At 38.0% G+C, this 57,671-nt stretch carries 41 protein-coding genes and 1 other RNA gene (1 of these 42 running past the window's edge); 21 read left to right on the top strand and 21 right to left on the bottom strand.

Going from position 1 to position 57,671, the window contains the following annotated elements; genetic code table 11:
* From M23134_RS09670 to M23134_RS09660, 3 genes are all read right to left on the bottom strand, one after another.
* A protein-coding gene (locus tag M23134_RS09670) for a peptidylprolyl isomerase (protein WP_004155487.1) crosses the window boundary here: on the bottom strand, window positions 1-707 show its 5' end (the start). Its footprint begins 1,627 nt before the window's first position; only the first 707 of its 2,334 coding nucleotides appear in the window; the start codon lies at window positions 705-707; the stop codon falls past the left edge of the window.
* A gap of 197 nt (window positions 708-904) precedes the next feature.
* Window positions 905-1,324 carry an ATP-binding protein gene (locus M23134_RS09665; RefSeq protein ID WP_004155485.1) on the bottom strand — a complete coding sequence of 140 codons (420 nt, stop codon included), beginning with the start codon at window positions 1,322-1,324 and terminating at the stop codon, window positions 905-907.
* Window positions 1,325-1,605: 281 nt separating this feature from the next.
* A complete protein-coding gene (locus tag M23134_RS09660) occupies window positions 1,606-1,938 on the bottom strand; it encodes an STAS domain-containing protein (RefSeq protein ID WP_004155482.1) in 333 nt (110 codons plus the stop codon).
* A 429-nt stretch (window positions 1,939-2,367) separates the two neighbouring features.
* Here M23134_RS09660 and M23134_RS09655 point away from each other — a divergent pair, with 429 nt between their 5' ends.
* The 3 genes from M23134_RS09655 (at window position 2,368) to M23134_RS09645 (ending at window position 4,651) form a co-directional block, all read left to right on the top strand.
* Window positions 2,368-2,757: a TraR/DksA family transcriptional regulator gene (locus tag M23134_RS09655; RefSeq protein ID WP_004155477.1), complete on the top strand. Its 390-nt coding sequence runs from the start codon at window positions 2,368-2,370 to the stop codon at window positions 2,755-2,757.
* Window positions 2,758-3,339 carry an SMC-Scp complex subunit ScpB gene (gene scpB, locus M23134_RS09650; RefSeq protein ID WP_004155476.1) on the top strand — a complete coding sequence of 194 codons (582 nt, stop codon included), beginning with the start codon at window positions 2,758-2,760 and terminating at the stop codon, window positions 3,337-3,339.
* Between the two features lie 136 nt (window positions 3,340-3,475).
* Complete coding sequence (locus tag M23134_RS09645) at window positions 3,476-4,651, top strand: pseudouridine synthase (protein ID WP_004155473.1); 1,176 nt, start codon at window positions 3,476-3,478, stop codon at window positions 4,649-4,651.
* A 90-nt stretch (window positions 4,652-4,741) separates the two neighbouring features.
* Here M23134_RS09645 and fabD read toward each other — a convergent pair whose 3' ends face one another.
* From fabD to M23134_RS37800, 5 genes are all read right to left on the bottom strand, one after another.
* Complete coding sequence (gene fabD / locus M23134_RS09640) at window positions 4,742-5,614, bottom strand: ACP S-malonyltransferase (protein WP_045113346.1); 873 nt, start codon at window positions 5,612-5,614, stop codon at window positions 4,742-4,744.
* 114 nt (window positions 5,615-5,728) lie between these two features.
* Window positions 5,729-6,214 (bottom strand): c-type cytochrome, encoded by a 486-nt coding sequence (locus M23134_RS40475; protein WP_004155469.1) that lies wholly within the window; start codon window positions 6,212-6,214, stop codon window positions 5,729-5,731.
* Between the two features lie 11 nt (window positions 6,215-6,225).
* Window positions 6,226-6,756 (bottom strand): c-type cytochrome, encoded by a 531-nt coding sequence (locus M23134_RS40470; RefSeq protein WP_082226539.1) that lies wholly within the window; start codon window positions 6,754-6,756, stop codon window positions 6,226-6,228.
* An 86-nt stretch (window positions 6,757-6,842) separates the two neighbouring features.
* Window positions 6,843-7,301, bottom strand: a complete 459-nt coding sequence (locus tag M23134_RS09625; RefSeq protein WP_157558419.1) for a hypothetical protein — start codon at window positions 7,299-7,301, stop codon at window positions 6,843-6,845.
* Window positions 7,302-7,669: 368 nt separating this feature from the next.
* A complete protein-coding gene (locus M23134_RS37800; RefSeq protein WP_085986335.1) occupies window positions 7,670-8,152 on the bottom strand; it encodes a c-type cytochrome in 483 nt (160 codons plus the stop codon).
* A 767-nt stretch (window positions 8,153-8,919) separates the two neighbouring features.
* On the opposite strand from M23134_RS37800, the gene M23134_RS09615 reads away from it, so the two are divergent.
* The 3 genes from M23134_RS09615 (at window position 8,920) to M23134_RS09605 (ending at window position 14,952) form a co-directional block, all read left to right on the top strand.
* Window positions 8,920-10,902: an OmpA family protein gene (locus M23134_RS09615; RefSeq protein ID WP_004155444.1), complete on the top strand. Its 1,983-nt coding sequence runs from the start codon at window positions 8,920-8,922 to the stop codon at window positions 10,900-10,902.
* A gap of 134 nt (window positions 10,903-11,036) precedes the next feature.
* Window positions 11,037-12,245 carry an AIR synthase related protein gene (locus M23134_RS09610; protein ID WP_004155442.1) on the top strand — a complete coding sequence of 403 codons (1,209 nt, stop codon included), beginning with the start codon at window positions 11,037-11,039 and terminating at the stop codon, window positions 12,243-12,245.
* Between the two features lie 199 nt (window positions 12,246-12,444).
* Complete coding sequence (locus M23134_RS09605; protein WP_157558418.1) at window positions 12,445-14,952, top strand: DUF5686 family protein; 2,508 nt, start codon at window positions 12,445-12,447, stop codon at window positions 14,950-14,952.
* Between the two features lie 59 nt (window positions 14,953-15,011).
* Here M23134_RS09605 and M23134_RS09600 read toward each other — a convergent pair whose 3' ends face one another.
* Window positions 15,012-20,078: a hypothetical protein gene (locus M23134_RS09600; RefSeq protein ID WP_004155439.1), complete on the bottom strand. Its 5,067-nt coding sequence runs from the start codon at window positions 20,076-20,078 to the stop codon at window positions 15,012-15,014.
* Between the two features lie 326 nt (window positions 20,079-20,404).
* On the opposite strand from M23134_RS09600, the gene rnpB reads away from it, so the two are divergent.
* The 3 genes from rnpB to M23134_RS09590 all read left to right on the top strand — a co-directional run bounded on the left by rnpB (window position 20,405) and on the right by M23134_RS09590 (window position 23,965).
* An RNA gene (gene rnpB / locus M23134_RS37875) (RNase P RNA component class A) lies at window positions 20,405-20,809 on the top strand.
* A 245-nt stretch (window positions 20,810-21,054) separates the two neighbouring features.
* A complete protein-coding gene (locus M23134_RS09595) occupies window positions 21,055-22,236 on the top strand; it encodes a sigma-54-dependent transcriptional regulator (protein WP_004155437.1) in 1,182 nt (393 codons plus the stop codon).
* A gap of 847 nt (window positions 22,237-23,083) precedes the next feature.
* Window positions 23,084-23,965, top strand: coding sequence for a class I SAM-dependent methyltransferase (locus tag M23134_RS09590; RefSeq protein ID WP_004155435.1), 882 nt, complete (start codon window positions 23,084-23,086; stop codon window positions 23,963-23,965).
* A 62-nt stretch (window positions 23,966-24,027) separates the two neighbouring features.
* Here the strand turns inward: M23134_RS09590 and M23134_RS09585 are convergent, their stop codons facing one another.
* A complete protein-coding gene (locus tag M23134_RS09585) occupies window positions 24,028-26,178 on the bottom strand; it encodes a 7TM diverse intracellular signaling domain-containing protein (RefSeq protein WP_004155433.1) in 2,151 nt (716 codons plus the stop codon).
* 397 nt (window positions 26,179-26,575) lie between these two features.
* Here M23134_RS09585 and M23134_RS09580 point away from each other — a divergent pair, with 397 nt between their 5' ends.
* Complete coding sequence (locus tag M23134_RS09580) at window positions 26,576-27,424, top strand: SGNH/GDSL hydrolase family protein (RefSeq protein WP_004155431.1); 849 nt, start codon at window positions 26,576-26,578, stop codon at window positions 27,422-27,424.
* Window positions 27,425-27,587: 163 nt separating this feature from the next.
* On the top strand, window positions 27,588-29,144 hold the full coding sequence (guaA, locus tag M23134_RS09575) for a glutamine-hydrolyzing GMP synthase (protein WP_004155430.1): 1,557 nt from the start codon (window positions 27,588-27,590) through the stop codon (window positions 29,142-29,144).
* 629 nt (window positions 29,145-29,773) lie between these two features.
* Here guaA and M23134_RS37795 read toward each other — a convergent pair.
* Window positions 29,774-32,017: an alkaline phosphatase D family protein gene (locus M23134_RS37795; RefSeq protein ID WP_004155429.1), complete on the bottom strand. Its 2,244-nt coding sequence runs from the start codon at window positions 32,015-32,017 to the stop codon at window positions 29,774-29,776.
* A 519-nt stretch (window positions 32,018-32,536) separates the two neighbouring features.
* Window positions 32,537-33,964 (bottom strand): pyruvate kinase, encoded by a 1,428-nt coding sequence (gene pyk / locus M23134_RS09565; protein WP_004155427.1) that lies wholly within the window; start codon window positions 33,962-33,964, stop codon window positions 32,537-32,539.
* A gap of 431 nt (window positions 33,965-34,395) precedes the next feature.
* Here pyk and M23134_RS09560 point away from each other — a divergent pair, with 431 nt between their 5' ends.
* The 3 genes from M23134_RS09560 to rnc are packed head-to-tail and all read left to right on the top strand — an operon-like array spanning window position 34,396 to window position 36,648.
* Window positions 34,396-34,632 (top strand): acyl carrier protein, encoded by a 237-nt coding sequence (locus M23134_RS09560; protein WP_004155426.1) that lies wholly within the window; start codon window positions 34,396-34,398, stop codon window positions 34,630-34,632.
* Between the two features lie 16 nt (window positions 34,633-34,648).
* Entirely contained in the window at window positions 34,649-35,902 is a 1,254-nt protein-coding gene (gene fabF / locus M23134_RS09555) for a beta-ketoacyl-ACP synthase II (RefSeq protein ID WP_004155424.1), read from the top strand.
* Window positions 35,902-36,648: a ribonuclease III gene (rnc, locus tag M23134_RS09550; protein ID WP_004155422.1), complete on the top strand. Its 747-nt coding sequence runs from the start codon at window positions 35,902-35,904 to the stop codon at window positions 36,646-36,648. Before fabF ends, rnc begins: the two co-directional genes overlap by 1 nt.
* Window positions 36,649-36,735: 87 nt before the next feature.
* Here rnc and M23134_RS09545 read toward each other — a convergent pair whose 3' ends face one another.
* A complete protein-coding gene (locus M23134_RS09545) occupies window positions 36,736-38,406 on the bottom strand; it encodes a S8 family peptidase (RefSeq protein WP_004155420.1) in 1,671 nt (556 codons plus the stop codon).
* Between the two features lie 349 nt (window positions 38,407-38,755).
* Between M23134_RS09545 and M23134_RS09540 the strand changes: the two genes are divergently transcribed.
* Window positions 38,756-39,844, top strand: a complete 1,089-nt coding sequence (locus tag M23134_RS09540) for a serum paraoxonase/arylesterase 2 (RefSeq protein WP_004155418.1) — start codon at window positions 38,756-38,758, stop codon at window positions 39,842-39,844.
* Window positions 39,845-39,889: 45 nt separating this feature from the next.
* Here M23134_RS09540 and M23134_RS09535 read toward each other — a convergent pair whose 3' ends face one another.
* A complete protein-coding gene (locus tag M23134_RS09535; RefSeq protein ID WP_004155415.1) occupies window positions 39,890-41,350 on the bottom strand; it encodes an aminopeptidase P N-terminal domain-containing protein in 1,461 nt (486 codons plus the stop codon).
* 691 nt (window positions 41,351-42,041) lie between these two features.
* On the opposite strand from M23134_RS09535, the gene M23134_RS09525 reads away from it, so the two are divergent.
* Window positions 42,042-42,419 (top strand): DUF1987 domain-containing protein, encoded by a 378-nt coding sequence (locus M23134_RS09525; protein WP_004155412.1) that lies wholly within the window; start codon window positions 42,042-42,044, stop codon window positions 42,417-42,419.
* Between the two features lie 90 nt (window positions 42,420-42,509).
* Here M23134_RS09525 and hemL read toward each other — a convergent pair whose 3' ends face one another.
* On the bottom strand, window positions 42,510-43,802 hold the full coding sequence (gene hemL / locus M23134_RS09520) for a glutamate-1-semialdehyde 2,1-aminomutase (protein WP_004155411.1): 1,293 nt from the start codon (window positions 43,800-43,802) through the stop codon (window positions 42,510-42,512).
* Window positions 43,803-43,986: 184 nt separating this feature from the next.
* Between hemL and M23134_RS09515 the strand changes: the two genes are divergently transcribed.
* Window positions 43,987-44,889 (top strand): leucine-rich repeat domain-containing protein, encoded by a 903-nt coding sequence (locus tag M23134_RS09515; RefSeq protein WP_157558416.1) that lies wholly within the window; start codon window positions 43,987-43,989, stop codon window positions 44,887-44,889.
* Between the two features lie 71 nt (window positions 44,890-44,960).
* On the opposite strand, the gene M23134_RS09510 is transcribed toward M23134_RS09515, so the two are convergent.
* Window positions 44,961-46,655 (bottom strand): ABC transporter substrate-binding protein, encoded by a 1,695-nt coding sequence (locus M23134_RS09510; protein ID WP_004155402.1) that lies wholly within the window; start codon window positions 46,653-46,655, stop codon window positions 44,961-44,963.
* Between the two features lie 218 nt (window positions 46,656-46,873).
* Between M23134_RS09510 and M23134_RS09505 the strand changes: the two genes are divergently transcribed.
* A complete protein-coding gene (locus tag M23134_RS09505) occupies window positions 46,874-47,230 on the top strand; it encodes a hypothetical protein (protein WP_004155399.1) in 357 nt (118 codons plus the stop codon).
* Window positions 47,231-47,237: 7 nt separating this feature from the next.
* On the opposite strand, the gene M23134_RS09500 is transcribed toward M23134_RS09505, so the two are convergent.
* From M23134_RS09500 to prfA, 3 genes are all read right to left on the bottom strand, one after another.
* Window positions 47,238-48,239 carry an aldo/keto reductase gene (locus tag M23134_RS09500; protein WP_004155398.1) on the bottom strand — a complete coding sequence of 334 codons (1,002 nt, stop codon included), beginning with the start codon at window positions 48,237-48,239 and terminating at the stop codon, window positions 47,238-47,240.
* 152 nt (window positions 48,240-48,391) lie between these two features.
* The gene (locus tag M23134_RS09495; protein ID WP_004155396.1) at window positions 48,392-49,345 is read right to left on the bottom strand and encodes an isoaspartyl peptidase/L-asparaginase family protein; all 954 of its coding nucleotides are present in this window, start codon (window positions 49,343-49,345) and stop codon (window positions 48,392-48,394) included.
* A gap of 679 nt (window positions 49,346-50,024) precedes the next feature.
* Window positions 50,025-51,095, bottom strand: coding sequence for a peptide chain release factor 1 (prfA, locus tag M23134_RS09490; RefSeq protein WP_004155391.1), 1,071 nt, complete (start codon window positions 51,093-51,095; stop codon window positions 50,025-50,027).
* Between the two features lie 486 nt (window positions 51,096-51,581).
* Here prfA and M23134_RS09485 point away from each other — a divergent pair, with 486 nt between their 5' ends.
* The 3 genes from M23134_RS09485 to M23134_RS09475 all read left to right on the top strand — a co-directional run bounded on the left by M23134_RS09485 (window position 51,582) and on the right by M23134_RS09475 (window position 54,855).
* On the top strand, window positions 51,582-52,124 hold the full coding sequence (locus tag M23134_RS09485) for a YfiR family protein (protein WP_004155389.1): 543 nt from the start codon (window positions 51,582-51,584) through the stop codon (window positions 52,122-52,124).
* Window positions 52,125-52,267: 143 nt separating this feature from the next.
* Window positions 52,268-54,238, top strand: a complete 1,971-nt coding sequence (locus M23134_RS09480; RefSeq protein WP_004155388.1) for a GAF domain-containing protein — start codon at window positions 52,268-52,270, stop codon at window positions 54,236-54,238.
* On the top strand, window positions 54,235-54,855 hold the full coding sequence (locus M23134_RS09475) for a hypothetical protein (RefSeq protein ID WP_004155386.1): 621 nt from the start codon (window positions 54,235-54,237) through the stop codon (window positions 54,853-54,855). The genes M23134_RS09480 and M23134_RS09475 overlap by 4 nt, the downstream gene beginning before the upstream one ends.
* Window positions 54,856-54,934: 79 nt before the next feature.
* On the opposite strand, the gene M23134_RS09470 is transcribed toward M23134_RS09475, so the two are convergent.
* Window positions 54,935-56,242 (bottom strand): ABC transporter permease, encoded by a 1,308-nt coding sequence (locus M23134_RS09470; protein ID WP_002695820.1) that lies wholly within the window; start codon window positions 56,240-56,242, stop codon window positions 54,935-54,937.
* A gap of 40 nt (window positions 56,243-56,282) precedes the next feature.
* On the bottom strand, window positions 56,283-57,197 hold the full coding sequence (locus M23134_RS09465; RefSeq protein ID WP_002695819.1) for an ABC transporter ATP-binding protein: 915 nt from the start codon (window positions 57,195-57,197) through the stop codon (window positions 56,283-56,285).
* Between the last annotated feature and the right edge of the window lie 474 nt (window positions 57,198-57,671).

Genomic DNA, 57,671 nt, shown 5'->3' with positions numbered 1-57,671 from the left:
CGCCTGTCGGTTACTTTTAGAAAATGGTAACCAAATTTGGTACGCAATAAATCTGAAATAGACCCCACCTGTGTTTGATAAGAAGCATTCTCAAATGGGTAGACCATCTGTAATGCAGTAAAATAACCTATATTACCACCTTGTTTGGCAGAGGGGCTTTGTGAGTGAGTGCTTGCTACTTGTTCAAAGCTTTTGCCATTGAGCACGGTTTTACGCAACTCCAAAATTTTGTTGTAAGCAACGACGGTATCTTGTGGCTCGGCTTCCTTATCTACTTTTACCAAAATATGAGAGACTCTTACCTCTTCTTTTAAACGATCATAGGCTTCTCTTACCAACTCCTCTACTTTGGCTTTATCAGTAAGGTAAGGCTTGGCAAGTTGCTCTTTATAGGTACTCAGTTCATTGTTAAAAGCATCGGTAGTATCTATCCCTTTTTTTTGAGCTGCCAAAATTTTAAGTTTAAACTTAATATATAAGTCAAGATAACTGGATACACTACTGCGTGTATAAGCACTGTCCTTGTTTTTGAGGCTTTTCTCGTAGGTATATTTAAAATCGGATAGATAAATAGGATTAGCTCCCAGGGTGGCAATTACTTTCGACTTACTACTTGTTGTTTTCTTTGTAGTTGTACAGCTCACCAAAGCTACACACAAACCTAAAACATACAATCCTGCTTTGGTACAAACACTATTTTTAAACATAATGAAATATTAGCTTTTGGTATGTTGGCAAAAATCATCACAATTTTACGGATTTTTTGCGAAAAAAGACTCGAAACCAACAGGTAATAAATAGTTTAACAATTGAATAGAGTGTCAAAGTTAAGTTTTGAAACAAAATGAAGGGCAAAACTTGGTGAAAATAAAAGCGAAAAGAATGGTTTGATGGAGTAATTAAGTTATTTCTTGGCTATTTTTTTGGTCATGCGCCATATATTTTGGTGGTCTTCTACTGACACTTCTACTGTATCCATAATTCGATTTACTAACATAAGCCCTACCCCACCTTTACGCCTTTCTTTGATAATATTTGAAATTTTGGGTTCTTGGTATTCTGAAATATCAAAAAAATTAGCATCCTGATCTATAATCTCAAACAAGATTTTACCTGCTTGATCTTCTATATTAATCTCTAAAAAATAATCAGGATTACAGTTATGTGAGTAAATAATAAGGTTGGAACAAATTTCATCAACAGCCAATACTAATTGATTCACCTCTATTTCTGACAAAGATAAATTGCGCAGTACTACTGTGACAAACTCTCTTATAAGCCGTAAATTATCTCTTACACAATTTACTTTATAGTAATGAACCATTTTACCAAGGGTTATGAAAATGCAACAATTAACAACACCAGAGTGTTTGCTTAAGAATCTGTAAAATAAAGTGCTTCAGGAGAACAAAACACCTCGTGAGTGAACAATGCAAAATATTTGCTTAACCTTTAGCTATGGAATTATTAGCTTCGCAGAGCTCGGCACAGCGCAGCTGTAGCCTCGGTTTTTTGAAGAAGTCCCCCAATCAGAAGTTATGCACCAGAAATAGATTATTTTTGTAGGATTACTTAAAGAACAACAACATCGGTTTTACATATAGTCTATTTTATATCTTTAGCCTCTTGTTTAGAGTCAACTATTTGCAATAACTGATCTAAACCTAATATCTCAAATACATTTTTAACTTTTGAACTAAGCCCAAAAAGTGTAAAGAATATTTCTTTTTCTTTGAACTCTTCTATGTGAGACATAAACACTCCCAAACCGGCAGATGATATATAATTGAGGTTGGCACAATCTACCAAAATATTCTTTTTGCCATTAGTTATTGCTTCTTCTATGGATTTGTCTAAGGTAATGGAAGATGATGCGTCTACATCGCCATAAATTTCAATGATATGAAATTGCTCTTCGTTTATTGTTTTTATTTGCATCTTAGGTTTACGTGTGTAAAAGAAGTTAGTTTATATATGTAATCATATACTGAACAAATTTATAGAATCTATATTTGTTTCCCAAAATAATGCGCTCCAAAGCCCATAAGAACCCTTCAGGAGTACTCAAACCTAAAGTGGCTGAATGGCAAAAACACCCAACAACCTACCCCGTATTTAATACTAAATAATTGTTAAGTAGTACTTTGTGGATAAAAAATATTTTTTCTTTTATTTGGTTTCTGCGTACTTTTGTAAAACTTATAATATTTGCGTAGGAAACAATGTGCTTTTAAGCATTTACAACACCTTTTTTGAATATTTATCTGGTTTGTTTCTACTGTTTACCCAACATAAATTATAACTTACGAAACCTTTTAACGTTAAATTTTATACCAATATATCAATATATACATAAACCTAAAATATATGGAAAACAAGGAGGAAAAGACGAGATACTCTGAGGAGGAACTACGTGAATTTGATGAATTAATCCAGAAAAAATTAACTGAGGCAAGAAAAGAACTTGATTATATCAAAGAATCTTTGAGCAAAAGAAATGATGAAGGAATAGACAATACTATTGGCAACTCAAAACTGCTGGAAGATGGCGCTGGAACCGCTGAGCGAGAAAACCTCAATCAGATGGCTGCCCGCTTACAAAAGTTTATTCAACAGCTCGAACGTGCTGCCATTAGAATTAAAAATGGTACTTATGGCGTATGTATAGATACAGGGAAACTTATTCAAAAAGCAAGGTTGAGAGCAGTACCTCATACTCAGCACTCTATTGAGGCTAAATTATCAAGACAAAAATAATTGAGACTTTTACAAAATCACGTAGAGGCACTTATTTTTTGTGCCTCTGAACCTATTAGTATAGATGAATTGCAAAGTTGCCTTTCAGAACTGTTTGATACTGTAATACCCGAAGAGGAGGTATTGCAGACGATTGAAGTACTTACTGAAAAATATGAAGATGGTAACTTTGCTTTTCAAATTTGTCAAATGTCAGAGGGTTACCAATTCTTAACTAAACCTGAGTTTCAACCAAGTATTGCTGTTTTATTAAAACAAAACTCAAAAAAAAGATTATCAAAAGCAGCATTAGAAACACTGGCAATCATTGCATACAAACAACCTATTACCAAGGGGCAGTTAGAACAAATAAGAGGAGTGAGTTGCGACTATACCATTCAGAAACTTTTAGAAAAAGAACTGGTCGCAATCAAAGGAAAAGCAGAGACCGCAGGTCGCCCCATTCTTTATGGAACAAGCAAAAAGTTTATGGAATATTTTGGCATCAATAGCCTGAGTGATTTACCATTACCCAAAGACTTGAAGGTGGATGAAAGTAAAGCTCCACAAGCCAATGAGAATATTCCGGCAGAAGGCTCGTAAGCCAAAGCTGCCCGTTGAGTAGCCCGTGTTTTTTAATTAAAGGTTGATTCAAAAAACACACATAAATCAGGATTTCAGCAAGGGCTTTCAACATTTTCAATATATAATTTTAACATATACATAGATTGCATAAACAATGAATAAGAAAAGAAACGATGAGGTAAGAAATACCTCAGGAAAAAACAGCAATGGTCAGTCTAAACACAAAAATATAGATAAAAAGAAGGTTTTTTTTAGCAAAAAAGATAAAAGGGACAGAAAACCAGATAACCGAAGAAACAGAAACCAAGAAGATAACCCCAACCCTAAATTCAAATCAAACAATACTTCCCGAAAGCCTAAATTCAATAAAGACGCTAAGTTTAATAATAAAGATAGTAGAAACCGAGACAGAGATAGAGATAATGGTGCTGATAGAAAAAATGGGCCAAAAGACCACCGAAGACCCAACAAGTTTAAACAACCTTTCCAAAAACGCAATTCGGACAGAAAACAGTCTGGCCCTCCTAATTATGACCTGCAAAAACCTGGAAGTAAGGCGAATAAACACCAAGACCGTGAAGGTAACCGTGGCAAAGAACGTACTCAAAGACATAATGAACCAGAAAAAATGCGCCTCAACCGATTTATTTCTAACTCAGGAGTTTGTTCTCGCCGTGAAGCAGACAAGCTCATAGAGATGGGAATGATCAGTGTAAACGGCAAGGTAATTACCGAAATGGGATTTCAGGTAAGCCCTACTGACACTGTAAAGTATGGCAAGCGGTTATTGAAGCGTGAAAAGTTTGTGTATGTATTGCTCAATAAACCTAAAGACTTTATTACTACCACCAATGACCCGCAAGATAGAAAGACCGTGATGGATTTGATTAAAAACTCTTGTGATGAGCGAATCTATCCTGTAGGACGTCTAGACCGTAACACAACTGGTTTACTGCTGTTTACCAATGATGGTGAAGTAGCTAAAAAGTTATCACACCCTTCACACGATGTTAAGAAGGTATATCAGGTAGAACTGGATAAACCATTGAAAGATGAAGACTTGGACTCAATTGCTGAAGGGGTAATTCTGGAAGATGGCTACGCTGCTGTAGATGAAATAGCGATACTCAACCCTGAAAGAACATTGGTTGGTGTAGAAATTCACATTGGACGAAATCGCATTGTACGCCGTATTTTTAACCACTTGGACTATGAAGTAGTCAAACTTGACCGTACCATGTATGCAGGTTTGAACAAGAAAAATATTGACCGTGGTGATTGGAGATACCTGAGCGAAAAAGAAGTAATTCGCTTGAAGTATTTTGCTTAACTACTTGCCCATCATTGGGCAAATAAAAGACAATAAAAATGGGCAGTTGATACTTATCGACTGCCCATTTTTTGTATTTTTTCTGATAAATTATAGTTGTGCCACTTCCATTTTACGCTCTACCTTTTTTACCAAACCTTGCAGTACTTTGCCTGGACCTACTTCGGTGAAAGAAGTAGCACCATCGATAATCATATTTTTCACGGTTTGAGTCCAACGAACTGGTGACGTTAGTTGAGCAATCAAATTAGCCTTAATGGTTGCCACATCGTTTGCTGGGGCAGCATTTACATTTTGATATACAGGGCATATAGGCTCACTAAAATTGGTTTCTTCTATAGCTTTGGCCAATTCTTCACGAGCGGGTTCCATCAAAGGCGAGTGGAACGCTCCCCCTACTGCCAAAGGCAATACACGCTTGGCTCCTGCTTCTTTCAGTTTTTCCATGGCTTGTTCTACTCCCGCATTGCTCCCCGAAATCACCAGTTGACCTGGGCAGTTATAGTTAGCTGCTACTACTACCTCATTGATAGCTTCGCACACTTTTTCTACCACCTCATCCTCTAACCCCAGCACTGCTGCCATCGTAGATGGGTTTGCCTCACAAGCTTTTTGCATAGCCAAAGCACGCTGTGATACCAGCTTAAGCGCATCCTCGAAAGCTAATGTCTTGTTGGCTACCAAAGCTGAAAACTCTCCCAAAGAGTGACCAGCCACCATATCGGGGGCAAAATCATCTGAGGTAAGTGCCAAAATTACTGAATGTAAAAAGATGGCAGGCTGGGTAACTTTGGTTTGTTTAAGCTCCTCCTCAGTTCCTTCAAACATAATATCAGTAATGCGGAAACCTAATATTTCGTTGGCTTTCTCAAACAATTCTTTCCCTTTTTCTGATCCTTCGTACAGGTCTTTTCCCATTCCTACAAATTGGGCACCCTGTCCCGGAAAAACGTATGCTTTCATTTCTTTCGTTTTTTGGTAAGTGATCATTTTAACAACACAAAGTTATATGTCAGCATTGTATTTTGGAGATTTTTGGAGATTTTTCTTTGGTGAGATCAAACGGTTCATTAACCACTATTGACACACTACTACTTCAGACAAGTAATAGACTGCTTGCTTGTAGCTTTGTACATACGCAAAAATTGCTTTGATTTCATCAGCTGTGAGATCAAAGCTTTGCATGGTGGTTTTACCATATTTGTTATACAGTTTTATCGCATAAGGATCGCCACTGGCAATTACTTTTTGCGAGTTTTGTACCCAAGGAATGAGCCAGTCTATTGAACGCCTATCTAGTATACCTTTTAAGCCAGGACCTACTATTACATCAGCGCCAGCACTATGGCATTGCATACAGTTATTATAAAACAAGGTTTTGCCTACACTAACAGTTCCTGAAAGCTGCACAGTATCTTGGTAACTATACTCTGACACCGTTCCACACCCCCTGCTTGGTGCTGTTTCTTTTACATCTACATTAACTAAGGTCACTATTAAACCCGCCACTGAAAGGGCTATCAGGGTAAAAATTTGGGAGAGTTTTTCGATAAATGGGATCATACGATTTAGTTTTAATCTCTTGTATTTTCCGATGTAGACAACGAATCTATACATACTACTTCCTTACTACCATAGTTGCCTACATAAAATAAAACTGCTTTGATTTCGCTAGTCGTGAGACCAAAACTTTGCATGGTAGTTTTACCATATTTGTTATATAGTTTTACCGCATAAAGATCGCCACTGGCAATTACTTTTTGCGAGTTTTGTACCCAAGAAGCAAGCCAGTCTATTGAACGCCTATCTAGTATACCTTTTAAACCAGGGCCTACTATTACAACAGCTCCGGGGTTATGGCAGGGTTCACAGTTGTTATTAAACAAAACTTTTCCCTGAGTAAACAATGCTTGTTCGCTATTTGTAAAAGTAGGAGTAGGTATACAATTGGGAGGATATGTTGCTAGTTTGTCTTGTGTAGCACAACCTGGCAAAGGCTCAGTTTGCACCTTAAATATGAGTATGATTAAAGCACATAATAAAGCCAAGATCGTTATTATAAGAAGGTTAAATAAGCGGACAATCTTTTGCGTGAATGGTACCATAAGTTTAATCTTTTACCTTGGCTAGTTTATCTAAACCAATGCTGGGTTTATCAAACATGGGGTTCTCCTATTTTCTTACCCCAAAATTAAGAATACCTTTTATTCAAATCTTTTAAATGCCTTTTGATATGAGCTACTACAATTTCCAAATGTTCTTGCCTTGAGTACCCTCTTGAACCTTTCTTGTAAGGAATAATGCCAATCGCTGTATTATAAATATATTGTTCAATGATTGTCTGTGCTTTTTTGAGTCTATCAATCAAAGCTTCTATTGGGCTCGAAGCCGTTGTCTCGACACTTTGCTTGTTTACTTCTGAAAGCTTACCTTTGAGGGGGTTAGGTTTTCTACCCTCACCCAAGTCTGCAATATTTCGGGCAAAGCTTTCATGCCAAAAAGTAAGATGCCCCAAGATATCTTTAGCATTCCAAAACTCATAAACCATTTGTTGGTAATCTAAATCTTGCTCATAAAACTGAATCAAGGCAGCTAACTGTTGTTGAAGTTTTTTTAAATTGGCTTCGATGGCTAAGTCTAAGTTACACATATAAAGTACTTTAAAAGCGGTACAAATATTCACACTCATATAAAAACAAGCCTATAGCAACCCCATGACAAACATCAGTAAAGCTTTCAAAAAGTAACAAAAAGGTAATGCTTCCCCAATGATGCACTTGTGTACCAGCAAGCTTTGGAGTGGTATAGATTTACGTATAAAATAAAGCAAATTGATGCATAAAAACCAGTGGTATAAATACTACCAAGGTTGAACAAGCCACCCTGTAAGTTTGCATCATAACTTATCAAATATTCCACTTTACCCCCAACAACAGGTATTTAAGCGGAAAAACTGAGTTCATTATTATAAGAAGGTTGAATAAGTAAACAACCTTTTGCGTGAATAATGCCACAGGTTTAATCTTTTATCCTGGGCAATTTATCTAAAGAAATGTAGGGCTTATCACCTCGGTTTACATTGGCTATATAGAACAACAGGGCATGCATGTCTTTGCCCTTGTAACTGAAGCTTTGCATGGCAGTTTTGTTATATTCATTGTACAATTTCACAGCATAAGGGTCACCATCGGCAATCATTTTTTGCGAATTATGAATCCAACGCATCACCCAATCTACACTGCGCCTTTCAAATATACCTTTTAAGCCAGGTCCTACTGTGCGTTCACTACTGGTAGTATGACATGGCAAACAACTATTATTATACAGTCTTTTTCCTAGGTTATACACTTGAGTCAAACTATCTGGTTTTTGTACTTTAGATACACCAGGGCTATTGTTGGTGGTGTTTTTAGTTTCTTGAGACGACGGTCCAGAGGTACAAGCCGTCGCATAAAGTATAATAAAAAGTAAAGTAATTGGTAATAAGTTGACCTTCTTCATGAGGTTTATGGGTTTAAATAAAAGCAGATTGTTTACTCTAACAATATACATCTTTTGCTCAATATTTTTTATATTAGGGAAGCCTACTCTTTTGTCCTGCCTTAAGGGTGTCCAGAGAAATTATACAGCCACTTTTTTAAAGCAAAACCAATGTTCCTACACCTAATGTATATCTTTTAATGACTCTCTGGGAAATAAAGCATTGGATGGACAATTCAAAAATAACTATTGCTTTAGAAAAGGAGTTTGGTACAATGTAGAAGGCTCATACAAACTGCCCCATAAGGAGTAAAATTGTTTAGAAGCCTACTTACCTTCAGAGCAAAACTCTTGGAAAGGTCAAAAAATTAGGAAAGTAAAATAATGCTTTATGAGTGTTCATTTTACGAATTTCAATAACTTTGCCTAAGAAATTTACTGGCTTGGTGCCCCTATAAGGCAAAAGCTACGTAATGTATTTTCAGAACCACCACAAAACATAAGAGAAAAAATAGTGGTTTTACTACTACTCTAGACTCTTAGGAATGGTGAAAAAATAAATTTCTATAGTTTACAAAATATTTTGAAGCTAGACGCTGCACGGCAATATCCAGTGGATATTGAGCGAGCTTGAGGGATGGTCGGCTAATAGCAGCGCTATTCGGCTATTTTTTAACAAAGTATAGCAACAAAAGATGAGGTTAAGAATGTAAATTTATTTTGGAAGCATTCCTTAGAAAAGTAAATATTAAATTATTTATAAATTTTGCCCAAATCAAAATAATACTATGAACAAGATCAAGCACAAAATAATTGTAATGGGGTGCCTGTTAGCCTCATTAGGCTTTGTGACGAGCTGTAGTTCTAACTTTAAGCTTGGCAAAAAAAAATATGATCTTCATGAATACCACGAAGCCATCAAATATTTTGAAAAAGCTGAAGCCTCAGGACACCCCAAGAAAGAAACACATTTTTATATTGCTGAGTCTTACCGTATGTCAAACCAAATGCGTAAAGCACTCCCTTTTTACCAAAAAGCTATAGAGGCTCGCTCACGCGAAGATGAAGCACGCTTTCATTATGCTGAATGCCTTAAGTTTATGGGTAAGTACAAAGAAGCGCATGTATTGTATGAAAAATATGCCAAAACAGGCAAAAACTATAAGCTGAGAAAAAAAGCCCGTACAGAGATAAAAAACCTGGAAAAGCTCGAAAGTATGGTAAAAGAAGAGCACCATTATACCGTTACTAATTGTGAGGGGCTCAACACTAAAAGTGCTGAATTTTCTCCAATGATCCATAAAGGTAAAATGGTATTTACCTCAGCCAGAAAAGAGACTGTATTCAAAGGCAATGGGGCTGCTTACTTAGGTATTTACGCCCACGACTTTAACCATCCTACCAAATTTACTGGTGAAGCAAAGCTATATGAAGATGACATTCACCACGAAACCGAACACGATGCATCGCCTACTTTTGCCCGTAATGGCTCGTTTATGATTTTTGCCCGAAGTGGCAACAAGAAAAAAGGCAGACGAACCACTGATTTGTTTATTTCACGCCGTCAGGCAGATGGCACTTGGGGAGAAGCTGAATTGCTTGAAATTAGTTCAGACAAAGCCTGGGATGCTTGCCCCTCTATCTCACCTGATGGCAAACGTTTGTATTTTTCGTCTGACCGCAAAGGAGGTGCTGGTGGAAATGACATCTGGGTAGCCAACTTAACATCCTCGGGAAGGGCTTATGGAGTCCGGAATGTGGGCAGACAAATTAACACTAATCACAGCGAAAAGTTTCCTTATGTAGATAACAAAGGTAAGCTTTATTTTTCGTCTACCGGGCATTGGGGTTTAGGGGGACTAGACCTGTTTGTTGCCACTCGCCGAAACGGTAAAGTTGAGGTGAAAAATATGGGAGTACCCTTTAACTCCCCTGCCGATGATTTTGGTATTATTTACAATACTGACTCTACCGGTTATTTTTCGTCTGACCGTGAAGGTGGCAAAGGTGGAGATGATATTTATCATTTCTTAGACCAAACTCCTAAAACTAAAACATTCAATTATTTTCTTGCCATTGATGTAGCTGTAGAAGATACTGTAACTCAGGAAGATATTCCATTGCCAGGCTCTAAAGTAGAAGTATATGAAGGTACCATTGCCAGCATAAAAAAAGGGAGCAAGCCAATCCATATCTTTACAGCAGATGCCAAAGGACACGTCAAGGAGTTTCCAGTAAAAGTAAAAACTGATTATGTAATTAAAGCTGGCAATAATGTAAGCAAGGTACAATACATTACCAACGAGGAAGAGTATAGTATGTTGGGACGTGAAGCTGACCAGGATGATCCCAAATACAAAAAAGCTGTCAACGATATTCATTTACAAACCACTGTGTACCTTAAGCCAGTATTGGGTTATGAGTTTGAGGCCATTATCTTTTATGATTTTGCCCGTTGGGAAATTCGCCCGGATGCAGCCAAAGAGTTAGACGAGCGAGTACTTACTTTCTTGAAAAACAACCCAAAACTTATTGTAGAACTAGGCTCTCATACTGATGCCAGGGGTACAGATCAAAACAACCTGATCCTTTCGCAGAAACGCGCTAAGTCAGCGGTAGATTATTTAATCTCAAAAGGGATTGATCCTGACCGTATCAAAGCTAAAGGTTATGGAGAGACTGACTTAAAAATAAAAGAAGCCAAAACCGAAGAAGAACACCAGGCAAACCGTCGTACTACCGTCAAAGTACTTGGTATAATGAGCGAATAAAATCGAGTGAATATTCTGAAAATTTATAATGCTGATGAGCACAAGGTGGTTCATCAGCATTTTTTTTTGTGTGCTAAAGTCCCGAACTTGCCACTGTTTTCGTAAAGTTCATCATTAGCATCATTAAATTTATTATGAGATACGACCAAAGAGGGGTTTCGGCCTCTAAAGAAGATGTGCACAACGCCATCAAAAATATAGATAAGGGTTTGTACCCAAAGGCTTTTTGTAAAATCATTCCTGATATTATTGGAAGAGATGAGGCTTTTTGTAACATTATGCACGCTGATGGGGCAGGGACTAAATCATCGCTTGCCTACCTCTACTGGCGCGAAACGGGTGACTTATCGGTATGGAAAGGCATTGCACAGGATGCATTGGTCATGAATATAGATGATTTGTTATGTGTAGGCGCCACTCAGGATATTTTAGTATCCTCTACTATTGGTCGTAACAAAAACCTGGTACCTGGTGAAGTAATTGCAGAAATTATCAATGGTACTGAAGAGTTTTTAGCCCTCTTGCGTGAACACGGCTTGATGGCGTATAGTACTGGTGGTGAAACAGCTGATGTGGGCGATTTGGTGCGCACTATCATCGTTGATAGTTGTGTAACGGCACGTATGCGTCGGGCGGATGTAATTAACAATGACCGTATAAAACCGGGTAACGTCATTGTAGGGCTTGCTTCGTTTGGTAAAGCTACTTATGAGTCGGTGTATAATGGAGGCATGGGTAGCAATGGACTTACTTCGGCTCGTCACGATGTATTTAACCACGTTCTGGCAAGTAAATACCCTGAAAGTTTTGACAATGCCATTGCCGACAATTTGGTATACATAGGACAATACAACCTAAATGATGCTATTCCTGCACAGTTTCATCAAGCAAACAATAACAGTTTTGCCCACGATCAACTGTCTACCTTAGATATAGGCAAACTTGTACTTTCTCCCACTCGTACTTATGCCCCCATTATGCAGGCAGTATTTGCAGAACACCGTACCAAAATAGATGGAATGGTACACTGTAGCGGTGGTGGACAAACCAAGATTTTACACTTTATTGACCAATACCATATTATCAAAGACAACCTGTTTGAAACCCCGGCATTGTTCCAAATCATTCGTGAAGAAAGCAACACCCCATGGAAAGAGATGTATAAGGTGTTTAATATGGGGCATCGTATGGAGTTATATACAGATGAAGCTACTGCCAATGCTATTATCAAAATAGCCCATTCATTTGAAGTAGACGCACAAATTATAGGAAGAGTAGAGCCTAGTCCTACCCCTCAATTGACCATTGTCACCAATGAAGGTAATTTCGAATACACAAAATAACCTTCATTTTTTACTATTTGCCTGATAAACTTGTAAATTTGCAGCTTTCGAAAACTATCTTTGGTACAGAAATCGTTGAGTCTTGATTATGAACAGGTTAAATGTTCACTTTCGAACTTGATAAAACTTACAGAGGGAAAACTATTCAAAATAAAAAAGTAATAAGTCTCCTCTATACCAGATGTAACACTTGATGTTTATGTTACGAGTAATTGTGTCTTTGAAGGCATTTTTCACCACTATTCTCATAGTGCTGTTTGCAACTTTATCAGGCATTGGTCAATCTCTTATCATTACAGGTAAGGTAATCAATGCACAAGATAATGCTCCTTTGTCTTTTGTCAATGTACTGATAAACAATAACGCCAAAGGAACTACTACCAACATTGATGGCTTCTTTTCTATTACTATACAGGAGTCTGCCCTCAAAAAAATGAGTTTTAATTATGCAGGCTTTGCCCCTTTTGTATACCATGTCAAAACCAAGGCTGACCTAAAGCCTCTTCGCCGACAACTCATCATCAAGCTCTACCAGAGTACCAACCAACCTTTGCAAAGCACCGTTGCCAATAACAACAGCCCAGCAAGTGCCATTATCAAACGAGTATACCAAAACCGTAAACGAAATAACCCCCAAAACCTCAAGTCTTACAGGTATAATGCATACCACAAATTTTATATCAATCTCAAAAATAAGATTCCAGCACAAACAGCCGCCGAGGTAGACTCATCGAATACACTGGACAGTACCGAAAAACGGTTGGCACACTACCTTAGAAAACACCACTTGTTTTTGAGCGAAGCGGTTACCCAACACCAATATATTTTTCCTAATTACTACAAAAAAACCCTTCAGGGAAACCGTATTTCTGGCGTACAAAACCCTGTATTCTTAAGCATTGATCAACGTTTACAACCTTTTTCATTTTATAAAACACATATCAATGTATTTGGAAAAAAATACCTCAACCCTATTAGTCACAATAGTGATAGAAAATACAGTTTTGAAGTTAGTGATACTTTGTTTATAGGTGAAAACAGCATTTATGTCATTCATTTCTACCCTTTGCCTGACAAAAACTTTGAAGCACTCAAAGGTGTACTTTATATCAACACTAAGTACTATGCCATTCAAAATGTGGTATTTGAACCCGTAGACCAATACCAAAGCACAAGTTTCCGTATTCAGCAAGAGTACCACCTGTTAAAGGATAAATACTGGTTTCCGGTACAGTTAAGTGCTAACATCATTTTTCATAAGAAAAAACTGGGTGAACGCCCTATGGTAGGCACCCTGCGTACTTTTCTGAAAGACATCGAGCTTTATCCACCTCTGAGACCCAGAGATTTTTCAAAAATAACTTATGAAGTAGCAGCAAAAGCGAATAATCAAACACCAGACTTTTGGAAAAATCAACATCAGGCTCACCCTTTGAACCCTAAAGATACCCTTACCTACACCTATATAGACAGTGTAAGTAACCATCGCCTCTTCAATGGTTTGGCAACCACCTTGGAGCTGGCTACTTATGACAAACTTAGCTATAGATCACTCGATTTTAAGGTCAGTGAAATGATTCAATACAATGGTTATGAAGGCATTCGTTTAGGTGCTCATTTTAGTACTAATGAAAAAATCTCTGAAATTTTTAAAGGGACAGGGTATATTGCTTATGGTACCAAAGATGGGGCTTTTAAATACGGGGCTTCAATGAGCATTCAAAATATTTTCAAACGTTTTGATCCACAACTAGGCATTTACTTTAGCCAAGATGTAACAGAACCCGCTGGCTTAAACCTGCTGGCTCCTGAACGTTGGTCGCTAAACGGGGTGTTGCGCCAGGCATTAATTACAAGAATGGATAAAGTGAAAACCTTAGGAGCATACATCAAAGTTCGTCCTTTCAGGAATTTACAGTTATTGGCAGGCTTCAAAAATCAACAGATTGAACCTACTTATCACTATGAATACCTAAGTAACACCATAAATTCTCCTGACAATACCCCTACTGCTCTCAATGAGTTTAACATAAGCGAAATAACGCTTGGTTTGCGCTATGCCTATCGTGAGTCTTTTATGAAAAAAGATCATCATGAAGTATACCTAGGTAGTCAATATCCGGTAGTTCAGTTTAACTACAAACGAGGGTTACCCAATGTATTAAACAGTGAATTTGACTACTATAAAATAGAAGGACAAGCAGCCTACAGTTTTTGCTTGCCAACCACCGGAACCACTAGCATTCGCCTACAGGCAGGAATGATACAAGGGGAAGCTCCTTATCCTTTACTTTACAACGGACGTGGAGGTCTTACCCAATTACCTCTCAGGGTAGATCATAGTTTCCAGGTAATGGGGTTGTATGAATTTGTCTCTGATCGTTTTTTTAACGCTTTTATTTCTCAAAACCTGGGGCGTTTGCTATATAGAAGCAATACTACTTGGTTTCAGCCAGAATTAATATTAATACAAAATATTGGTTTTGGAACGTTGACAAACGCAGATCGTCACCAAATGCTAGACTTTAAAACAATGGAACAAGGCTATTTTGAAAGTGGAGTATTGCTTGACAAACTCTTGCGTATCAACTATTATCAAGTAGCTAACTTAAATATAGGTACTGGAGTTTTTTATCGTTATGGTGCCTACACAAAAAAAGGTTTGGAAAACTTTGCCCTTAAAGTAACTTTAGGCTTATCATTTTAACATATATTTTATTTTCACGGGGTAATTTTTCAAACCACTCCGTGAAAATAAATGCTTTCTTAGTTACTCACCACAAAATTAGCCCGTAATACTTTCTTGCCCATTTTCATTTCTATATGATATAAACCCTCTGCCAACGGAGTAGATGGTAACAATCGAACTACCTGAGTTCCTTGCGGCTTTATTGCCACTTCTTGTTGATGAACAATGGCTCCTTGTACACTATAAATGATCGCTTGACAAATCTCTTTATGTTGAATTCCTTTAAGTTGTAACTGAATATTCTTACCACTGGCAGGGTTAGGCACTACCAACAAATCAGCTTTATCTGCCAGCGTGGTATTCAAGCTTTTAACAGGTGAGTAACCATAGGTATTGTCTTTGTTAAATTGAGCGATACGGTAATAAGAAATGCCTTCATGGGGCTGTTTATCAATCCACTGATAAGTGTTAGTCAAATCTTGAGCATTGATTTTTGCCAAGGCATAATAACTTACTCCATCTTGTGAACGCTCTATAGAAAAATACTTCGCTTGATGCCCACCTTGCAATACCCAATCTAAGTATGCTTGCCCCATATTAGGAGTCACTTTAAAGTTCAAAAAGCTTACAGGTAGAGGCATAGTAGCCATAGAGATTACGTGAGGAGAAAAGTCGGTAATGTTTACCGCTGTAACAGCACCTATGCCCGTAGCGGTGCCAGTAGAATAGTTTAAATAAGGCGAATCCCAATCGCCAATGGTGGCATTGTAGTGTTGAATGGCTAACTGGACAGCAGGAGTAGGCAATGTATTCTCACTTCCTCGATACGACAAGGTAATATCTGCCCCTGGAGCAGGCAAAGGGTCTACTGATGAGCTAATGTCCCACCAACGATCTACCACCAGAGTAGCATCTGCTCCTGAAATTCCAGTGAGGTTTACTCCGGGCACCAAAGGCAAGTTATTAACCCCTGTTCCCCTCGTAGAAATAGAAACGGTAGTATTTGTGTTGGTTTTCTTGTCAAAGGTAACAGGAATATACTCTGCTGCGGAAACCCCAAAAGGAAAAACATAAGAAGCTACATTGGTACCAGTGTACCAACTTACAATACTTTGATTGGTACCTACTACAGCTTCGCTGTTAATGAAACCATTGCCAATGCGTACCAATGCAGTAGGTAAAGCATTGTTTATAGACAACTTGTTTTGGTTCAGCCCTAACTCGACACTGTTCAGAGTCAGTATATTATTGACCTCTATGGCTGCTCCCAAAGTAATGGTTTGATTGATTGCTTCAAGCTGAAGGTTATAAAAAGCAGAAGGGCTGGTACCACCTATCATTTCATCATGGGTACTTTTAAAGCGTACAGTACTATTATTCAAGCTCAATACCCCTCCGTTGTTCATCCAACTTCCGTGTACATCTAGCATATGAGTTCCGCTGATAGCAAAGTTAGCCCCACTTTCTATAGTCAGGTTTTTACATAACGCCCCATTGCCATTGATCACAGGCCAATTGGCCACACCTGCCCCCGGAATAATCACATTAGTGGTAGCATCAGGCACATTTTCACACCAATTCAAAGAGTTAAACCAGTCATTATTAAACTCCCCTGTCCAAATAACTGTAGTGGCTGAAGCCACCGAAAAACCAATATTTAAGCCTCCGTGTGAACCACCTACTCCTTCTTTAATCAAAAACTCTACTTTAGAAGTAGGCAACAGCAAACCTGTCCAAACACCTACATGACTATCGCAACAATCGCCATGAGAAAAAACCGTTACTCCATCTATTCTAAGTTCACAGTAATCATCATGGTTAGGAATGTCTATTCGATAAGACCCACAAGGGAAGTTTGTTCTTTTATATACATAAGAGTGATTATCAGCTGGCACCTCACACCCAATATAACCTGGCGCATTAGAGGGGGTAGTATAAGCATTCCATTTAGACCTGGTATCAAAACTTAAGCTGGTTTCTTCATAATGTCCGTTTAACTTGTCAAACTCTTTGCCCTCGTAGCAGAACACATTCCATTGACCATCACCATATTCAGTACCAGTAAGCGTAGGCGCCTTTACAACTATAGTTACTTGGGCGTCTTTGGTACTACAGTTATTACTTCCAGTAACTGTATAGGTGGTAGTAGTAGCAGGGGTAGCAGTTACTGAGTTTCCTGTGGTTGCACTCAATGTAGCATCGGTTGCCCAACTATAAGTATTGGCTCCACTTGCGGTTAAGGTCACCGACTCCCCCTTACATATAGTAAGCATAGACGCCGTTACTTGAGTAGTAGTCAATGGATCGACTGTAATATTAATCGTTCGTGTAAGCTGACAACCCGTCACGGGATCAGTAGCTGTACAAGTAATGATACGTGCTCCATTAGATCCTGCCTTGGCAGTAGCTACTACGGCATTGCCAGTAGTAGTGCTTAAATCAATATAGGTGGCATCGGTAGACCAGGTAATGTTGGTACCACTCAGCGAGGCAGTTAAGGTAGATGAAGTAGTTTCGCAAATGGTTACATCAGGAGAAGTAATGCTCAAAGTAGAAGATAAATCAGTAAATGTAAGCCCTCCATGACTACCTCCGTTAAACTCTCGACAGCGTAGTTCTACTGTAGATGTAGGACCTAAAAACCCCTTCCAAACATCGGTATGAGAATCGCAACAACCCTCATGATTAAATATTTCTACTCCGTCAATCCAGAGTGAGGCATAATCATCATGATTGGTTATATCTAGTTGGTAATAACCACAAGTAAAGTTAGTTCTTTTATAACTAATAGAATGCTGATCGTCAGGCAATGTACAGCCAGTATATCCTGAGGCAAGCGAAGGGTTAGCATTCAAGTCCCAACGATTCCTGGAATCAAAACTTAAATCAGACTCAACATACATTCCATAATAATTTTGGAAATCATTGCCATTATAACAATACACATTCCATTGACCATCGCCAAATACATTAGGGTTTTGTGTACCTCCCACAGTGACAGTTACTGTAGTAGAGCCTGTGGTACATCCATCATAACCAGTCACTGTATAAGTAGTGGTAGAGGTAGGCGAGGCAGTTACTACCCCTCCAGTAGTAGCACTTAAACCTGTAGCAGGTGACCAAGTATAAGAACTGGCTCCACTAGCGGTCAAAGTAACTGATTGTCCTCCACAAATAGCAGGGGTAGCAGGAGTAACTGTGACTCCCACTAACGTACTCATTTGCACTGTAATCTGGTCAGTCAAGGTACAACCATCTTTAGTAGCTGTTACAGTATAGGTAGTAGGGCTGGATACAGTGGCAGTAACCGTAGCACCAGTAGTAGAGTTTAAACCCGCAGCGGGTGACCAGGAATAAGTTGCGTCAGGATCATAAGTAGCTACCAAGGCTACCGGAACATTGGCACAAACCGATGGGGCAGGCATTTGCACCAAATCAAGCTTGGTAAAAGTCAATTCACCAGCTGAAGCCCCCCCTCCTTCTTTCCAACGAAACTCTACAGTAGAATTAGGTCCCAACATACCTGTCCATACATTGGTGTGCCCATCTCCCCAACCATCGTGTGTGGCCACTTCTACACCATTGATGTATAACCAATACTGATCGTCATGCAGGGGTACATCTAATTGATAAAACCCACAATCAAAATTAGTACGCTTATAGCTCACTGCATGATTATTTACCCAAATAGTACAACCATTATAACCTGAAGCATTGGAAGGTGTATCATATAACCCCCAGCGATCAGAAGATTTAAAACTAAGGTTGGGTTCGGTATACATTCCCTCTAATGAAGCAAAGTCTCCGCTATAACAGTATACATTCCAGGCTCCATTACCAAACACACTGGCATCAGTTATTGGGCTCCCGACATTTACTGTAAACGTTTGCGTGGTGGTTATACCACAACCATTGTCACCAGTGACTGTATAAGTAGTAGTGGTAGCAGGGCTAGCTATCACGGTATTACCCGCAGTATTATTTAAGCCAGTAGCAGGCGACCAAGAATAAGTGTTGGCACCTGTGGCAGTCAAAGAAGTAGATTCGCCAGCGCAAATAGTAGCATTGGTAGCAGTAATAGAAACTGTAGGTGTATTTGAAACCGTGACAGTAATGTCTTTGCTTTCGCTACAGCCTGTTGTAGGATCAGTGGCAGTTACAGTATAGGTAGTAGTAGTTGAGGGGGTAACAGTAACATTCTTTCCGGTAGTAGTATTCAAGTCAGTAGCAGGCGACCAGGTATAGTCCATTCCTGTAATAGCTTCAGAAGCAATGCTCAAATTAGCCGATACACCTACACATACTGCTGGATTGGGCGAAAGTGTAAATGTATTTTGAAAATCATTATTTTTTACCAATTCAAAGTTAAGGTAACCATTGCCATAGTACTCGGCATAGCGTACTTCTACTTCTGAGTTGGGGCCTAAGTATCCGTCCCATACCTTGCCTAGGTTTTGGCAACAAGTGGTGGTGCTTAACACTTGCACCCCGTTTACATATATTTCTAGTTTATCATCATAGCCAGTCACATTCATTTGATACTTTCCACAAACAAAATTGGTACGCTTAAAGCTTACCGAGTGATTGTTGTCAGGTACATCACCACAAGCTACAAATGAGCCGTAGTTATCAGGAGACTGATGTATGGGATAATAGTCAACGGTGTTGATGCCTAAATCTGACCCTGTCTGAAAGTACCCTACATAAGTATTCCAATTGTTGTCAAGGTAAGTATGTCCATACCAAAACCCATCACCAAATAAAGCTGGGTCTCCCGAAGCAGTTTGTACCCCAAAAGCACCGGAAGCTGACCCTATGATTACAGGGTCGTTGCTGACTACCCGAACCTTATAACCTGTTCCAGCCAGTGTAGAAGTAGGTAGCGTGGCAAATGTAGAATTGGCAGAAGTTCCTACAAGGGAGCCAATGGTAACTGGGGACGAAAAATCGCCACTGGCGTCAGACAATTGGATGCTAAATGCATTACCAGAATTGAAAGCGCCTGTAATTGAAAAGTGGACACTGATGGTTTGCCCTGCACAAAAGGGAAAGCCTGAAACGTTGTGGGTAGTAATGGTTTGTGCCTGAATGCCTGAATAAGCTATAACCCACAGGATTATAGTGGTTAGTTTAAATTTCATCATTATTATTCGTACTATGCTTTGTCGCAGTGTAAATGCGTATTATTACCCAAAGGTAAGTCGAAAAAGTAATATTTCAGGCAGTTTGAGGTAGATTTTAGACCACTGACGCTTTAAATAGTATAAATACCGCTTTATTAACTATGAACCTTTATAACTAATTTTAATAGAAAAAACCAAAGAAAAATTACTGGCTCATCGATACTTTTCGTCACTAATCACGTATGTAATCGAGCCGATGGTATTAAGAAAAAGGGCTGGATTAAATAAAAAACAGGTTGAATCAATGCCGTATTTTCTCAGAAATACATTAAATTTACTTAATAGAATTTGCAAGTAACCTTATCGCTTCCTAATAATATTGGGAAGAGGAAAGTCCGGGCAACACAGAGCATCGTACTTCCTAACAGGAAGGCTTTTGATGGGTTAAATCATTAAAAGACAGAAAGTGCCACAGAAAATATACCGCCTTGAGCAATCGAGGTAAGGGTGAAATGGCGAGGTAAGAGCTCACCGCGTTTTGGGTAACTAAAACGGCAGGGTAAACCTTACGAGTTGAAAGACCAAATAAGCAGGCATTGTAGAGTTGGTAAACATCAACCTCTACTGAAGGGCGGCTCGTCTTAGTTTGTGGGTAGGTCGATGGAGTTTTTCTGCAAAGAAAGGCCTAGATAAATGATAGGGATTTTGGGAAACCAAAAAAACAGAACCCGGCTTATAAACTTGCATTTTCTTTATTTTATCAATATTTTTTTTATATTGGCGTTTGAACATTAAGAATGGGCAAAAGTTACTTTAAGCCGTTCTTAGGAATGAGTTTAAAAACAAGATGTCAGCTTTTAGACTAAAATTTTTCCTGTATTAAGATGGGACAGGATTATATATTCATTCCACTTTTAAAATAACAGGCATAATAATTTTGTAAGGGTTTGTGCTTGCAAACCATCACCGCACTTAATAGCAGATTACACATAGAATTATGGCGAAAATCTTAATCATTGATGATGAAAAAAGTATACGGTACACACTACGCGATATCTTAGAGTATGAGAAGTATGAAGTGGACGAAGCCAAAGATGGCGAAGAAGGCTTTGAAATGCTCAAAAAAAACGACTATGATGTAGCATTGTGTGATATTAAAATGCCTAAAATGGATGGTATTGAGGTGCTTGAAAAAAGTGGCTCATTAGGCAAAGATACTCAATTCATTATGATTTCTGCCCACGGCACTATCAAAACTGCTGTAGAGGCTACCAAACTTGGCGCGTTCGATTTTATTCAAAAACCACCCGATTTGAACCGCTTATTACTATGTGTAAGAAACGCTCTCGATAAGTCGAACCTGGTAACTGAAACCAAGGTACTCAGACGAAAAATCTCTAAAACTTATGATATTGTAGGAGAATCAGAAGCTATTCAACGTGTAAAAGAAGACATTGAAAAAGTAGCCCCTACCGATGCCCGTGTACTAATTACGGGACCTAATGGCTCTGGTAAGGAGTTGGTGTGTAAATGGCTACATGCTAAGAGTTATCGTGCTGATAAACCTTTGATTGAAGTAAACTGTGCTGCTATTCCAAGCGAACTAATTGAAAGTGAGCTTTTTGGGCACGAAAAAGGAGCCTTTACCTCCGCAGTAAAACAACGCATTGGAAAATTTGAAAGAGCCAATGGAGGTACGTTATTTTTGGACGAAATTGGAGATATGAGCCTTTCAGCACAAGCTAAAGTGCTCAGAGCACTACAGGAAGGTAAAATCACGAGAGTGGGTGGTGACAAAGAAATAAAAGTGAATGTTCGTGTAATAGCTGCCACCAACAAGAATCTGCTGAAAGAAGTAGAAGAAAATAATTTTCGCTTAGACCTTTATCATCGTTTGGGTGTCATTCTTATTCATGTACCACCATTGGTAGAGCGTCGAGACGACATTCCACTACTTATAGACAAGTTTTTACAGGATATAGCCAACGAATATGGTGCAGCGTCTAAAAAAATGGATGCTGATGCCTTAGAATACCTGAAAGGACTGGATTGGAAAGGGAATATTCGCGAATTACGAAATGTAGTAGAACGTTTGGTAATTATGAGCGGCGAAAAGAAAGAAATAGCTGAAAAAGATGCTCAAATGTATACTTCGGTTACACAATACGAAAACCAGTAATACAAATTACTTTTTTAAAATATTAATAAGCCATTTCTGGTATATCAGAAGTGGCTTTTGCTTTTAGAGTCCTGTTTAAAAATTAGCTTATTGTCTTCTTTTCAATAGTGAAACAGCGCTCCGAACTTGATTCAGAGAATTTATAAACTCGCTAATGCTTGTTATAACCTGACTAAAAAAGTGATTTTTAACTTCGAAGACAAAGTTTAAGCATAACTCATCTCGTCTTTTAATAATGAGCTGCAAATATTGAAGCCAATGAACAAAAGCTATAATTTTCGCAAATAGTCAAAAAACAAAAACGAGTTTATACTCTTATACCTTCCCACAATTATACATATTACGTAACGAAGTCCCCTATACTATTTCATTAAGGTCTGTTAAGCAACTGTTAATTCAGTCATTAAATAATCTTTACTTACACAAGGCATTTTATCACAATAAATAATCACATATTTCTTTTGTTAGCACATTTATTAAGAAACAAAAACATACTTTATTATAATAATCATATAAAAAATTACTTAAACACAAAAAAAAGAAACTAAATTAAATGTAATAAAAAAGGTTTAAAATTATATTTTTAAGCTAAAACTGATTTCATACAAACCTTATAACTAGCAACGAAGTTTTATTTAAAATTGTTTTTGTCAGCCTTTAACACGCATCTAACCTTTCCCAATAAATGATTCCCTCCTCTATAGCCAGTACAATCTTGCTTACATATACAAACACACTTAGCAACAACATTTTCTTAGAATCATCCAATGTTTTTTTATCTTTGTAAACATTGAATATCTTGAGGGTTTAACCACCTGGAATTATATTACTTTATTTAAGAACCACAATGGAAACAGTACGGCAACTAAAAAAGATCATTGAAAAAAATGGTCCTGACCGAAGCGACTATGGTATGCTTGATTCACTTTTACACAACTTAACGGATCAAGATTTTGTTGCTATTCAACAAAGTGACCTATTAAAAAACGCAGACTTGTTAAAAGATGATAAGTCAATCATGGGGCACATTTTTACTAAACCCTATGGTTATGCAGGTGATTTTCACATCATAGATAGGATATACACCCGCAACTTGAATAACAATTACGTAAAATGGGATCAATACTCGCTGGAGAACTCGGCTGCACAAGCAGTAAGAAATCGTAAAAGTTATTTTCAAAAACTAATGCACAAAAAAGTCAAAAATTGGACGTCTGACAAAAGCATTGAGTTATTAAATGTGGCAAGTGGTCCGGCAAGGGACTTAAAAGAGTTATACGACCAGTTGTACAACAAAAGCATCATCAATACCACTTGCGTGGAAATGGATGCCAAAGCCATTGTTTATGCACAAAACCTTAATAAAGCCCACCTGAATCATATCAACTTTATTCAAAAAAATATTTTCAGGTATAATGATACAACAAAATATGACGTGATTTGGTCAGCGGGTTTGTTTGACTATTTCAATGATAAATGTTTTGTGAAGGTATTGAACAAAATGAAAACCTGGCTTACACATCAAGGCGAGATCATCATCGGAAACTTTAACCAAGACCACAACCCAAGCAGAAAATATATGGAGTTGTTTGGAGACTGGTTTTTGGTTCATCGTACCAAAGAAGAAATGATTCAACTTGCTGAAAAAGCAGGGTTTGACAGAAAGAATATTACTGTAAAGAGTGAAGCCGAAAATGTGAATTTGTTTCTACACATCAAACAAGGTTAAAAACTTGTTTAAAATTCTTTCGAATGATCACCTTAAGGTTGCCATATTATAGGTAGCCTTTTTTATTTACTTATATCAACCTTAATTCCAATCAAGAGCATATCGTCTACTTGTGCTTTGTCTCCTTGCCAGTCTTTTATTGTTTGGGCTATAGTTTTCTTTTGTTTTGCCAAACTTAACGGTTGCACCTCTTTCAACAATTCACGTAACCTGCCAGGCGTAAATTTTTTATCGTTTCTACCACCAAACTGATCTTGCAATCCATCTGAAAATAAATAAAAAGTAGTGGGCTGTTCCAGCGAAATTTCGTGTGATATAAATACACTGTCATTGTTTGTTTGCCCTTCTCCTATTTGATTGCCGCCTACCGAGTAACGACTAGCTTTGATATGCTCTATTTGCTTGTTTTGGTAATACACCAAGTGATTTTTTGCTCCAGCATAACACAATTTTTTATTGGTTTTATCAATGGTTACTAAAGCGATGTCCATCCCATCACGGTTATTAGTATCTTCCTGTTTTAAAGTGTTCCATATATGTGTATGCAACTTAGTCAGTATTACATCGGGCGCTGTCACTTGTTCGGTACGTATTATTTCGTTCATTACTTCAATACCAATCATCGACATCAAGGCTCCCGGTATTCCGTGCCCAGTACAATCTACTGCTGCCACTACTAGTTTTTCGCCTACTTGCTGAAAGTAATAAAAATCACCTGAGACTTTTTCAAGTGGGTTAAAAAAGATAAAGAAGTTGTCTTCTCCCAACATATTTACTACTTTTTTGTCAAGCGATAAAGCGGCACTTTGAATGGTTTGGGCATAGTCAATGGAGGCGTTCAAGTGTTCATTTTTTTCGTGTATATCTCGATAAGCCTTCCGTAAAGCACTGTGTATCTCACTCAATTCTTCTGCTTGGGTCTCAAGTTCTTCTTTTTGGTTTTGTATTTCTCTGGTACGTTCTTCTACTTTTTGTTCCAGCACTTCTTTTTGCTCTCTTACCAAAGCAAGGTTGGTAGCCTGGGCAAATTCTTTTTCTTTTTTCAATGAATTAAGGCGATCACCCAAGGCTAAACCAAAGATTAAGGCTTCTACTCCAAATCCTACATACATAATTTGTTGGGTAAATACGTTAATAGGGATGATGTTATTTACAGAAGCAATAAAGATGAACACCCCTGTAATAGCAAAGCCCCAACCCAAGGTATAAAAACGAGCTTTTTTGTACCCTTTGAACCACAAGTAAATGCCACAAACCAATAGGCTAAAATAGAATAATATAATAAACAACTGGTAGGGAATCAATAAAGAGGTAAAATTGGAAAGTGGCAACAGGTTGAGGCAGGGAAAAACGACGACTAGGATTAACATTAAAAGTAATAGCCACAACCTGACTTTAGGAGCAGCTTGCTGCAAATCAAGGTAATGTACAGCAAATAAGTAAATAAAATAGAACGCAATGCCATGCCAAACAAAGAAGTAGTCCCAAAAAAAACGATGTGAAAACAGTGAATATCCGCTGTCAAAAGTAATGTTAAACATAATACCTAACAGCGCCAGAATGTAGTACACATATACTTTATCTTTGGTAGCATACCATATAAAAGAGTTATAAACCACCATAGAAAGAATAAGGATCACAAAACCTGCCACCAGATAATCAAACATACGAAAGTAACGGGAAAAGGCATATACTGACCCTACATGAAAAGAATGCACATGCGGAAACTTACCCAAAACCCTTAAATAAAGTACTTTTGTGCCAGTGTCATTGGCACGGACAATACGTATACAATAGTTTCCAAAAGCAGATGCTCTACCTTTGGTGGGTCTGAGTGCTCCCAGTAATTTAGGGGAAGCATACTTTAACAATGAGTCGCTAATTAGGGGGGCATAAAAATCAGCGTACCATACTCCAAATGAGTCACCTATTTCAAGCCATACATCTTCATCTAACCGATTTTGTACGGTAATTTTAAACCACACCACCGGAGTATTATACCGAACAACACCTTTGTGATTCTGCTTAAATTTTTGTTGGCTCGATGGGGTCAAAATATCGTGTAGGGTGAGTCTGCCAGATTCATCTTCTAAGAACTGAACGTTTTTACTACCCAGCAACAACTTTCTTTTTTCTTTAACAAAGATAGTATCCTGTGCTGCAGTAAAATGACAAAAACACAAAAAAGATATAAGTAACGCAGTAATCTTCATTGGCGTTTCTGATGCTTTTTAAGGTTATCAAATAGGCTAAGATCAAAAGGTATGCAGATTTTAATGCGATCAATCTTTATTCATTGATTAGTTTGGCTCAACGCCTAAGTAGAAACAAAACGATTCCATAAAAGAATCAAAAAGATTATAAAACAAACATTTCGATTAAACCATCTTCTACCAGTGCCACTACAAGAAACGAAGAAATGATGGCAATTTGACCGATTTTTGCACAATAAAAGCCGTCTCTACAATTAACCAATGCTTTGTCAGTTATTTGTACGTCAAACTATAGCTATTTGATGTAACTCTTCAGAAATAAGCCCAAAGTAGTTGGCTGTTTTTGCTGCTTTCCTGTTGGTCTTATACGCTGACCTAATCAAAATTTGAAAATGTCATGTATTTTGCTTTGTTCTTGCTACTGCTTGTAGCTGTTCCATTAGGGATATTTATTTACCTCTACCGTCTTGTCCAATCTTTGCCCCTCAACCACCCAGTAGCATTTCTCGAAGAACTGGAACCTGGAGATGAGCGTCAAATTGTAGTTTGTGCTGGTGACGACTTAACTCAAGGCAACATGGGAGCAAACTATGTAGATATTCTGGAAGATAAACTTGACCAACGCTTGTACCATGTGGTCAATGCTGGCGTTAATGGTGATTTATCTGAACACCTTGTCAATCGGCTGGATGAAATCATTGCCTGTAACCCTACCCATGTAGTATTGTTGATTGGCACCAATGACCTAAATGCCATGCTGGATGATAAAAATATGGCAACTTATCGCCAACTCAAAAAAATCAGTGAAAAACCTCTAACAGATCAATACCGAGAAAACGTAAGCCTCATCATTGAAGCACTGAAAATGCGTAGCCGGGCACGGATTGCCATTATGTCTATACCCCTTATAGGCGAAAAACTCAATGATAAAGCCAATGCTCAAACACAGGCTTATGCCGAAATCATTGAACAGTTGGCAGCGTTCCACAAGATTACTTATTTGCCTTTGCAAGAAAAACAACGGGCGTTTTTAACTAAAACCAAATTTAGCCCCAAACGCAAATACAAGCCTACTACCCGCTTGGTAGCCACAACTATGTTTAGAAGGTATGTTCTAGGACAAAGCTTCGACAAGATTGCCGCATTGAATGGTTTTTTGATGACCCCTGACTATTTACACCTCAATACCTTTGGGGCAAATATGGTAGCTGGATTGGTAGCTGATTTTGTCGAAGGACGTGCTTAATCATAGGTCTTTGACTATTGACTTTATTTATCATTGACAGAATTTTATAAATAATGTGTAAAAAAGGCATAGACACTAAAGTCTTATAGTGATCACCTCACAATTAAAGTAAAATTTAAAATCACTCATTGGCAAAATCCTTTATTCGAACTACCTTTGCCTCATGAAGCCAAACAATACCAAAACACAAATTCTAATCTTCGATTTTGGGTCCCAATATACCCAATTGATCGCTCGTAGGGTACGCGAGTTGAATGTCTACTGTGAGATTCTTCCTTATAACAATGAGATTTTAAACAATGCTGAAAGCTTGACTAATGTCAAGGGGATTATTCTGTCAGGGAGTCCATGCTCAGTACTTGACACTGGAGCTCCTACATTTCCATTAGCAAAATTTCAAGGCAAAGTTCCCTTGTTAGGGGTGTGCTATGGCGCACAGTTGATGGCACACAAAGCAGGTGGTAAAGTACAACCTTCGGCTACCCGCGAATACGGAAGAGCTAATCTACACTTTGTACAGAGTAATGCTACTTTATTTAAAAATATTCCAAGCAACTCACAGGTTTGGATGTCTCATGGAGACAGTATTATTGATATTCCTGAAGGTTTTGAGATACTTGCCAGTACCGCATCTGTAAAGGTAGGAGGCTATAAAATTGCTAATCAGGATACCTATGGTATACAGTTTCACCCTGAAGTAACCCATACTACTGAAGGCAAACAGTTGTTGCAAAACTTTGTGGTAGACATCTGTGGTTGTGAACAGACCTGGACTCCTGATTCTTTTATTGAAACTACTGTAGCTGAACTAAAAGCCCAAATAGGCAACGATAAAGTAGTGTTAGGGCTTTCGGGTGGAGTAGATTCGTCAGTGGCTGCCGTACTTTTACATCAAGCAATTGGCAAAAACTTATATGCTATTTTTGTAGACAATGGCTTGTTGCGTAAAGACGAGTTTGAAGAAGTACTGGAGTCTTATAAAGGCATGGGACTCAATGTAACTGGAGTAGATGCCAAGCAAGATTTTTATGATGTACTCACAGGCTTGAAAGACCCTGAGCAAAAACGTAAAGCCATTGGTGGTAAATTTATCGATGTGTTTCAGGCAGAGGCCAATAAAATACAAGGTGTCAAATGGTTAGGCCAAGGCACGATTTATCCTGATATTATAGAGTCAGTTTCAGTCAAAGGGCCTTCAGCTACTATTAAGTCGCACCATAATGTAGGTGGTTTACCCGAAAAAATGGACTTAAAAGTAGTAGAACCACTCAATACATTATTTAAAGACGAAGTTCGGAGGGTAGGTAAGAGTCTTGAAATTGATGACAAAATCTTGGGTCGTCATCCTTTCCCTGGTCCAGGACTTGCCATTCGTATCTTAAGTGACATCACTCCAGAGAAAGTAGACATTTTGCAACAAGTAGATGCTATTTTTATCAACGGCCTCAAAACCAGTGGTTTGTATGATGACGTATGGCAGGCAGGTGCTATGTTGCTTCCCGTACAATCGGTAGGAGTAATGGGTGATGAACGTACTTACGAAAATGTGGTGGCGTTACGTGCGGTACATAGTTTGGATGGCATGACAGCTGATTGGGTACATTTACCTTATGAGTTTCTTGCCGAAACCTCTAACAAAATTATCAATAAGGTAAAAGGGGTAAATCGGGTAGTATACGACATTAGTTCAAAACCACCTGCTACTATAGAGTGGGAATAATTTTTGGATAGCTTATATATTGAATGTACATAACAGGGGACACAAGGTCCTCTGTTGTTGCTTAAGGAACGTGATCGCCCCGTAAACGGGATTTCGGGCATAGCCCTCAACAATAACCCCGATAAGAAATCGGGACTTTGAAGCTGTCCGGTTTATAACATATTAGCTTCGCAGAGCTTGAACTTCGTTCTGCGGTTCTCTTTACTGACTTTCGTTACTTTTAGCCTTTGGCAGAGCTCGGCGCAGCAGGGCTGCAGCCATCGGTTTTCGCCGTAGCTATGGCTACGACTGCAAAAAGTGCCTCAGTCGAGTATACGCCCTCAATCTCGACACTTATTTTGAACACGTTCCTAAGTCCTTTTATCAGTGACGTAACTTGGTTTACTTTGCCAGCCCATACAGCAAGTGCTCTCTAAACGAAGTTCGCTTTTTATTTGAGTTGTAAGGTTTAAAACATAAAAAATGCCCCCGCATGTAGAGCTTTGCAACTTCACACACTAAGGGCACGGTCACATACTGAATCAGCATGTGATTTTTAATATACATTAAATAAGGAATAAATCCAAATATAGAGTAATAAAATCACACATTCTATTTTGTGATTAGTACCTTATCATTCTCAATCAAAGTTATCGTCTAATCAATAAACGGCGACTTACTGATTTGCCTTGAGTAATTACTTTATAGATATAAGTACCTGCCTTAAGGTCGTTTACTCCAAAAGTAACATTGTATAAGCCCGCCTCTTGCGATTGGCTCAACACACTTTTTACCAATTTGCCTTTATTGTTATAAATCAAGATTTGAACTTTACCATCTTGTGCCAAAGCATAGTGCAAGTTGGTTTCAGTATTTGCCGGATTAGGATAGTTACCTACTACCAACAAACCAGCTCCAGTATTATGGTTGCTTACACGCTTGTTTAAAGGTGTAGTAGGTGCAGAAGCAGTATAAAGGTTACGGTTAGCAGCAGCACGGCTTGCTTTGCGTAAATAACGTTCGTTGTTGCGAACATACCAGCTTTGTCCATAACGTTGGCTATTGTTACGAGTCTTGATGTCGTTCATATAAAACCAGTCAGCTTGAACTCTGTCTGAGTTTACATCTATCACCATATAACCGTGGTCTTCAAGATTACGCTCCTTCAAGTGAGGGTTTAATACATCAAGCAAACCACTGGCAACAAAACCAGCAAAATCACCGATCAAGCCTAGATCTACAAACTCATCAAAGTTGGCTGAGGTGACACTTGAGGTTACAAACTCTACCATTGCTGAGTAACGCTTACCAAATAAGGCATATTTCCATTGTGAAGTAGGCACATCAGCCGCAAAAGTAGTGTGGATGTCACCTGTTACCACTACCACATTTTTAATATTCTTATCCATCACATAATCAATGATTTTACCTCGCTCGTCCTGATAGCCATCCCAGGTATCTTTGATGTCAAAACCATTGAAAGGGAAAAACATTACTTGGTTTCCAATCAACTTCCACTTAGCCGAAGAGCTGCTTAATTGTGTTTTAAACCAAGCAAGTTGCTCAGCTCCCAACATGCTTCTTTGGGCTGTAGTACGCGCTTGCTGATCAGGACTGTCTTTTTGTGCTTTCAACAACAAATTTCTCAACTTTAGAAATTCAGGCTGGGTTTTTACATCTTTACTTTGTTTGCGGGCTTCTACCCACTTTACTAAAGTTTTAATCGCAAAGTCGAACTCCTCAGTGGTCAGGGCATTGGGAGCTTTTTGGTTGCCAGTGTTGACATTTACCATATAAGGTAAAAACTCTTTCAACAAAGTGGTCAACTTGTCGCCTTCGGTAGTGCGGCTTCGTGACAATTCGCGGGCACGTGCTTCTAGTTTTTTAGCTGTGCTTTTTCTAAATAAACCGCCTCCTGCTTGTGCTTCACGTCCTTCTATACGTGTGTCTAGCATAATCAAGTCTACCAAGTTGCCATAGCTTATCTTACGGTAAATACGGTTTTTTACTAGGTCACTGGTGCGCACTGGCATCCACTCAAAATATGCCTTAAAAGCATTGCCTTTACGTTTGCCCCAGCTTCCTTCATTACTTTGGTGGTTTTGAGCACCATCTTTATAAGCATCATTGGCAAATTCGTGGTCGTCCCATACTGTAACAAAAGGCAACTGCTGATGCAAACGACGCAATTGAGGGTCTAAACGGTAGTAAGAATAGCGAATACGGTAATCTTCTAAGGTAATAATTTCGTGGCTTGGCTCGTGGGTACGTCCTACCTCATCGGTATAACCAAACTCTCCAGTAGCGTATTCATAGATATAGTCGCCCAGGTGAATCACCGCATCAATATCGTTGCGTTCGGCAATGTTGCCATACGCATTAAAGTAACCACTCTGATAGTTAGAGCAAGATACCACCACAAAACGTAAGTTTTCTACATTGGCAGTAGGTGCAGTACGGGTACGTCCTACCAATGAGTTTCTACCCAAAGCACTAAAATGGTAGTAATAGGTAGTTGCCGGCTGTAGTCCATCTGCATCTACTTTTACCGTGTAATCTTTGGCTTCATTGGTCACTACTACACCAGAGTTTACAATATTTTGCATTTTTGGATCAGTGGCTACTTGCCAAATCACCTCTATATTGCCAGGAGTATCAGGGGTAACTCTTGTCCACAGAATTACTCGGTCAGACAAGGGGTCTCCAGAAGCCACTCCGTGATAAAAAGGAGCCAAACCTTGATCAAAATAGTTGTGTAATTTTTGGGATGTTTTACCCGAAGTAGTACGAGTAATTTTTACAATACGTGTTCTTTGATTGTTAGCCATTGTTTGGGCAAAGCTATAGCTTACACCCACCAGGCATAAAGCCAGGGCTAGTAAAAATTTCTTCATCTGTTTTATAAGGTTTAAGTTTAAACTACAAGGTTGCTCGTGACCAACAACAACAGGTCGTTTATCACGCATTTACAACCTAGGCAAACATTAATAAGTGTATGTATCGATACTCTAATCACAGTCAACACATACACTACATTTGTGTAAAAGGGTAAGTAAATTTTATGGGAGCAAAGGTGGGAAACAGATGTTACGCCAATATTTTGTGAAGCACAAGGCTTTGTCTTTTTTGCGAGTAAAAATGGGTAATATGTGGTAAATTTTTAATCTTAGTTTGATCTCTATAGGTTGATTTTATAAAAATGAACTCTGGTCATTTACTACACCATAGTGTACAAGGTATCTAAGGGTTATTTTATCCCCTCAGGCAAGTTACTATATTGTTATCAGTGGTTAAGTAAGTGTATTATCTTTTAATGGCCTGATCAGCCTCTTATAAAAAATAATCCAGACCAAAACCTGTCACAGTTTCAATCTGGATTATCATATCTAATAAATTATATTGTATCATTCTCTCTAAATTTGAGACAATTTAATAGTATTGGTTCGTTGGCGTTTGGCTATAGGCATACTTGCCAGGTTGATGCATATATCCCCTCTTTGGATGTGTTCTTCTGTTTGCAAAAACTCTAACACTTCGTCAAAAGTATCATCGGTAGAGGTAAACTTATCATAATAAAAAGCTCTTACTCCCCATACTAAACTTAAGCGATTGAGCAGTTTTCGGTTTGCTGTAAAAATAAAGATGTGTGCTTTAGGGCGAAAACGAGCTACCTGAAAGGCAGTATACCCCGACTGTGTCATGCCTAATATACCCTTGGCGTGCGTATCTTGAGCCAACACACAAGCAGCGGCTATAATACTATCATTATAAAAAGTAGGTGACTTACGGTGCAGCACTTCTTTTTTGTGGTAAATGCTTTCTGTTTTTTGCTCCATGATACGAATAGTCTCGTTCATGGTTGTCACTGTTTCTATAGGGTATTTGCCTACGGCAGTTTCTCCGCTCAACATCAAAGTATCAGCCCCGTCCATTACCGCATTGGCAATATCATTGGTTTCGGCACGGGTTGGACGTGGGTTATCAATCATACTCTCCAGCATTTGGGTAGCAATGATCACGGGTTTACCTGCCTGGCGACACTTGTACGCCACCATTTTTTGAATAATGGGAACCTCCTCTATTTTCACCTCTACCCCTAAGTCACCACGGGCGATCATGATAGCATCGGTAGCTTCTATAATTTCGTCAATCTGAGAGATTGCTTCTGGCTTTTCTATTTTGGCAATTACTTTAGTTTCTTTGCCTTGCTGTTTGATAATATGCTTAAGCAACAATACATCTATTGGCGAACGCACAAAAGACAAAGCAATCCAGTCTACCCCTTGCGCCAAGCCAAACATCAGATCTTTGGTGTCTTTTTCGGTTAACGAAGGGGAAGAAATAGCAGTACTTGGCAAGTTAATCCCTTTTTTAGACTTAAGCTGTCCTCCATATATTACCTCAGCTACTACTTCTTTGTCTTTGATTTCTATTACCTTTAGCTCAATCTTACCGTCATCTATCAAAATCTGGTCATCAGGCTTTACATCTTTAATCAAGCCTTTGTATGTAGTATATATACGTTTTGCGGTAGACTTGACAGGCTCATTGGTAATCACTACTTTTTTGCCGGGTTTCAATATTTCCTGATCAGAAGCTACTTCCCCCAAGCGTATTTTAGGTCCTTGCAAATCCTGAAGAATACAAATGTTCAGGTTATGTTCCTTGTTTAATTCTCTGATGTACTGAATCACCTTCTTATGCTCATCGTGTGATCCATGCGAAAAATTTAAACGAAACACATCTGTACCAGCCAATACCATCTCAAGAAGTTTCTCTTTGGTATTAATTGCAGGACCTACAGTAGCAATTACTTTTGTTTTGTTAAAAAATGGTTTCATTTTAAATGATTAAATGTGTTTGAATTTTGTTTTAAGCGTTTTCCAATTGTGTTATTGGATGGCAATATGCACTAAATTTTGAGCAAATAGTGCCTCTATTTTGGCAAACCATTACAATATATTGGTAATACTGCCAGAAATTGGGTTTTAAACAGCACTGAATCACCTGCATAAACCCTTTAAGCGCAAAAGCCTGCTTTCAATAGACATTGTACTTAAAGAGTTGCTGATCACTGCCCTACCAAAATCCACTATCTACCACACCAAAAAGAGAATTTGCTCAGCAAAAGCCAAATTAGTAAGAAAAGAGAATTAAAATTAACATTCCTTCAATTTCCAGCAAAACAAATCATGAATCGATAAAATTGTTTGATAATATTATTTTTAATGTATTTCTTTGCAAAGTTTTTTAACTAAACTATTATTGAAAAATGTCAGATATCGCACAAAAAGTTAAAAATATCATCATTGACAAACTTGGTGTAGAAGAGTCAGAAGTTACTCAGGAAGCAAGTTTCACAAACGATTTAGGTGCCGACTCTCTTGATACTGTTGAACTGATCATGGAATTTGAAAAAGAATTTGAAATTTCTATTCCTGACGATCATGCTGAAAACATTGCTACTGTGGGGCACGCTATCACCTACTTAGAAGAGAACGTTAAGTAAAAAATAAACTCTGTTTATGAATTTAAGAAGAGTTGTAGTAACTGGATTAGGCTCACTTACTCCTATTGGTAACACTGTATCAGATTTCTGGGATGGGTTGAAAAATGGGGTAAGCGGGGCTGCTCCAATTACTAATTTTGACGCTGAAAAATTCAAAACTCAATTTGCCTGCGAGGTAAAAAACTTCAATGTCAATGACCACATTGACCGCCGCGAACACCGCCGCATGGATAAATTTGCCCACTATGCTTTGGTTGCCAGTGAAGAAGCAATCAAAGACGCTCAACTTGACCTTGACAAAATCAATAAAGATAGAGTTGGTGTAATATGGGGAGCGGGCATTGGAGGTTTGAAGTCATTTCAGGATGAAGTCTCAGAGTTTGCCAAAGGAGATGGAACTCCAAGGTTTAATCCGTTTTTTATTCCTAAGATGATTGCTGACCTAAGCGCAGGTCATATATCTATCAAATATGGTTTTAGAGGTCCAAACTACGTAACTGTTTCGGCTTGTGCTTCGGCAACCAACGCCATGGTAGATGCTTTCAATTATATCCGTTTGGGTAGAATTGATTTAGCAGTATCTGGTGGTTCAGAAGCAGCTATTACTGAATCAGGTATAGGTGGTTTTAATGCCCTAAAAGCGCTTTCGCAAAGAAATGATTCTCCTGAAACGGCCTCACGCCCTTTCGATAAAGACCGAGATGGTTTTGTTATGGGAGAAGGTGGGGGTGCTCTTATACTAGAAGAATACGAACACGCCAAAGCTAGAGGTGCTACTATATATGCCGAGTTAGTAGGTGGAGGAATGTCTTCAGACGCTTACCATCTTACAGCCCCCCATCCAGAAGGTTTGGGAGCTATTAATGTGATGAAAGATGCATTAAATGATGCAGGCATTGCACCCGAAGCTATAGATTATATCAATGTCCATGGCACTTCTACTCCTTTGGGAGACTTAAGTGAAGCTATAGCCATTCAAAAAGTGTTTGGAGAGCACGCATATAATCTGAATATAAGCTCTACCAAATCAATGACCGGACACCTGCTAGGTGCAGCTGGTGCCATAGAGGCAGTAGCAAGTATCTTAGCCATCAAACACCAAACAGTTCCACCTACTATTAATCATGTAACTGGTGATGAACAGTTTGATCAAAAGTTGAATTTTACATTCAACAAAGCACAAGAACGAGAAGTAAACTATGTCTTGTGTAACACGTTTGGTTTTGGAGGTCATAACTTTTCTTTAATATTTAAAAAATTAGAAATGTAGTGATTTTTAGATTTCTATCTAAACTACTTCGTAAACATTCCAAAGAAGAAAAACGGCTTGCCATAGCTATCAAGCAAATCATAGGACACAAGCCGTTTAACCTTGCTCTTTATCAACTTGCCCTAAGTCATACATCGGCATCCAAATCGCTGCAAGATGGATTTAAGGAATCGAACGAGCGGCTGGAATATTTAGGCGATGCCATTTTGGGAGCTATAGTTGCCGACTATCTATTCAAAAAATACCCATTCAAAGAAGAAGGCTTCTTAACCGAAATACGTGCGCGTATCGTTAACCGTGAGTCATTGAATCAACTTTCCCGCAAAATGGGCATACAAGACTTGATTCGATATGAGGGTAACCCCAAAAGCAACTTTACTTACAAGTCAATGGGGGGTGATGCTCTGGAGGCTTTAGTAGGTGCTGTATACCTAGACAAAGGCTTTCATTACTGCCGTAAATTTGTTGTCAGAAAAATTGTGCTGGGTCACCTCGACCTGGATGATATTATAGAAAATAACCAAAACTATAAAAGCATTATCATCGAGTGGGCACAAAAAAACAATCGTGACCTTAAATTTGAAATTGTTAGAGAAGAAGGTTCCAAACACCAACGTCAATTCATAGCCCAGGTCATTATAGATGATGAGCCAGTAGCCAAAGGCTCAGGCTTTAGTAAGAAGAAGGCAGAACAAGCTGCCGCCGAAAAAACCTGTCGCACCCTTAAACTTAGCAGTAGGCCATAAGGCTTATGTAAATAAGATTTTTACATTTAAAAAGCCCCGCAAAACTAATTTTACGAGGCTTTTTAAATAATTTATTCTATATGGAACTTACTTCTTCTTAGGTTTCCATTTCTTTGCCATTTTTACTGCTTGGTATACGTTTACAATCCCACCTGTAACCGACAGTTCACTGAATACAATACTGCTTTTACCACCAGGCTTGTTTATTTCTTTGTCAGTATATTTTACCGAAGATTTCAAGATAATTTCTTTTACATCTGTTGCTGACAGTTTAGGGAAGTAAGACATCAACAAAGCCGCTACTCCTGATACTACCGGCGCTGCCATACTGGTTCCATCATGGTCTGCATATTTATTGTCGGGGGTAGTAGAATAAATGGCTACACCAGGGGCAAAAACATCTACTGTAGTTTTGCCATAGTTAGAAAAATTCCCAACAAAGTTTTTTTCATCCCCCCAAGACGAGGCTCCTACCTCAATCCAGTTGGTTGCAGACTTACCCGACTCCTTAAACATTTTATTCGGAAAATTTGGGGTTTCATCAAGATTGGCGTGGTCATTACCCGCTGCATGCACCAATAGCACGCCTTTTTCTTCTGCGTATTTTACAGCTGCATCTACATACGCCTTATGAGGAGAGTATGCCTTACCAAAACTCATATTTACTACTCTGGCTCCGTTGTCTACTGCATAACGAATTGCATTGGCTATATCTTTGTCACGTTCATCGCCGTTGGGCACTGCTCTCAACACCATAATTTTCACATTTTCGGCTACTCCCTTCATGCCAATCTTATTCTTTCTATTGGCGCCAATGATACCAGCAACGTGAGTACCATGGTCAGCATCAGGTCCTTGTACTTCGTTGTTGCCATACCCTTTTTCATTCAGTTTACTATAATCATCTCCTACAATAGAACGGGGATCAAACTCTTTGTTTACCCCATACTTATACATAGACTCATACTGCTTAAACACCGCCTCAAGTTGATTAAGAGGGATGCCATTGGCTGTAGCAAAATTTAACATTTGTTTTGCCCGGTTTATCTCTTCCTTCTCACTTTTAAATTCTTTCAGGTCTTTTTTGGTAAAATCTTTTTTACCCATCTCTTTCTGCAACAGTTGATATCCTTCCCAAATTTTACGCAAAATACTATAGCCTTGGCGAGCCTCCATGTATTGCTTTTGGTAAGCTTTCTTTACTTTTAAGAAATACTTGTATTCCTCTTTTTGTTTATCATCTAGTTTTTCCGCATCTACATTGGCAAATTTTTTCTCCAGACGAACAAGCTCACGTGTTACTTCATAAGTGTCAGCATCTACGTCTTTACCATCTTTACCGCCAATAAAGTCCCAACCGTTGATATCGTCTACATAACCATTATTGTCATCATCTTTGCCATTGCCTGCGATTTCTTTTTTGTTTACCCATATTTTACCTTTAAGGTCAGGGTGTTTAGTGTCTATTCCTGAGTCAATGACTGCTACAATGACAGTTTTAGATTTTTTTCTGCGCAACAACTTCTTATAAGCAAGCTCGGTGCTTATTCCCCGTACCTGGTCTTTTTTTTCATCTAGGTTAAACCAATTTTTGGGAGCTTTTTTGGTGGTATCGCCATTAGTGATCCAATAAAGCTGTGAATTCTTATAAATAAGATAGGTTTTCGGAGTAGATTTTTTAGATGTAGGCGTTTTTGCCGAAACTATGCCTACCTGTGCTATGATTAAGCCCAGTAAAACAATGCTTTTCAACTTCATATATATGCTATTTGAATGTTATTAATTATAATATAACGAATTAAGCAATCTTGCAAAAATAATTTGTTTATGCACGAGATTTTTCATTGTACATAACACATTTTTTTACGATTTACCCTTGCTGAGTAAAACTACAAAAATAACCTGCTTCATTAAACGACATGGCTGTTTGTTTCATTGGATTAATTTATTATTTCTGTTTTGTTTAGGAATGTGTCAACAACTAAATTATAATGAATGTAGTTATTTCATTTTATTCAATTAATTCTTTGCTTCACTTTTTAACATTAAAAAAAGGTGTATTTGTTAACTTTGAACAAACTTATTACTGTAAAATAACTCAATCCTTATGAAAAAAATTATAAGTAGGGTCTTAACATTTGCTTTATTTTTTTTGGTTTTACTGGTAATCAAGACACTGTACGACGCGGGTGTGTTTAAAAGCATCAAACCCCACTTTGCCGGATCAGAAAAAGTAGTTAAAACAGCTGGAGGTGCAGAAGACATCATTATCAACCGACAAAAAGAGGTTGCGTATTTGTCAGTAGATAAGCGCCGTACTACATTGGCTGGCAAGCCTACCCCTACTCCAGGTAGTATCTATTATTTAGACCTTAAAAAACCTGATGCAACACCTGTCAACATGTTGCCTGACTTTAAGCGAGAGTTTCACCCGCATGGCATGAGTTATTTTAGAACCTCTTCTGGCAAAGAACTACTATTTGTGGTAAACCACTCCAAACTAAACACCCATCAAACTATAGAAAAATTTGAGATTCGGGACACCCAACTTGTTTACCTTGAAAGTATACAACACAATTTGATGACCTCACCCAATGACGTAGTAGCAGTAGGTGAACGGCAGTTTTATGTAACCAATGACCATCGATACCTCAAAGGCTGGCTCCGAACTATGGAAGACTACCTTAAGTTGCCGTTAGGCTCGGTCAACTTCTATGATGGCAAAACAATGAAGGTGGCTACTTCTGGTATTGCTTACGCCAACGGGATAAATATTAGTTCTAACAAGAAAATGATTTTTGTTGCCTCTCCTACCAATGGTGAGGTGATAGTATATACTCGCCAACCTGACCACACACTAGAGTTGGTAGAAACGATTAAGGTACATACTGGTGTAGATAATATAGAGTTGGACGAAAAAGGTCATTTATGGCTAGGGTGTCACCCTAAGCTTTTTGCTTTTGTGGCTCACCAAAAAGATAGTCAGAAAAAATCACCCTCCCAAGTCATTGAAATTATATATCAACAGGAGGGTATTTATGAAGTAAAAGAAGTGTACCTCAACAACGGGAATAGCTTGTCAGGTTCAAGTGCTGCGGTGGCATACAAAGATCATTTATTGATTGGTGGAGTATTTGATAAAAAGGTTTTGTGGTGTAAAATGAAACCAACAACTAAAGATAGTTTACCCAAATAAGCACAAAGAACCAATGCTTTGAAGCATCGGTTCTTTGTGTGTAATTTATTTATTCTTCTTGATCAACTCATTCAAATCAGGTAGTTTTATTTCATCAAAAGGGCTTTTTTTCGCCATCGTTTTTTCTATTTCATCCGATTTGCGGGGAGCCATTGCCGACAAGTTTACCCAGCCTTTGTTGGTAATCAATATGTCATCTTCTATACGCACTGCTATGCCCCACCATTTTTTATCACAAGGGCTGCCCTCAGGTATATAAATACCAGGTTCTACCGTAATCACTGTGTTGTGTTTAAATGTTCCATAGCGTCCTTTGTCGTGTACATCTAACCCCAGATAATGCGAAGTACCATGCGGAAAGTATCGGTGATGGGTAGTAGCACTGGCAATGATACCTAGTTCAGCTAAGCCTTTATTAATTATTTTTACTGCGGCACGGTGGGGATCATTAAATGCGTTGCCTACTTTACACTGTTTAAAACCAGCTTCTTGTGCTTTATACACTAAATCATAAATGGCTTTTTGCTCTTTGCTAAACTTGCCATTTGCAGGAATAGTACGGGTTACATCTGCTGAATACCCATGATACTCTGCCCCTAGGTCCATCAAAACCAAATCATTGCCTAATTTAGGCTTGTTATTGGTAATGTAATGCAACACACAGCCATTGTGTCCAGCCCCTACAATAGAAGGGTAACCTTCATACTCTGCTCCGTACTTTTTAAATACATATTCATGAATACCTTGTACTTCGCTTTCTGACATCTGGGGCTTCATTGCTTTCATTACTTCTTTTTGGGCTATGGCCGAAATAAAAATGGCTTTTTTAAGCAAGATCAACTCCTCCTCGGTTTTAGTTTCCCGCAGCTGTGACATGAAGCGATGTAAAGTTTTGGTATCCAAATTATTATTAGGATCGTTTTTAGGGCGTTCTGCCTGTCCAGTCTGCATTTTTGATTTACTTTTAAACTGTTGTATCAAACGGTACAAGCCTCCATTGCGTACATCGTTGGGCAAACGATAATGTAACACTTTATTAAACCGGGTAAAGTCTATTGAGAAACCCCGAAACTTGTCGTTATTGTATACTTGGGTAAACCCTAATTTTTCTTTAGCCCCTTTGGTACCCAACCGTCGTCCTGTCCACATTTCCATATAGGCACTTTTGGGCTGTACAAATAACACTTCGTTGTACTTGTCGCCTGTGGCGCTGGTTTGTGCTTCTTTAAAAATCAATAACAAGGCATGGGGTTCACGATAGCCTGTCAGGTAATAAAACTCTGGGTCTTGATGATACACATATTCTACATCGTTGGCACGATTGCGTACGGGGTTGGCAAAAAACACTGCTACTGATTTGGCAGGCATCAGTTGCCTTAGGGCATCTCGTCTTTGTTTATGAAATGCCTTGTCAAGAAAGTCAGTCAGTTCATTTTGAGCTTGTGCTACACCAGCAGCCTGGTGCAACACCCAAAGTAACAAAAATATGCTTTTTAAGTTATTCATAGATCATTGGTTTTAATATATTGCCCCAAACTATAGTAAGTAAAACAATAAAAGTTACCCGTCAAACATCATCTCTGATCAGTACACTTCTTCAAAAACTTCACCTAGCAAGAGACCGCCAAAGCATTGGCATCTATACAACAGGATTTTCGCACAAGCAAAGGTGAAGCTAAAGTAGCACTGTAGCTTTGGCTTGCGGCACCGTTCACCAAGCACGAACTTTGTTTCCTTAGAGCACTTCATGTTTTCTGTTGTAGCAAGGCAAGCTTAGGAGAGCAAACTTTTCTTAGAGTTTACTGGTTATTAAAGCTTTTAGATACACAAAAAATATTATTTTGATAGTATTCTATTGATAGATTACCCCAAAACAAATGTATGTAAGGCACCCTTAAGTATAATTATACCTATAATAGTTGTTTTTATGCTATAAATCTGCAAAATTTGAATGTTTGAACTTACGTTTATTTGGCGCAAGGTTTGTATAAGAATTGTTTTGAAAAGCTCACTTGATTTTTTCTTTGCTCAAACAAAAAAAATCAATAACTTTCCAACAATTGTAAATGGTGTGTTCAATATGATAGACCATTTTAAAAGTTATATGCCATTTCAGGAATTTTATATCCCTCACAGGCATCTGATATTGCTCGCTAGAGAAAGGTCAAAATTTAGTCAAAAATAGTTGATTAATAACATGGAAAATTTACACATAGATCCTACGGACGAAGAACCAAGAGTTGATTTCAATGCAGAAAACGGAATACTTGAAATTTCAGGAAACTCTTACCCGGAAGATACTTCGTCGGTATTCAAACCAATTATTGATTGGCTGACCAAGTACACCGAAGGTAGTGGTAAAAAGGTACAATTCAACTTTAAGATGGAGTACTTTAACACCAGTACTTTTGTAAAATTTCAGAAAATACTCAAGTTACTGGAAGATTACCACCTCAACAACGACGGAGACGTAGAAGTAAACTGGTATTATGAGAAGAGTGATCTTGATATGTTTGATAATGGTGAAGATTATCAGGCAGATGTAGAGATTCCTTTTAACATGATTGCTTACTAAACTGCTGGTTTCTTATACTCGATTATATATGGCAAAGCCTTATTGTTGCATACCCTAAGTACTTAACAATAAGGCTTTGTTATACAGCTTTTATGAAGTAATTTCTTTCAATGCTTCACCATTTGCCTTGATAAAGTGAGCAATGTCTTCATCACTGAGCACATTAGACACAAACAAGGTCTCAAACTGTGAAGGAGCCAAGTATACGCCTTTTTGTAACATTGCCTGAAAGTACTTACCAAACAATGCTGTATCACAAGATTTAGCAGTTTCGAAGTCAGTCACCTTTTGGTCTGTAAAAAAGATACTAAACATCGATCCTATATGGTTGATAGTATAAGGTAAGCCTAAGCTCTCTACATTTTGTTGCATACCTGCTACCATTTTTATCGCTGTATCTTCTACTTCTTTATATACCAAAGGGTTTTCGTTGAGGTATTGCAACATGGTCAAGCCTGCTGCCATAGCCACTGGGTTGCCTGATAAAGTTCCTGCCTGATATACAGGACCTACTGGAGACACAAAGTCCATCAACTCTTTTTTACCACCATAAGCGCCTACTGGCATACCACCACCTATAATTTTACCTAGAGTAGTCAAGTCAGGTTTTATATTAAACAACTCCTGAGCACCTCCTCTTGCCAAACGAAAGCCTGTCATTACTTCATCAAAAATTAATACAATGCCTTCCTTGTCACACAATTGGCGTAAGCCTTCCAAAAACCCTTGATTAGGTAAAACAGCTCCCATATTACCCGCTACAGGCTCTATGATAATAGCTGCTACATTGCCTTGGTTAGCATCTGTCAAAGTTTTTACTGCTTCAAGGTCGTTAAATGGAGCCGTTAATGTATCTAGGGCTACCCCTTTGGTTACCCCAGGGCTGTTGGGTTCGCCCATAGTAATAGCACCGCTACCTGCGGCAATCAAAAATGAATCGCCATGCCCATGATAACAACCTTCAAACTTGATAATTTTCTCGCGGTTGGTATACCCTCTTGCCAAGCGTATGGCGCTCATACAAGCCTCTGTACCAGAGTTTACCATACGTACTTTTTCTACCGATGGCATCATGTCTACAATCAACTCGGCAATGGTTACCTCTTTGGCAGTAGGCGCGCCAAATGATAATGAGCTTTTCACTGCTTCAGCCACTGCTTCCCCAATGGCCGGAAAGGCATGCCCCAATATCATTGGTCCCCATGAGTTGATCATATCTATGTAACGATTATCATCTTGATCGTACATATAAGCACCCTTGGCTGACTTAATAAACAACGGGTTACCTCCTACGGCTTTGAAAGCCCGCACCGGAGAGTTTACTCCACCAGGGATAGATTTTTGTGCCTGGTTAAATAATTCTTGACTCTTGGCTGTATTCATATAAGTATGTTAAATTTCTTCTGAACAATTAAGTACCCGAAATAGAGAATTATTATTAAATAAGGCAAGTAAGACTCCATGAAATGGGTATTGAAAGAAGAACAGATGATGAGATAAAAAAAGAAAAGTTGATTTCTGGCAAGTAATGCACTTTTTTTCGGTAAAAATGATTATCTTAAGATTTATGAACAGCGCAAATGCTCAACAAATAGCCAAAATTGAACAATTGCTGCAAACCGGACAAAACCAAAACATTGAGCTGGCTTTTGTCATAGCTAAGGGGTTTGGAGTAGGCATTGATCAATTAATGAAGCAGTCGTTGCTAGCACACCCATATTTTTGCCTACAGTATTTTCCTGGCTTATACCAACAATCTAAGATGTTGTATTTTAGCAATGCTCAAATGAACAGCTTACCCGAAAATATTGGGCTATTATCACACACCGAAGTATTAAAATTGGTAGGGAACCTACTCAGTTCCTTGCCTGAAAGCATTGGCAACCTGCCAAATTTACACGAACTCCACCTTACTCATAACCACCTTACTCAATTACCTGATAGTTTGGGGCAACTCCACCAACTCCGCAAGCTTTACCTGGGTTATAATCAACTGACCCAACTACCCAACAGCTTATACCGAGCGTCTCAATTACACAGTTTATACCTACACTATAACCATCTACAGGCGTTGCCTGATACTTTCGGCAAGTTTAGCCAACTCGAAGAATGTTATTTAAATGCCAACAAACTCACCGTATTGCCTGATAATATTGGTACTCTTAAACATTTGAAAACACTCACTTTACACAATAACCAGTTAACTATTTTGCCTGAGAGCATAGGGGAGCTTGCCCAATTACAAATGCTTGATTTATCGTCTAATTATCTCACAAGCTTACCCAATAGCATCAGGCAACTTCAATCATTGCAAACGCTCAATCTAAGGTTTAACCAATTTACTAGTTTGCCTCCTGAGATAGGGCATTTGTATTACCTGCAAAAGCTCATTCTAAAAGATAATCCTTTGACTCAATTTGAGCGAGAAAAAATAAGGGAATTACTTCCTCATACCCGTATTGTGTTTTAAACAAAGACATAAAAAAAACCTCTGATAAACTCAGAGGTTTAAGTCGATTAGTTTCTTGTAATAACTTATTATTAGTTTCCACCTAAGGTATTAACTTGCTTCAACACCCCTTTTTCAAACTTAACTATAGGTACAAACTGATTGTCATTGCCTCCCCTAAAATCAAAAACAGTAATTAACCGCCCTTCTTTAGGCGCCTTATTTTGCAAAATATTCTTTAATGAATTTTTTACTCCATAGGTTTGCAACAAACCGCCAAAATAATGAGTAAGGTCATACCCTACACAAGCATAATTGTTGGGAGCTACTTTTGTAGATTTCTTGTACTCTTGATAAAACTTAGAAGCATTAACAACAGCCTTGGGCAAAAACTCCGTGTTTATAATGTGAACATTGTGGCGTTCATACTGTACAGAATCCATTTTCTGAAACTTTAACCAAGAATCAAGGGCAATTACTGGGGCTTTTATTTTTAGTTCTTCCATAGCATTCAGCATTTTAGAAGCTACCAACTGACTACTACTACTTACAAATATATGTCCCACCTCGGTTGGTTTTACCTTTTGCAACATTTCTTTGAGTTGTGTAATATTAGCAGTACCCAATTGCTCAAACTGAGCCACCTCTCCACCGTTATCTTCTATTGCTTTTTTATGGTTTTCTGCCATTTTTTTATTTTGGGTAGATCGTCCATAAAAAATCATTGCTTTCTTACTACCAAGCTCTTTCATAGCAAACTCTCCTGATTTTTTACCTTGCGTTTCTATCGTGGGTTCATACATCAGGGTAAAATCGTTTTTTATCAATACTGACTTATTAGAAATTGGGTTAATAATGTTGATGCGATGCTTTGCGGCAAATTCAGCTACCTTGACAAACTGATCATCGAACAAAGGTCCTACGATTAAATCTACATTAGTAAAGTTTGCCTCGCTTAAAATAAGGTTTAAAGTATCTTCCCCTTTACGCAACACATCAAATGCAATCAAATTGAGTTTTACTCCAGTCGTGTCCAATTCTTTTTTTGCTAGGCGCATTCCTTGATACAAACTTGCCGATATACGGCTCAAAAGATTACGTTGACGCGATTTGAGTATTTCGAGGTTAAAAGGGAGAATGACAGCGATGTTATACTCTTTTTTAATGTAGCGTTTGCCCTTAATTTTTTGTGATTTTGGGCGCTCTAGTTTCATACTTTCAATCAGGGCTTCCATCATCTCCAGGTCTTCGAGGTTTTCAGAAGTAGCTGCAATTTTATTTACCAATACTTGCGCTATTACTTTGTCGCTGGCATTTTCTTTCTGTACCTTTTTCAAAGTAGGCAAGTCAAGCGATACCAGATAAAACCCCTTCATATTGACAATATCTTGCTGCATTTTCTCAGCTTGAATTCGATTTAGGTATTTTAAGGCATTGGTATAGTCTTTTTCTCTGAAATAAATATCACCAAAGGCATAATACACTTCCTCTTTATTTACCCAATCAGGAAAACGTTCAACCAAACGGGTAAAGGTTTGTTTTGCTTCTTCTAACTGATTATTTTTCAAAGCGGCTAACCCATAATAGTAATAGGCAAACTCTTCATATACATTTTTTTTCAAAGGAACCATCAAGGTTTTAAATCGGACCATTGCCTCCGTAAATTTCTCATCAACCAATAGTTTTTTGCCCTCCTGATAGGTTTTATACATTTGTTTTTTGCTTTGAGCAAATACAGTATTTGGCAAAAACAGTCCAATTAAAACAAGTATTTTTAAATATTTCATCCTTTTTATAAAGTTGTGGCAAGAACAAACTCACCATTCATAATGTTTCGTTTAGGTACTATGTATTTACTTATAATTGTAAGGGTTGCAAAATTAGGAAAAAGTGTCATAAAGCCTGCTTACCTGTCCTCTCTTTTTGGTTAGTTGTTGCAGTTACTCATTGGTTAACATTATCTTCCATAAATTTTAGAACCACTTACCAATCGTCAAAAACATTTATGATCAAAGTATTATTACTCCTACATATACTTATAGAACTAGGTGCAGGTTTATTATTTATATTGGCTCCTCAGGCAGTTCCTGGACTTCCAGAAATAAAAGGGATAGGACTAAACCACCTTGCTTCGTATGGCTATGCAGCCTTGGCTCTAGCCGCTTTAGGTGGCTCTACCCTATTCTATTACTATCGAGAAGGGGCTTTAAGTAATGGGTTGTTTACCCTTGCTATTTTTCATAGTTGTATATCTATAGCCCAAATAAACACTCCACTTATTCCTTCCATGTACATTGAACCTATGCTCGTTCACGGGTTGTTTGCGGTGTTGTTTTGGAGGTACTACTGGCGTGAACGATGATCCATAACTAATTCCAATCCATTTGTTTACGTGCTGCCCAATAGTCTTCTGGGATTTGCACCAAAGGATTCAATATTTCACTGGCTTCTTCGTCCCATACCACATCCAACGCTGTCAGGTTTGACTTAAGGTGCTCAGGGTTGGCAGCACCACTCAATACCACATTTACAAAAGGTTGTTTAAGTACATAGGCCAATGCCAATGCATCTACAGTAGTATTCAAGCGATCTGCTTGTGTCTTTAACAACTGCCACTCAGGCTTTAGGTGTACATCTGTATTTCTAAAAGTAAGTCTCCCATTTGCCAAAGCCTCTTTTACGACTACTCCTAAACCTTCGTTGTGCGCCATAGTTAACGCTGGCGCCACTGACTTCTCCAGCAAGTTAAAAGTAGCTTGGACCACATCAAACAAACGTACGCCTTCTATTTCAATGGCAAGGGCTTTTTCCAAAGTAACTGCCTGGTCTATCCCACTTAAAGATAAACCAATTTTTACTCCACGAGCTTTGAGCTGCGCCAAACGTCGCAAAACTTGAGTATTCTCTAAAACTTTACTCTCTAATGTCGCCGAATGAATTTGGTATAAATCGGGGTTCTTTCCCAGGCTTTGGCGGGTTTCCAACACTTGTTTTTGTAACACTACCAGCGAGTGATCCTTTATCTCATGTACTTTTGCATTCACCTGCCAATTGGCAGTATAAGTATACCCCCACTTAGAAGCTACAAAAGGAAGTTCTACCATCTGTTTCTTTGACTCTAACCAAGCTCCCAAAAATGCTTCTGCTTTGCCATAAGATCGTGCTGCATCAAAATAACGAATGCCTAAACTCCAGGCTAAATCCAACATTTGGCAAGCATGCCACTGCATGGCACCTGTATTATAATTACTTTTTAAATCTTCGGCGTGCCCCAGGTTAATGTAGCCTGGTCTGCCTAAAGCTGCTAGTCCTAAACCAATTTTTGACACTCTGGGACCTATTTTACCCAAAGTAGAATATTTCATCATCATATTTATTTTAGTTTTAAAACAGATAAATGATTTGCTTCTTCCTTGTTTGTATGCTGGTATTTTACGTAATAAAACACAAAAAGAAAAACCATCAAATTCATTTTAGCAAATGAACCTGATGGTTTTTATATATAAAATATGCCTACCTATATTTAAGCAGGCATTTCATTAGGCTTATATAAAGCAATGTGTTCTTTCTCTCCTGATCGTCGATACCCTCTGTACATTCCTACAGTATTAAACGCAATAGATATATTACCTGTAGTATCTATTGCTATCAAACCGCCTTCTCCCTGAAGGTGGGTTTGTTTCATTTTTTCGTGAATCAAATAGTTACTGGCCTCTTCTAGTGACAAACCTTTGTATTCCATCAAGCAAGATATATCATAGGCAGATACGGCCCTTAAAAATGGCTCTCCGTGTCCAGTACAAGATACTGCACAAGTGGCATTATTGGCATAGGTACCCGCCCCAATGATAGAGCTGTCGCCAATGCGCCCATATTTTTTATTGGTCATTCCTCCGGTAGAAGTTGCTGCGGCTACGTTTCCGTTCTTATCAAGCGCTACTGCACCTACAGTACCAAATTTTTTTGCATTATCTTTTGAGTGATCTAAACGATAGGTATTAGAAGCTTTTATTTTGCGCCACTCGTCATACCTAAACTGATCAAAAAAGTATTCGTCAGGTTCGAAAGCCACATGGTATAATCGCCCAAACTCCTCGGCACCTTTCCCATGTAAATATACATGCCCCGACTTTTCCATAATTTTACGAGCCAACACTACCGGGTTGCGTACATTCTTTACTCCACAGGCAGCTCCTGCGTTTAGGTCTGCCCCATTCATAATAGCTGCTTCTAGCTCGTGTGTTCCGTCATTTGTAAATACAGCACCTTTGCCTGCATTAAAAAAAGGGGAGTTTTCGAGCACCATTACAACATGGCTTACCACATTGACTGCCGCCTCGCCATCTCCCAGCAGGTAATATCCAGCTTCTACTGCTTCGTATAAAGTATCGCGGATTCCTTTCTCGATCTCGGCTGTATATAAATCAGGAGTAATTGTTCCTGCACCTCCATGTACAACAATGGCGAAATTCGACATGCTTACTATAAGTTTTAAGCTACTATGCTTAGGTAATAGTATCTATTAATTTAAATTCTTTGTGATTCTCTTGTATGCATATTCTATGCCCTAAATATCTGGCTTTAACATAATCCAGCAAAAAAGCCAGGTACAAAAGCACTTATACATTTTATTGTATTTATTTTATGCATTCGTTCAAAGATATGTTATTCCACTATAATTCTATAATTTTGTGCAGCTAATTTGCATAAAGAAGCTTTTTTTAACTCAAAAAAAGCTTCTTATTTAAAACTTTCAGTACTGAGTTATTTTATGTGGCATTGCCTATAATTTACCCTATAGGTATTGTCTAATTCATAGTGAAAATATTGCCTAACCAACCACTTTTTTTAAACAATCAGAATGTCTAAAGGTGAGTCTATATCACAAGTATAAAGCTGTATAGAAACAAAGGAAGGTTGGTTGGTTTTTGCCATCACAGTTGCTGTAGCTCCATCAAGGCTACTTAGTAAATCAGTCCACACGCCACAATTAAACCCAACGAGTTTTAAACTGAAACTATTATGCAAAGGACATTCAATGATGACTAAAACCCTTGAAGGGAGGAATTCAAGAGCTTTAATCAACATTATGAATGAATACTCATAGGAATTTAGTATTGCAATAAACAGTTTGTAAAATCAGCTAAAAATACAATTTAGGTGGTGCCTGACTTCATTTTTTCAGCATTATCTGCCAAACGCAAGCTCTCGATAAAATCAGCAATTTCACCATCCATCACGTTGGGCAAGTTGTGTACAGTATATTTGATGCGATGATCTGTAACCCTTCCTTGTGGATAATTATAAGTACGGATTTTATCTGACCTATCACCACTTCCTACCATTGACTTACGCTGTGCACCTAACTCTTCTTGCTGTTTCGATAACTCAATTTCATACAATTTAGAGCGCAGCACTTTCATTGCTTTAGCTTTGTTCTTAATCTGTGATTTTTCATCTTGGCAAGATACCACAATGCCCGTAGGAATATGAGTAAGACGAACCGCTGAATAAGTAGTGTTGACAGACTGTCCACCAGGTCCTGACGAACAGAAATAATCACTTCTTACATCACTTGGGTCAATGTTTACCTCTACGTCTTCCATTTCGGGCAATACTGCCACACTGGCTGCTGATGTATGCACTCGTCCTTGAGTTTCGGTAGCAGGCACACGTTGTACTCGGTGTACTCCCGACTCATACTTCATCATTCCATACACGTCCTCACCTGAAATAGAACACACTACTTCCTTGAAACCGCCCGAACTACCATCAGTAAAGTCCATTAATTCAAACTTCCACTTTCGTTTTTCAGCAAATCGTTGATACATTCTTAGCAAATCACCCGCAAAAATAGCTGCTTCATCGCCTCCGGCTCCACCACGAATCTCAAGAATCACATTTTTACTATCATTTGGATCTTTGGGAATCAATAGCGTTTTTAACTCTTCCTCTATTTTCTCTTTTTGAGGATTTAACTCTTCCAGTTCCATTTTTGCCATTTCCTTCATTTCAGGATCTTTTTCAGTTGACAAAATTTCTTTGGAAGTATCTATATTCTCTAGTACAATCTTATATTCATTATACTTTTCAACAACTTTTTCTAAGTCTTTATATTCTTTAGTCAGCTTGGTATACAAGTCCATGTCTTGTATAGTTTCAGGCTTTACGATCAACTGACCTACTTCATCAAATCTTTCTTTGATTGCTTCTAACTTGTCAATCATAATATATTTTTATGTATGAAAACTACTCAAAATTCAAAAAAATAACGCAAATATAAAAACAAGTACTCACACCTGTGCATGAACAGGTGAGAACATTATTATAGATTTTGTTATTTATTTTGAAAATAAAATTAAAAATTGGTTTTAGCTTAAAAAACACTAAAAAGAGCTGTTTACCATCATAATTGCAAAATATAAGCAATTACAGGTGTTAAATTGTGCAGCTTTTTGTACATTTAGGGAGGGAAAAAGGGGTATAACTAAAACAGAGCAAATTTCATAATATTCATGAGAATTGTTTTTGTAAGATATTTGGTACAAGTGTAACTTCCACCATACGAAAACCAATGGGTAAAGTTGCGTGTTTGATGGTATTTCAATACTTTTGCACAGATAGTTGTATTTTTTTCAGCAAAAATACAACTATGCCTTAACTATGCGAATAAGTTTTAAACAAATTTTCGGACTAAATACATAGTATTCCCAATGAAAAGTGTAAAAATAAGTGCACTTGTTGTTCTTCTGTCAATGCTCTTCTCTAGTCTTGCTTTCAATGCATCGGCACAAATCAGAGATTATAGGTTTCATACAGTGTTTATCTATAATTTTACCAAGCTCATCAAATGGCCTAAAAACTATCAATCAGGAGATTTTGTAATTGGTGTATTAGGCAACTCACCTATCATACGCGAATTACAAAAGATGGCTGCACGAAAGACAGCTGGAATGAAAAGACAAAGGATTGTTATTAAGAGGTTTGGCAGCTTGTCTCAAATCAACAATTGTCACATACTGTTTATTCCAAGTTCAAAAAGTTCTTATTTACCTACTATCAATCAAAGTTTTCCCCGTTCCCCCATGCTGGTAGTTACCGAAAAGCGTGGAATGGCTCAATCGGGAAGTGGTATCAATTTTGTTCTTAGGAACGGTAGATGGCGATTTGAGCTTAACCAAAACGCTACGGCAAACCGTGGCTTGATTGTCTCACGAAACTTGAAAAGATTTGCCATTCCAGTAATGGGTAAATAGCAAACATAATCATACAAAATGTAGTTATTTATCTGTTTAGTGTAAACGATATAAAAGAAAAGCCTTGAAAAGGCTTTTTTTTGTTTATATTTGTATATACTCTCAATGTCAGTCAATTACAGATTTTATAGCTACCTTTTGTCATGACAGATATCACACAAAAACCTACAAAAAAAAGACGTAAAACGGGGTTTACCCTATCTATTAGCCAACGTATACTCGCTGGTTTTGCCATTCTTATATTCTTTTTTATGTCTAATGCTACTTTTAGTTTGATTACACTAAGAGATAGTGCCGCCATTACCAAAAACTCTTACAATGTGGTGAACCCTTCTCTCGAAGAAATAAGAAACTTTAAACTATTGGTTACCCAATCGCGCATGTATACCATTAGTTGGATTTCTTCACGTACCAGTGATGATGATAAAGACTCATTAAAAAAGATTCATAATGATTACCCTGAGTTTAAAGATAAGTTGGTACAGCTTCAAAGTAAGTGGGAAAATAAGCAATTGGCAAAGACACTTGATCAGGTTTTCACCAACTTTGAGAGGCTCCAGAAGATACAGAAGGAAGAGATTATGAATAAGATCGTGGAGTTTGACGATTACGAGGATTTAATCACTACATCAGTAGCTTCTGAAATTGTTGATAGTCAAATTTTTCCTTTATATAAAAAAATCATTGCTCAACTTGATCAAATAGCACTTCAGAAAAAGAAGGAAACAGAGAATTCACAAAAAGACTTGATCGACTCCATTAAAAACCAACAGTTACTCACCATCATTCTGGCTGTATTATCTGTAATGGTTGGGTTGGGAGCATATTTTATTACTCGCCGTAATATTGTAGATCCGATCAAGTACATCAATAGTGTATTTGTAAAACTTGGTACTGGAGAGCTTCCTTCTGAACAAGGTTACCCATTCAAAAAAGACGAAATTGGAGAAATGGCAGACTCTGCCGGAAAGCTGGTAAACGGATTACGAGAAACGTCCCGATTTGCCGAAAATATTGGTAAAGGTAATTACCAGGCATCATTTACTCCTTTGAGTGACAAAGATGTATTAGGAAACGCACTACTGGAGATGCGTGACAACTTGGCAAAAGTGGCTGAAGAGGATCGTCGCCGTAACTGGTCTACAACAGGACTCGCAAGATTTGGTGAACTGGTAGGTAAAAAAGCTACTGATCTTAAAAATCTATCAGATTTGATTATATCAAACCTGGTAAAATATGTAGAAGCCAATCAAGGAGGATTGTTTATCGTGGAAGACTTAGACAATAAGTCAGACGAAATGTATATGTCGCTTGTATCTTGTTATGCCTGGGATTCTAAAAAATACCTTGAAAAACGTGTTTATCGAGGAGATGGGCTCACTGGACAAGCTTGGCAAGAAGGAGAAACGATTCACCTTACCGAAATACCAAATGATTATGTAAGTATTACTTCGGGACTAGGGGAAGCTAACCCCAGAAGTTTATTGATTGTACCTTTGAAACTAAATGAAGAGGTTTTTGGGGTCGTAGAGTTGGCATCATTTAACGTGTTTGAGGAGTATGAAGTAAAATTTGTAGAGAATATTGCAGAAAGCATTGCCTCAGCAATTGCCTCTGTAAAAACTACCGAACGTACCAACCGTTTGCTAGATGAATCTACTATGATGACAGAGCAAATGAGAAGTCAGGAAGAAGAGATGCGCCAGAATATGGAAGAGCTACAGGCTACCCAAGAAAGTACAGAAAAGTCACAATATGAATCTAAAGAGGTCAATGAGTTGTTAGAACTGACAAATTTGGTTATCAGAACTGACACAAGGTTTTTTATTACTTCTGCCAATGAACTTACTGAGGCTAAGCTACAATATGAAACGGCCGAACTGAAAGGAATGGCCATTGAGCATGTATTTGAGTCTTATGACAAAGTAGAATATGCTAAATCACGCCTTACAAAAGGACATAAATACAGTGAGTTTTTATACCTCAATACCAAGTCATCTGACAGAATTATGGTAAAGGTAAACGCCGCTGCCATCAGAAACGAAAAAGGAAAAATTCAACATTATCTATTTTTACTGAATGACATTTCAGGAATAAACGCCGAAATTGCATGACAATAAAAAATCATTTTCTTAACATATTTAAGCATGCTTTGCATGCTATTTTTTTGCTCAGTGTTTTTACTACACTGAATGCATGCCAAAAAAAAACGCTCAAAGATTATGGGCACGATATGGAAGCGATCAATAGTGCAATAAAAAATCGTAAGATTCAACGTATATCAGAACCAGAGTTCAAAGAATGGGTAGGTAAAAAAGGAGGGGAAATAAGCCGTTTAGCGCAAAAATACCTCAACCGGGCAACTACCAAGGGGATAGAAGAAAAAACGATTGCCTCCTCGAAAGAGTTTAGCCGTCTTTTGCCAATCGATCACATAGACTCGTTGGCAAAAAAATATCAGGTAAACATAGAAGCCATCAACTTTGAGCGCAAATCGCTGGATGATTTATACCCCATAGAAGCTCAACTCCTTACTAAATTTAAAAATGAGGAAATCGCTTTAAAACCAGGCATTCAATACGCAGAAAAACGTCGAAAATTTTTGTTTATAGCTCCTATTTATCTTAACGGTTCGGTAGGTATGTGGAGTGTCCACTTTGACAGAAATACCGTAATCAAACAAATCACTAAAGAGCGACAAGATAAAAAGAAAAGAAGACGCAGAAAGTAATTCATTATGACAATAAAAATGCCCTTGTAACAACAGATAGTTACAAGGGCATTTTTGTATAATATATGAAAACCAAAATTTACATCTTATAAAACATCCACTTTCCTATTTCTTTGAAACTCACCTTTTTACCATACATCAATACACCTATTCGGTAAATACGCCCAGCAAGCCAGGTAATAGTTATAAACCCAATGATTAACAATGTCATAGAGAGCACAATCTCCCAGGCAGCTACTCCGTAAGGAATGCGTAACATCATAGCCACAGGCGAAGTAAAGGGAATCATTGACATCCAAAATGCCAAGGGACCATTGGGGTCTTTGATAATAGCTGATGCTGCTACAATAGAAAATATCAGTGGCAGAGATATGGGCATTACAAATTGCTGTGTATCAGTTTCGGTATCAGCTGCTGAGCCTACTGCGGCAAACATGGCACTGTAGAGCAAATAGCCACCAATAAAGTAAAACAAAAACGACAGGATCACGCTAGTCAATGGAATTGTTTGAAGAGCATCCATCATTTTAGTGCCTTTAGATGTTTGCTCAACTATTTTGGCTTGGGTGGCAGGATCGGTATTTTTCATCATTCTTTCAGTAGTCTGTTGGGTTACCTTATCTTTATCCATCACCTGAAACACCACTGTAGTAATGGCAATGGTAAGGCCAATCCAAAGTACAAACTGGGTAAGGCCAATAAGGGCTACACCTATAATTTTTCCCATCATCATTTGAAAAGGTTTTACCGAAGAAATCATTACTTCTATAATGCGACTCACTTTTTCTTCTATTACTCCTCGCATAATTTGTACACCATATAAGAATATGGCAAAGTAAATCAGAAACGCCGCCACATACCCTAAAATAAAAGCAGCAGTAGCGCTACTCTCCTGTCCTTTGAGGTTTTGGGTTTCAATAGATACGTCAGTTTTGATGCCACTCAACACTTTTTGATCTATTCCCGAATTAAGTAGCTTTATATTCTCAGTCGCTTGTCGAACAGCTTTCTCGACGCTTCTTTGAATATCTACACTCACACTCTTTTCAGAAAACAGTTTAATACCTGATAAGTCGTTAATGGTTGTTTTAGGAATATACAACAACGCGGTATAGGTAGATTTGGGAAGTTTTTTCTTTGCTTCAGCCAATGCATCTTTTATATAAACAAACTTGAGGTCGCTCTTTTTCTCCAATTTTTTTTCAAAAATCCCACTCTCATCCAACACCCCTATTACTTTGCCCTTATTTACGTTTTTGTCAAGCAGAACAGGTCCAATCAAAAGTCCCGCAAATAACAAAGGGGCAAGTAAAGTCATAATCACAAATGATTTTTTTCTTACCCTTACCAAGTATTCTCGTTGTATAATTAATAATATCTTGTTCACGGTTGTTAATTTTAAATAAAGATGAATGTTTTAAGACTGGTTATTCACCACTTACTAGTTTGATAAATATATCATTGATACTTGGAATACGCTCTTGAAAAGCCTGAACACTTACCTGTGTGATAAGTTGCGCTAGTAAATCGTTGGGAGAGACCGTGTTAGAATCCAACTGAATTGCTGTTCTTTGTAGGTGTTCACCCAAACTTGTGGTTTCTTTTATTTTAAAATGTTCGCTCAAGTCTCCATTGAGTTGCCCTTCATAGTCTACCAGGTAGGTATTGGTTTTATAAGTATCTTTTACCTCTTTAGTTTTACCTTCCAATACTTTTTGTGACTTGTTGATCAAAGCAATGTGGTCGCAAAGCTCTTCTACTGACTCCATACGATGGGTAGAAAATATAATGGTGCTTCCTTGCTCTCTTAATTTAAGTATTTCGTCTTTGATAAGGTTAGCATTTACTGGATCAAAACCAGAAAAGGGTTCATCCAAAATAATTAATTTGGGTTGGTGTAAAACCGTAGCAACAAACTGTACTTTTTGTTGCATTCCCTTTGACAAATCCATCACATTTTTCTTCCACCAGGGTTTCATTTCAAATTTTTCAAACCATAACTTAATCCTACTCAGTGCTTCTTTACGGGGTAAGCCTTTGAGTTGTGCCAGGTATAAAAGTTGTTCACCTACTTTCATTTTTTTGTACAAACCACGTTCTTCGGGTAAATACCCCATATTTCGTACATGTTGGGGCTCCAAAACTTGTCCATCGAAAGTAACTGTTCCTTGGTCTTTGCTTATGATTTGAGTAATGATACGAATCAAGCTTGTTTTTCCAGCTCCATTAGGGCCTAACAAACCAAATATAGATTGGGCTGGAACACTGATCGAAACATCTTTTAGTGCCTGATGATCAGCGTAGTTTTTATAGATATTTTTAACTTCTAATATATTGTTCAATTTTATTCACAGGTTTAGTTGTCAACAATCAGTGTCTGTTTAGACAATGTATGGTATTAGTGGAGTCAAATTTATATTTCTTACAAGTTTTGAAAAAAATATCAAGATAAAGCCTTTTTGCCGAATAAAGTTCAGGCTTTACGGCACAAAGTTATCCACAAATTTGGCATATAGCCTCTGATAATAAAGTATTCAAAATCAATGTAATAGCTAAAAATGTGGATAACCTTTTTATATTACCCCGTTACTCTTGTTCATAAGGTGTGGAAAAAATGTGGATAACCCTAGACAGTAATGTGGATAACTTCTCTGAAGTTGTGAGTAAGTAATTTAATAAATACATTCCTACGGAACATTTTTTGCTATAGTTATCAACAATTATTCTGCTATGAATAATTAATTTCCAAACAAATTCTCCTTTTTTTTCGCCCTATCTACACATTGCCAAACTTACAAAGGCTCCTTCTAAGCAAG

The sequence above is a fragment of the Microscilla marina ATCC 23134 genome (assembly GCF_000169175.1).
Classification (GTDB): Bacteria; Bacteroidota; Bacteroidia; order Cytophagales; family Microscillaceae; genus Microscilla; species Microscilla marina.
Note: the sequence above shows the minus strand (reverse complement) of the source record. Positions and strands in the feature narration are given on the sequence as shown.

Bases quoted from the DNA above. Each gene is read 5' to 3' on its own strand.
- M23134_RS09595 (WP_004155437.1), top strand. From the start codon at position 21,055: ATGGCGAAAATCTTAATCATTGATGATGAAAAAAGTATACGGTACACA.
- hemL (WP_004155411.1), bottom strand. From the start codon at position 43,802: ATGAATACAGCCAAGAGTCAAGAATTATTTAACCAGGCACAAAAATCT.
- M23134_RS09545 (WP_004155420.1), bottom strand. From the start codon at position 38,406: ATGAAGTTGAAAAGCATTGTTTTACTGGGCTTAATCATAGCACAGGTA.
- M23134_RS09610 (WP_004155442.1), top strand. From the start codon at position 11,037: ATGAGATACGACCAAAGAGGGGTTTCGGCCTCTAAAGAAGATGTGCAC.
- M23134_RS09645 (WP_004155473.1), top strand. From the start codon at position 3,476: ATGAATAAGAAAAGAAACGATGAGGTAAGAAATACCTCAGGAAAAAAC.
- M23134_RS09515 (WP_157558416.1), top strand. From the start codon at position 43,987: ATGAACAGCGCAAATGCTCAACAAATAGCCAAAATTGAACAATTGCTG.
- M23134_RS09655 (WP_004155477.1), top strand. From the start codon at position 2,368: ATGGAAAACAAGGAGGAAAAGACGAGATACTCTGAGGAGGAACTACGT.
- M23134_RS09495 (WP_004155396.1), bottom strand. From the start codon at position 49,345: ATGTCGAATTTCGCCATTGTTGTACATGGAGGTGCAGGAACAATTACT.
- M23134_RS09480 (WP_004155388.1), top strand. From the start codon at position 52,268: ATGACAGATATCACACAAAAACCTACAAAAAAAAGACGTAAAACGGGG.
- prfA (WP_004155391.1), bottom strand. From the start codon at position 51,095: ATGATTGACAAGTTAGAAGCAATCAAAGAAAGATTTGATGAAGTAGGT.
- M23134_RS09500 (WP_004155398.1), bottom strand. From the start codon at position 48,239: ATGATGATGAAATATTCTACTTTGGGTAAAATAGGTCCCAGAGTGTCA.
- M23134_RS09625 (WP_157558419.1), bottom strand. From the start codon at position 7,301: ATGTGTAACTTAGACTTAGCCATCGAAGCCAATTTAAAAAAACTTCAA.
- M23134_RS09615 (WP_004155444.1), top strand. From the start codon at position 8,920: ATGAACAAGATCAAGCACAAAATAATTGTAATGGGGTGCCTGTTAGCC.
- M23134_RS09585 (WP_004155433.1), bottom strand. From the start codon at position 26,178: ATGAAGATTACTGCGTTACTTATATCTTTTTTGTGTTTTTGTCATTTT.
- M23134_RS09540 (WP_004155418.1), top strand. From the start codon at position 38,756: ATGAAAAAAATTATAAGTAGGGTCTTAACATTTGCTTTATTTTTTTTG.
- M23134_RS37800 (WP_085986335.1), bottom strand. From the start codon at position 8,152: ATGAAGAAGGTCAACTTATTACCAATTACTTTACTTTTTATTATACTT.
- M23134_RS09600 (WP_004155439.1), bottom strand. From the start codon at position 20,078: ATGATGAAATTTAAACTAACCACTATAATCCTGTGGGTTATAGCTTAT.
- M23134_RS40470 (WP_082226539.1), bottom strand. From the start codon at position 6,756: ATGGTACCATTCACGCAAAAGATTGTCCGCTTATTTAACCTTCTTATA.
- M23134_RS09525 (WP_004155412.1), top strand. From the start codon at position 42,042: ATGGAAAATTTACACATAGATCCTACGGACGAAGAACCAAGAGTTGAT.
- fabF (WP_004155424.1), top strand. From the start codon at position 34,649: ATGAATTTAAGAAGAGTTGTAGTAACTGGATTAGGCTCACTTACTCCT.
- fabD (WP_045113346.1), bottom strand. From the start codon at position 5,614: ATGAAAGCATACGTTTTTCCGGGACAGGGTGCCCAATTTGTAGGAATG.
- M23134_RS09505 (WP_004155399.1), top strand. From the start codon at position 46,874: ATGATCAAAGTATTATTACTCCTACATATACTTATAGAACTAGGTGCA.
- M23134_RS09605 (WP_157558418.1), top strand. From the start codon at position 12,445: ATGTTACGAGTAATTGTGTCTTTGAAGGCATTTTTCACCACTATTCTC.
- M23134_RS09580 (WP_004155431.1), top strand. From the start codon at position 26,576: ATGTATTTTGCTTTGTTCTTGCTACTGCTTGTAGCTGTTCCATTAGGG.
- M23134_RS09510 (WP_004155402.1), bottom strand. From the start codon at position 46,655: ATGAAATATTTAAAAATACTTGTTTTAATTGGACTGTTTTTGCCAAAT.
- pyk (WP_004155427.1), bottom strand. From the start codon at position 33,964: ATGAAACCATTTTTTAACAAAACAAAAGTAATTGCTACTGTAGGTCCT.
- M23134_RS09590 (WP_004155435.1), top strand. From the start codon at position 23,084: ATGGAAACAGTACGGCAACTAAAAAAGATCATTGAAAAAAATGGTCCT.
- guaA (WP_004155430.1), top strand. From the start codon at position 27,588: ATGAAGCCAAACAATACCAAAACACAAATTCTAATCTTCGATTTTGGG.
- M23134_RS09660 (WP_004155482.1), bottom strand. From the start codon at position 1,938: ATGCAAATAAAAACAATAAACGAAGAGCAATTTCATATCATTGAAATT.
- M23134_RS09475 (WP_004155386.1), top strand. From the start codon at position 54,235: ATGACAATAAAAAATCATTTTCTTAACATATTTAAGCATGCTTTGCAT.
- M23134_RS09485 (WP_004155389.1), top strand. From the start codon at position 51,582: ATGAAAAGTGTAAAAATAAGTGCACTTGTTGTTCTTCTGTCAATGCTC.
- M23134_RS37795 (WP_004155429.1), bottom strand. From the start codon at position 32,017: ATGAAGAAATTTTTACTAGCCCTGGCTTTATGCCTGGTGGGTGTAAGC.
- M23134_RS09560 (WP_004155426.1), top strand. From the start codon at position 34,396: ATGTCAGATATCGCACAAAAAGTTAAAAATATCATCATTGACAAACTT.
- M23134_RS09535 (WP_004155415.1), bottom strand. From the start codon at position 41,350: ATGAATAACTTAAAAAGCATATTTTTGTTACTTTGGGTGTTGCACCAG.
- M23134_RS09665 (WP_004155485.1), bottom strand. From the start codon at position 1,324: ATGGTTCATTACTATAAAGTAAATTGTGTAAGAGATAATTTACGGCTT.
- M23134_RS40475 (WP_004155469.1), bottom strand. From the start codon at position 6,214: ATGATCCCATTTATCGAAAAACTCTCCCAAATTTTTACCCTGATAGCC.